This window comes from Elusimicrobiota bacterium (assembly GCA_016722575.1).
Taxonomy (GTDB): Bacteria; Elusimicrobiota; Elusimicrobia; order FEN-1173; family FEN-1173; genus JADKIY01.
The window spans coordinates 229588-287258 of the sequence record JADKIY010000001.1; the positions used below are offsets into that span (position 1 = coordinate 229588).

At 63.5% G+C, this 57671-nt stretch carries 51 protein-coding genes and 1 tRNA gene (2 of these 52 only partly in view); 42 read left to right on the forward strand and 10 right to left on the reverse strand.

What is annotated here, in order from left to right; translation table 11 throughout:
- Together IPP68_01000 and IPP68_01005 are read right to left on the reverse strand one after the other, a co-directional pair.
- Positions 1-4970 carry the beginning of a hypothetical protein gene (locus IPP68_01000; protein ID MBL0348941.1) on the reverse strand. 10756 nt of this gene lie to the left of the window's left edge, so 4970 of the gene's 15726 nt are visible here — the first part of the coding sequence; its start codon is at positions 4968-4970; the stop codon falls past the left edge of the window.
- Between the two features lie 184 nt (positions 4971-5154).
- Complete coding sequence (locus IPP68_01005) at positions 5155-7050, reverse strand: AAA family ATPase (protein MBL0348942.1); 1896 nt, start codon at positions 7048-7050, stop codon at positions 5155-5157.
- An 89-nt stretch (positions 7051-7139) separates the two neighbouring features.
- Here IPP68_01005 and IPP68_01010 point away from each other — a divergent pair, with 89 nt between their 5' ends.
- Positions 7140-7337 carry a prepilin-type N-terminal cleavage/methylation domain-containing protein gene (locus IPP68_01010; protein MBL0348943.1) on the forward strand — a complete coding sequence of 66 codons (198 nt, stop codon included), beginning with the start codon at positions 7140-7142 and terminating at the stop codon, positions 7335-7337.
- 600 nt (positions 7338-7937) lie between these two features.
- On the opposite strand, the gene IPP68_01015 is transcribed toward IPP68_01010, so the two are convergent.
- The 5 genes from IPP68_01015 to IPP68_01035 form a co-directional block, all read right to left on the reverse strand.
- Positions 7938-8825: an NmrA family NAD(P)-binding protein gene (locus tag IPP68_01015; protein ID MBL0348944.1), complete on the reverse strand. Its 888-nt coding sequence runs from the start codon at positions 8823-8825 to the stop codon at positions 7938-7940.
- Positions 8826-8936: 111 nt separating this feature from the next.
- A complete protein-coding gene (rnr, locus tag IPP68_01020) occupies positions 8937-10862 on the reverse strand; it encodes a ribonuclease R (protein MBL0348945.1) in 1926 nt (641 codons plus the stop codon).
- 88 nt (positions 10863-10950) lie between these two features.
- Positions 10951-11547, reverse strand: coding sequence for a DUF4202 domain-containing protein (locus tag IPP68_01025; GenBank protein ID MBL0348946.1), 597 nt, complete (start codon positions 11545-11547; stop codon positions 10951-10953).
- Positions 11548-11572: 25 nt separating this feature from the next.
- Positions 11573-12466 (reverse strand): hypothetical protein, encoded by an 894-nt coding sequence (locus IPP68_01030; protein ID MBL0348947.1) that lies wholly within the window; start codon positions 12464-12466, stop codon positions 11573-11575.
- The gene (locus tag IPP68_01035) at positions 12463-13719 is read right to left on the reverse strand and encodes a tetratricopeptide repeat protein (protein ID MBL0348948.1); all 1257 of its coding nucleotides are present in this window, start codon (positions 13717-13719) and stop codon (positions 12463-12465) included. The genes IPP68_01030 and IPP68_01035 overlap by 4 nt, the downstream gene beginning before the upstream one ends.
- 181 nt (positions 13720-13900) lie before the next feature.
- Here IPP68_01035 and IPP68_01040 point away from each other — a divergent pair, with 181 nt between their 5' ends.
- From IPP68_01040 to IPP68_01060, 5 genes are all read left to right on the forward strand, one after another.
- Positions 13901-14476, forward strand: a complete 576-nt coding sequence (locus IPP68_01040; protein ID MBL0348949.1) for a TMEM165/GDT1 family protein — start codon at positions 13901-13903, stop codon at positions 14474-14476.
- Positions 14477-14557: 81 nt separating this feature from the next.
- Positions 14558-16387 carry a tRNA uridine-5-carboxymethylaminomethyl(34) synthesis enzyme MnmG gene (gene mnmG, locus IPP68_01045; protein MBL0348950.1) on the forward strand — a complete coding sequence of 610 codons (1830 nt, stop codon included), beginning with the start codon at positions 14558-14560 and terminating at the stop codon, positions 16385-16387.
- Between the two features lie 19 nt (positions 16388-16406).
- A complete protein-coding gene (rsmG, locus tag IPP68_01050; GenBank protein MBL0348951.1) occupies positions 16407-17120 on the forward strand; it encodes a 16S rRNA (guanine(527)-N(7))-methyltransferase RsmG in 714 nt (237 codons plus the stop codon).
- A gap of 214 nt (positions 17121-17334) precedes the next feature.
- Positions 17335-18966: a tetratricopeptide repeat protein gene (locus IPP68_01055; GenBank protein ID MBL0348952.1), complete on the forward strand. Its 1632-nt coding sequence runs from the start codon at positions 17335-17337 to the stop codon at positions 18964-18966.
- Positions 18963-19628 carry a rhomboid family intramembrane serine protease gene (locus IPP68_01060; protein ID MBL0348953.1) on the forward strand — a complete coding sequence of 222 codons (666 nt, stop codon included), beginning with the start codon at positions 18963-18965 and terminating at the stop codon, positions 19626-19628. The genes IPP68_01055 and IPP68_01060 overlap by 4 nt, the downstream gene beginning before the upstream one ends.
- A gap of 10 nt (positions 19629-19638) precedes the next feature.
- Here IPP68_01060 and IPP68_01065 read toward each other — a convergent pair whose 3' ends face one another.
- Entirely contained in the window at positions 19639-19989 is a 351-nt protein-coding gene (locus IPP68_01065; GenBank protein ID MBL0348954.1) for a hypothetical protein, read from the reverse strand.
- Between the two features lie 126 nt (positions 19990-20115).
- Between IPP68_01065 and IPP68_01070 the strand changes: the two genes are divergently transcribed.
- The 21 genes from IPP68_01070 to IPP68_01170 all read left to right on the forward strand — a co-directional run bounded on the left by IPP68_01070 (position 20116) and on the right by IPP68_01170 (position 40467).
- A complete protein-coding gene (locus IPP68_01070) occupies positions 20116-21696 on the forward strand; it encodes an N-acetylmuramoyl-L-alanine amidase (protein MBL0348955.1) in 1581 nt (526 codons plus the stop codon).
- Positions 21696-22514 carry a glutamate racemase gene (locus IPP68_01075; GenBank protein ID MBL0348956.1) on the forward strand — a complete coding sequence of 273 codons (819 nt, stop codon included), beginning with the start codon at positions 21696-21698 and terminating at the stop codon, positions 22512-22514. Before IPP68_01070 ends, IPP68_01075 begins: the two co-directional genes overlap by 1 nt.
- Before the next feature lie 37 nt (positions 22515-22551).
- Positions 22552-23328 carry a 7-cyano-7-deazaguanine synthase QueC gene (queC, locus tag IPP68_01080; GenBank protein ID MBL0348957.1) on the forward strand — a complete coding sequence of 259 codons (777 nt, stop codon included), beginning with the start codon at positions 22552-22554 and terminating at the stop codon, positions 23326-23328.
- Positions 23325-24110 carry a 7-carboxy-7-deazaguanine synthase QueE gene (locus IPP68_01085; GenBank protein MBL0348958.1) on the forward strand — a complete coding sequence of 262 codons (786 nt, stop codon included), beginning with the start codon at positions 23325-23327 and terminating at the stop codon, positions 24108-24110. The genes queC and IPP68_01085 overlap by 4 nt, the downstream gene beginning before the upstream one ends.
- Positions 24107-25291: a class I SAM-dependent rRNA methyltransferase gene (locus tag IPP68_01090; GenBank protein MBL0348959.1), complete on the forward strand. Its 1185-nt coding sequence runs from the start codon at positions 24107-24109 to the stop codon at positions 25289-25291. The genes IPP68_01085 and IPP68_01090 overlap by 4 nt, the downstream gene beginning before the upstream one ends.
- Positions 25291-26664 carry a UDP-N-acetylmuramate--L-alanine ligase gene (locus IPP68_01095; protein ID MBL0348960.1) on the forward strand — a complete coding sequence of 458 codons (1374 nt, stop codon included), beginning with the start codon at positions 25291-25293 and terminating at the stop codon, positions 26662-26664. The genes IPP68_01090 and IPP68_01095 overlap by 1 nt, the downstream gene beginning before the upstream one ends.
- The gene (murB, locus tag IPP68_01100) at positions 26661-27569 is read left to right on the forward strand and encodes a UDP-N-acetylmuramate dehydrogenase (protein MBL0348961.1); all 909 of its coding nucleotides are present in this window, start codon (positions 26661-26663) and stop codon (positions 27567-27569) included. The genes IPP68_01095 and murB overlap by 4 nt, the downstream gene beginning before the upstream one ends.
- 54 nt (positions 27570-27623) lie before the next feature.
- The gene (locus IPP68_01105) at positions 27624-28505 is read left to right on the forward strand and encodes a D-alanine--D-alanine ligase (GenBank protein ID MBL0348962.1); all 882 of its coding nucleotides are present in this window, start codon (positions 27624-27626) and stop codon (positions 28503-28505) included.
- Positions 28502-29299 carry an FtsQ-type POTRA domain-containing protein gene (locus tag IPP68_01110; protein ID MBL0348963.1) on the forward strand — a complete coding sequence of 266 codons (798 nt, stop codon included), beginning with the start codon at positions 28502-28504 and terminating at the stop codon, positions 29297-29299. The genes IPP68_01105 and IPP68_01110 overlap by 4 nt, the downstream gene beginning before the upstream one ends.
- Before the next feature lie 9 nt (positions 29300-29308).
- Positions 29309-30550: a cell division protein FtsA gene (ftsA, locus tag IPP68_01115; GenBank protein MBL0348964.1), complete on the forward strand. Its 1242-nt coding sequence runs from the start codon at positions 29309-29311 to the stop codon at positions 30548-30550.
- Positions 30551-30555: 5 nt separating this feature from the next.
- Positions 30556-31683, forward strand: coding sequence for a cell division protein FtsZ (ftsZ, locus tag IPP68_01120; protein MBL0348965.1), 1128 nt, complete (start codon positions 30556-30558; stop codon positions 31681-31683).
- Positions 31684-31685: 2 nt separating this feature from the next.
- Complete coding sequence (locus tag IPP68_01125; protein ID MBL0348966.1) at positions 31686-32804, forward strand: PilT/PilU family type 4a pilus ATPase; 1119 nt, start codon at positions 31686-31688, stop codon at positions 32802-32804.
- A 127-nt stretch (positions 32805-32931) separates the two neighbouring features.
- Complete coding sequence (locus IPP68_01130; protein ID MBL0348967.1) at positions 32932-33552, forward strand: polyphenol oxidase family protein; 621 nt, start codon at positions 32932-32934, stop codon at positions 33550-33552.
- Entirely contained in the window at positions 33533-34606 is a 1074-nt protein-coding gene (pheA, locus tag IPP68_01135) for a prephenate dehydratase (GenBank protein ID MBL0348968.1), read from the forward strand. The genes IPP68_01130 and pheA overlap by 20 nt, the downstream gene beginning before the upstream one ends.
- A gap of 2 nt (positions 34607-34608) precedes the next feature.
- On the forward strand, positions 34609-35739 hold the full coding sequence (locus tag IPP68_01140; GenBank protein ID MBL0348969.1) for a histidinol-phosphate transaminase: 1131 nt from the start codon (positions 34609-34611) through the stop codon (positions 35737-35739).
- Positions 35736-36755 carry a 3-deoxy-7-phosphoheptulonate synthase gene (gene aroF, locus IPP68_01145; GenBank protein ID MBL0348970.1) on the forward strand — a complete coding sequence of 340 codons (1020 nt, stop codon included), beginning with the start codon at positions 35736-35738 and terminating at the stop codon, positions 36753-36755. The genes IPP68_01140 and aroF overlap by 4 nt, the downstream gene beginning before the upstream one ends.
- A 15-nt stretch (positions 36756-36770) precedes the next feature.
- The gene (locus IPP68_01150; protein MBL0348971.1) at positions 36771-37631 is read left to right on the forward strand and encodes a prephenate dehydrogenase; all 861 of its coding nucleotides are present in this window, start codon (positions 36771-36773) and stop codon (positions 37629-37631) included.
- 3 nt (positions 37632-37634) lie between these two features.
- Positions 37635-38945: a 3-phosphoshikimate 1-carboxyvinyltransferase gene (gene aroA, locus IPP68_01155; protein MBL0348972.1), complete on the forward strand. Its 1311-nt coding sequence runs from the start codon at positions 37635-37637 to the stop codon at positions 38943-38945.
- Positions 38932-39633, forward strand: coding sequence for a (d)CMP kinase (locus IPP68_01160; protein ID MBL0348973.1), 702 nt, complete (start codon positions 38932-38934; stop codon positions 39631-39633). The genes aroA and IPP68_01160 overlap by 14 nt, the downstream gene beginning before the upstream one ends.
- Positions 39630-40292: a 1-acyl-sn-glycerol-3-phosphate acyltransferase gene (locus IPP68_01165; protein MBL0348974.1), complete on the forward strand. Its 663-nt coding sequence runs from the start codon at positions 39630-39632 to the stop codon at positions 40290-40292. The genes IPP68_01160 and IPP68_01165 overlap by 4 nt, the downstream gene beginning before the upstream one ends.
- On the forward strand, positions 40270-40467 hold the full coding sequence (locus IPP68_01170) for a hypothetical protein (GenBank protein ID MBL0348975.1): 198 nt from the start codon (positions 40270-40272) through the stop codon (positions 40465-40467). The genes IPP68_01165 and IPP68_01170 overlap by 23 nt, the downstream gene beginning before the upstream one ends.
- Before the next feature lie 289 nt (positions 40468-40756).
- On the opposite strand, the gene IPP68_01175 is transcribed toward IPP68_01170, so the two are convergent.
- Positions 40757-41158, reverse strand: coding sequence for a hypothetical protein (locus IPP68_01175; protein ID MBL0348976.1), 402 nt, complete (start codon positions 41156-41158; stop codon positions 40757-40759).
- A gap of 273 nt (positions 41159-41431) precedes the next feature.
- On the opposite strand from IPP68_01175, the gene IPP68_01180 reads away from it, so the two are divergent.
- Positions 41432-42157, forward strand: a complete 726-nt coding sequence (locus tag IPP68_01180; GenBank protein ID MBL0348977.1) for an aspartyl/asparaginyl beta-hydroxylase domain-containing protein — start codon at positions 41432-41434, stop codon at positions 42155-42157.
- Here the strand turns inward: IPP68_01180 and IPP68_01185 are convergent.
- Positions 42111-43427, reverse strand: coding sequence for a cytochrome P450 (locus tag IPP68_01185; GenBank protein MBL0348978.1), 1317 nt, complete (start codon positions 43425-43427; stop codon positions 42111-42113). The two genes, IPP68_01180 and IPP68_01185, sit on opposite strands and share 47 nt — an antisense overlap.
- Positions 43428-43541: 114 nt before the next feature.
- Between IPP68_01185 and IPP68_01190 the strand changes: the two genes are divergently transcribed.
- The 14 genes from IPP68_01190 to IPP68_01255 form a co-directional block, all read left to right on the forward strand.
- Positions 43542-45215, forward strand: a complete 1674-nt coding sequence (locus tag IPP68_01190; protein ID MBL0348979.1) for a DUF4070 domain-containing protein — start codon at positions 43542-43544, stop codon at positions 45213-45215.
- Positions 45216-45406: 191 nt separating this feature from the next.
- Positions 45407-45480 (forward strand) — tRNA-Glu (locus IPP68_01195).
- Positions 45481-45720: 240 nt separating this feature from the next.
- The gene (ugpC, locus tag IPP68_01200; GenBank protein MBL0348980.1) at positions 45721-46884 is read left to right on the forward strand and encodes a sn-glycerol-3-phosphate ABC transporter ATP-binding protein UgpC; all 1164 of its coding nucleotides are present in this window, start codon (positions 45721-45723) and stop codon (positions 46882-46884) included.
- Between the two features lie 109 nt (positions 46885-46993).
- A complete protein-coding gene (locus IPP68_01205) occupies positions 46994-47377 on the forward strand; it encodes a DUF2784 family protein (protein ID MBL0348981.1) in 384 nt (127 codons plus the stop codon).
- Positions 47374-47958 carry a M15 family metallopeptidase gene (locus IPP68_01210; GenBank protein ID MBL0348982.1) on the forward strand — a complete coding sequence of 195 codons (585 nt, stop codon included), beginning with the start codon at positions 47374-47376 and terminating at the stop codon, positions 47956-47958. Before IPP68_01205 ends, IPP68_01210 begins: the two co-directional genes overlap by 4 nt.
- 60 nt (positions 47959-48018) lie before the next feature.
- On the forward strand, positions 48019-49398 hold the full coding sequence (locus IPP68_01215; protein MBL0348983.1) for a cytochrome P450: 1380 nt from the start codon (positions 48019-48021) through the stop codon (positions 49396-49398).
- 35 nt (positions 49399-49433) lie between these two features.
- A complete protein-coding gene (gene ettA / locus IPP68_01220; protein MBL0348984.1) occupies positions 49434-51107 on the forward strand; it encodes an energy-dependent translational throttle protein EttA in 1674 nt (557 codons plus the stop codon).
- A gap of 34 nt (positions 51108-51141) precedes the next feature.
- Entirely contained in the window at positions 51142-51834 is a 693-nt protein-coding gene (locus tag IPP68_01225) for an ABC transporter ATP-binding protein (protein ID MBL0348985.1), read from the forward strand.
- Positions 51831-54326, forward strand: coding sequence for an ABC transporter permease (locus IPP68_01230; protein ID MBL0348986.1), 2496 nt, complete (start codon positions 51831-51833; stop codon positions 54324-54326). The genes IPP68_01225 and IPP68_01230 overlap by 4 nt, the downstream gene beginning before the upstream one ends.
- Positions 54319-54969 (forward strand): arylesterase, encoded by a 651-nt coding sequence (locus IPP68_01235; GenBank protein ID MBL0348987.1) that lies wholly within the window; start codon positions 54319-54321, stop codon positions 54967-54969. The genes IPP68_01230 and IPP68_01235 overlap by 8 nt, the downstream gene beginning before the upstream one ends.
- A gap of 58 nt (positions 54970-55027) precedes the next feature.
- Positions 55028-55423, forward strand: coding sequence for a CoA-binding protein (locus tag IPP68_01240; protein MBL0348988.1), 396 nt, complete (start codon positions 55028-55030; stop codon positions 55421-55423).
- A 1-nt stretch (position 55424) separates the two neighbouring features.
- Positions 55425-56342, forward strand: coding sequence for a hypothetical protein (locus IPP68_01245; protein MBL0348989.1), 918 nt, complete (start codon positions 55425-55427; stop codon positions 56340-56342).
- A gap of 9 nt (positions 56343-56351) precedes the next feature.
- Positions 56352-56696 (forward strand): dihydroneopterin aldolase, encoded by a 345-nt coding sequence (gene folB / locus IPP68_01250; protein ID MBL0348990.1) that lies wholly within the window; start codon positions 56352-56354, stop codon positions 56694-56696.
- Between the two features lie 81 nt (positions 56697-56777).
- Positions 56778-57671, forward strand: the 5' portion of a protein-coding gene (locus tag IPP68_01255; protein ID MBL0348991.1) for a hypothetical protein. It continues 60 nt past the right edge of the window; 894 of the gene's 954 nt are visible here — the first part of the coding sequence; it begins with the start codon at positions 56778-56780; its stop codon lies beyond the right edge, outside the window.

Here is a 57671-nt window from a genome sequence, read left to right on the forward strand (position 1 = left end):
TAGCGGTAGACCACCCGGCGGACCACTTGCTCCCCGACTTGATCGAACCGGACGGAGATGTTGGGTTCCCGATCCGCCGCGAGGGAAAGGGGAAGCCCGTATTCCTTTTCGATCATTTTCCCCAGGCCCGCCCAGGTTTTTTCCTCGGCCGCGGTGGGGCCGCCGATTTCGGGGAACCCGACGCCGAGGGGATTGACATAATTTTCCGTGACATCCACTTCGACCCATTCGTTGTCGACCACGCGGACCCCGTCGACCGACAAGCGTTGGGGTTCGCCGCGCGCGGCGGCCAAAATCTCGTTGACCCGGGTTTCAAACCGTTGCCCGGCGGTTCCCGCCGCGGGACGGAGACGGGCCACGGTCACCCCGGGAGTCACCGATCCATCCTTGGCCCGGACGTCCTCGAACGTCACGGCGACGTCCAGCCGGAAACCTTCCCACATTTTTTCTTGAATGAATCGGGTGAATTCGGCTTGTCCCGCGGCGTCCAGAGTACGGGGAAATTGAAGGGCCGCGCTGGGGGCCGTCGGGGAGAGATCGAAACTCGCCGTGAGGCCGTTGGCCGATTTGAAATAAGCGGCGCCGATGTCCGTCTTTAAGTAGCCATCGAGCGGGTTGCCCGACCATTTGGGGACTTCCACGGAGAAGGCGTAGGGACGGCCGGTCTTTTGGGCGTGCTCGCGCACGACCTCCAGGAAGTCCCGCCGAGCGTGCCCCTGAGGCGGCGGTCCGAACATCATAAAAACCATGACGAGCAGGGGATCCACAAAGGAACGGGAAATGTTGTAGAGGAGGGGCCCCAGGACCACCCACGAAACGGCGGTCAATGCGAAGGAGGGGAAGAAAAAAACCTGGGAGAGGAAAATACCCGTAAAGGCCAATCGCCCGATGGCGGCCAAGGTCAGGAAAAAGCGCGCCCCCATTTGCAGCTGAAAACCGTCGGGCACGAGGCGTGTTTCGTAATAGGCGTACGTCCCTTCGAACGTCCGCCACATCACGTCGCGCTGTTCCCGCAACGAATCGCCGGTTTCTCCGAGCACGCCGTCTTTGCGTTGGGCCAGGGCCTGCCGAAGAGCGTCAACGAACGGGCGTTGGAGGACGGTGCGGCGGGCGACGGCGTCAACGTCGATTTGGTCCCGGGCCCGATTGAGCTCGGCCAACTCCCGCCGCTTTTCGTCGCTGGCGAGGGTGCTTCGATCGCCCACGAGCCGTTTGATCTTTTTGTCGAGTTCTTTGGCTCGACGTCGCAAAGCGGCCAAGGTTTCGTCGGATTTTTCGACCCGGGCGGTCATCCGTTTGATTTCCGAAAGGCCGATAAAGGAAATGTAGCGACCGTGGGCGCCGTAGGTGTTGTAGCGGGGGAATTGCCCCTGCCTAAACGCCAGGTAGTTTCGCAGCATCGTTCGGCGAATTCCCGCCGGCGTCGCGGCCACCCGCGCCTCGTCTTCCGCGGTCAATTGGTTGCGGCGCCACCGACGCAGGGGGGCGTTCCAGGATTTGGGCGCCGTTCGGGGCCCTTTTTCCAACTCCCCGGTCATTCGGGCGGCCACGCGGTCGGACCAACGCTGGACGTCTTCACCGTTGGGCGTTCCGCGCCAAAGGCGGAGAGTTCCGACCATTCCGGCCATGGCAAAGGTGGGAGTGACCCAATCCGCGAAGGAGGCGTCGGCCAGCCAGCCTTGGACCGCGGCGGCCCAGGGGCCGATGTAAAGCGAAAAACCGATCCGCAGGGATTCCAGGAGCCCGGACAAGCTAAAAGCCGGACCGGCCATTTCAGTGGCCAGTTTAAGTTGCATCCCGGTGTCGGGGGCGCCGGCGGCCGACATTTGTTGTGCGGCGTCAAAAGCCGATCCGGTGTCGGGCAGCATAAAGAACATGAGAATCGCCGCGCCCACTTTGGAAAGGACGCCGACGTTCAACGCCGACGGCCAAGAGAAGCGTCCGGTGGCGGCCGACCGATCGGGAGTCGCGCCGGTCCCCTCCGGTCCGGGGGTGGGCCCTTGGGCCGTTGGGCCGGCGTCGCTCCGGTTTTGGGCGGAGGGGACGGAGGGGGGCGCCAGCCCGTCCGCGGGGATTGCCGGCGGGACCGGGAGCGCCGCCTCCGGGGAGAAGGGGCCGTCGACGGTGTTAAGATTTGCCGTGGTGGCCGGGGCGTCGACCGCGCCCGCGGACGTTGCTTCTCCGGGCACAACCGGCCGTTCAATCGATTGGCCAAGCGAAATGTGGTGGAGATCAACGCCGGGATTTGCCTTGGCGTAGTCGGCGACGCGTTGGGCAATGTCCGTGTTGGTCAGCGAGGCCGCGCCGGCTTTCACCAAATCCTGGCGCGCCATGCTCCACACGGTGTCTTTCATTTCCACCGTGTAATGGGCCCCGTCCGCCGAAAGCTGGGCGGCTTCCACCGAATTGAAAGCGGAAGTGGCCAGGAGCGCGGGAACACCCAAGGCGACGGCCAAAAGCAAGGTTCGAAGACGGGGGCCCATGGATCGGGACCGGGCGAAGCGGAACCCGGCCCAACCCAAGGCGGTGGCGCCGGCCAGAAGGCTCAACAACCCCGCGGGGGAAACCCCAACGGAGAGGCCCGCCGCTTCGCCCGCCATGGCCACGGGCGCGGCCAAAAAGAGCAACGCGCCGACGGCCCATTTTCGGGTCGAGGGCCAGGAACGGACCAGGGAGCCCCAGACCCGCGAGGAGGAAAACGCCGTGGCCCGGCGGGCGGCGGCCAAGGCCGTTTCGCCTTTTTGAACCTGGGCGGTGGGAAGAACATCGACATTGACCGCCGTTTGGGCCAGTTGCCGAAGTTGTCCGGCGGTGGAAAAGGCCGCCCAGCGTTCGTCGAGGGTTCGGCGCAGTTGGGCGGTGTTCCCCCGACCCTGGGCCGCGCTCAGAGATCGGAAGGCGGTCAGAACGTCGGCCCACAGTTTTTGCAAACCGGGCCGGGATTGAAGAAGCGACGAAAATCGCCTGTTCAGGTTCGCCGTTTCGCCGTTGCGGACGGTGTCTTCGGTGATCCAGGTGATTTGGTCCGACGTCAAGTCGCTGGCGATGATAAAAACGTGTCCGTTGAATTCGCCGAACAAAAGGGTTTGGGCCTTGTTGCCGGCGTTGTCGACCAGCTGGGCCACTTCCCGAAGCTCCAGGGCCACGCCTTGGGTTTTCAACCAATCCCGGTAGGTCGTCAGGAGTTGTTCGTTGGTGGCGGCTTCGCCTTTGGGCACGGACAGCACGCGCTCCGACCCTTTGGCGAACATCTCGATGAGGCTTTGTCCCGGCAGATTTTGGGAGAGAGACGTCCCCTCCCGAAACACCAACTGGTTCGCTTCGCGAACCGTGTGGCTAAAAGCGCGGGGCTCCTGGCTGATGGTCAAATCGGAAGGCGACGCGTCTGTCGCAAATTGGGGTTGAACCACGGCGTAGTTGGCGGTCGATTGACGAAGAAGTCGGGTGAGTCCCGGCGTGTGGAAACCACCGGCGATCAACACCGCCCGCCGGGCCCCGGTTTTTTCCATATCGGCCAAGGTGTTTTTAACCAGGGCGACGTCGCGCTCCAAGGCCAGCTCATAATAGTCGCGAACCTGGGGAAGAGACTTGGCCCAGGACAAGTCCGGGGCGGGCGCGGGCGCGCCCTGGGCGGCCAGAGAGCGTTCCACCTCGTTCCAGTCCAGTGAGCCTTCTTGACGGAACGCCGCGTATTGATCGGGCGTCATTTCCTGACGCCACAACAGTTTTTCGAGGGCGACGCGGCGGTCCAAAACGACCAGGCGCCAGACCTTATCGTCTTTGGCGAAGGATTCCAGAAGGCGGTTCTTGAGCTGGTCCACTTCCGCCACCAGGCTTTCGTGGCGAAGGCTTTCCGAAAGTTTCAGGTATCCGACATAGTCCCGGAGGCGTCGGGTCGGGAGGTCGACTTTCTGACGTTTGAGACCGTCGGCCACGGCCAAAAGACCCTCATAAAATTCGGCGGCCGTCAGCCGTCCTTGTCGGTAAGACAAGGCCCGGGCGGCCAAGCTTTCGATGTCCGCGATGGACGATCGTTGGCCGATTTTTTCCACCAACTCCGCCCGATCCTGGGAGAGAGCCCGGAGGTCGAGGCTTGATTCCAGGCGGGACAAGCGGCCCAGGGCGTCCAGATTGGGGTATGTTTCCGCCGACGCTCCGGCGGGGGAAACCGACAGCAGCGCTTGGGCGTATTGAACAAAGGAAATTTTTTGCGCGGCGAAGCTTTGAAGCGGGGCGTCGAGTTTTTTAAGCGATTCGGGGTAGACCTTGGCTTTGACGAGCTCCAGGCGGGCTTGCACGGCCGCCATGTAACGATCCGCGGCGGCGCGGGCCGCGGCGGTTTGGTGCCGGGCGGCCAGGTTTTTTCGATAGAGATTCTCGGTTTCAACCCCGATCAGTCGAACCGTGCCGGACGATTCAACGATGGAGCGGTATTCTTCCCCGGTCAGTTCCCCCTTTTGCAAATGGGCCTTGGCGACTTTTTCCCGAATGTCCGCAAACGGGAAGGCCGACAACCACTCCACATCGGCCGGACCCGCTCCGCCTTCCTGATACACGTTCAGCCGGGCGGTATCGCCGCTCCACCAACCGGCGCGAAGGAGACCCGCCAAGGTTTGCGCGGCGTTGAATTGCGCCGGGTAGAGACCGTGGGCGTCTTGCAAATGAATGAGGGTGGGGCCGGCTTTGCCGCCCTCGGCGAGGTGGGTTTCGACGACGGAACCCAGGGACGCCGGCAGGCGGTAAGCGCCCAAGACCGGGTTCAACGATTCGTTGGGCCAGGACAGGCCGTTGAGAAGATTTTGCGAGCGCCGATCCTCCGAGGAAGAGGCCTGGCCCCGAGACGTTTGACGATCCGCCCAAAAACTGGTCTGGGCAAAGGGCTCGCCCACGGACGTTAAAACGAAAGCGAACGCGATGACGGCCGCGGCCGCTTTTTTCATCCCGGAGGTTTTCCCGCGCTCTTCGGTCATAAGCTCTTTTGCCTCTCCTCGGCCATATATATAGTAGGCCGCTGGGCTGGCCGTACTTTCGTCATTACTAGTTAACAAGAACCGTCGGAATTTGGCCTTAAATTATTGTAACGGGAATGTAAATTGATGCCGGTGGGATTATATCGTCGGAAAATGGCGGAAATGTTCCACCCAACACATTAATTCATTGCTTCAGCCACTCCCAAGCGCTGCGGTGTTGTCCGTGGGCCTGGACGTGGTCCAGAAAGGCGGCGTAAAAAGGGTGCTGGCCGATGGTCGCGGAGTCGCCGATGACGATGAGAAGTCGGCGGGCGCGGGTCATGGCCACGTTCATCCGGCGGGTGTCCGATAGGAAGCCCACCTCGGCTTTTTCGTTGGATCGAACCAGGGACACGATCACCACTTCTTTTTCACGCCCCTGGAAACCGTCCACCGTGCCCACTTCAATCCCCTTGGGAAGGAAACCCCGAAGCATCCGCACTTGGGCGCCGTAGGGAGAAATGACCGCGGTCCATTCCCGTCGGATACCGGCCCCTTCCAATTCCTCCCAAAGGAGGGCCGCCAACCGGGCCTCGCCTTCGTTTTCCCGGCTGTCCAGGAGCTCGTTCCATGTTTCGGCGTAACCCGTCCCGGCGGTGTCGACAAAAACCAAGGTTCCCTGGGTCAAGTCCGTGGGTTGAACATGGGGCAGTCCCAGGGCGTCGTGATCCCGCACGGATTCGTCGGCAATCAGTTTCCCCTCGTAAAAACGCTCCGAAGAGAAACGCATGATCGTTTCGTTCATTCGATATTGGACACGAAGCAAGGCCTGTAAATTTTCCGGCAATTCCGGTTGAAGACGTTCCATCAGCGTCGTTTTAAGGCCCGCCGCCGCGGCTTCTTTCGAATAGATGGTGGGGGGCAATTGGAGGGGATCCCCGGCCAGGACGATCTTTTGAGCCAATAGAATTGGCACCCAGGAGAGGGGTTCGGTCGATTGGCTGGCTTCGTCCAAGCAAACCAGGTCAAAGCGTTCGCCGGAAAGGTTTTTTCCGATACCGCCATGGGTGGCCAAAACCACGTGGGCCCGTTGAATGATGCGCTTGGCCAGGGCCTTTTCGAGGTTGCGGGCCTCTTTCCACAGCGCCTTGATTTCCTTCTTCATTTCCTTGTCTTCGATGGGATCGTAGGTGCCGCGGTTTTGCCGACGATACCGCTGAACGACCAACTGTTCCCGGTCCCGGTCCATGAGCGCGATGGGTTTTTGGTCCGGATGTTCGTCCATTTGGGCCATGAGGGTGGCGTGGCGCAGGCTTTCCAAGGTCCGGGCCGGGTGGCCCAGGCGAACCACGCGGAGATCGCTGTCCAGGAGTTTTTCCAGCATGTTGTCGACGGCGATATTGGAGGGCGCCGTGGCCAATACCGACAAACCGCGAAGAGCGGCCTGCCGGATGATTTCAACCAGGACCGTCGTTTTGCCGGTGCCCGGGGGGCCGTGCACCAGCGCCACGTCTTTGGCCGCCAGGGCGGAACGGACGGCGTCTTTTTGAAAGGTGTTCAGACCTTCGTTGTAAAATTCAATTTCCTTGGGCGGATCGGTTTGGGCCGAGCGCAGGCCCATCAACACGTCGCGCAAATCGCCCAAACGCCCCGTGGCCCGCTGGACAATGTCCAGGGCCCGGCGCATCCGTTTGTAAGTGGCATCCGACCCCAGAAGGTCGATCTGGCATTTCCCCGTCGGCGGGTCAATCAGTTCCTCGTTCAGCGCGACCGTGACGCGGTATTCCTCCACGTCGTAAAGGGTGCCTTCTTTGGCGAAGTTCCCCTGCAAAAAAGTGACACGCACGATGTCGCCGGAATCCATGGCGTGAAAGGGCGACAAGGCTTCGCCGGCCGGGGGCCGTGAGAGGACCAGGAGCGGCATCCCGCCGACGCCCACGTCCTGACGTTCGATCACGAGACGCGAAACGGTTTTCCCCAACTGCTCCCGGGTTTCCACGGGCCAGCGGTCGAGCTCCCGCTTGTTCTCTTCCTTCTCGGCCTCGCGCTCGATATCGATGAGGTCGATCAGTTTTTGAAAGTGTTCTTCGATTTCCGGCATGGGCGGAATTTTAGCAATTGGGCGGGAAAAACGCTTTTAAAGTTATTGGCGGGGCCAAAGAGGGGGGTATAAGTCAGTCGGGGGGTCACATGCGCCGGGCGCGTGGTTTTACTCTCATCGAATTGATGCCGGTGGTCGCCATCATCGGCCTCTTGGCGGCTATTTCCATCCCCAAATTCTCCGCTCTCGTCATCCGGGCCAAAGAAGCCGCCATTCATGGGAAGCTGGGCACGGTCCGAACCGCCATTTCCATTTATTGTGCCGATAACGATGGGGCGTACCCGTAAGATTTAAATCACGCGGCAATCACGGTTCTTCGCCCGCTGGTTCCAAAATATCTGGACGAATTTCCGGCCATTCAAATACCGACCGTCCCCTCCCACCAACTGAGTCCCTTCACGAGTGCGACCGCGTTCATCGGGGACGCCAATATGGGCGCGCCTCCGCTGCGCGGCTGGGCCTACAATCGATTGAACGGCGAAGTCCGCGTAAATTGCAACCACACGGATTCCTAAGACGCCGCCTGGAGTCCGTGGTGAATTGAATCGATATTTTTTTGTGAATTTGTGGCTGGGAAATCAGCCGCCCGCGCGGATCCACAGGGTGGTGGCCAGCACAAAGGCGCACCAGGTCAGGACCAGCATGGTGGGAAACCAAAGGGGTTTGAGCGTTTTCATTGAAGCACCTCGCAAAGTTTCATTTCCGTTGCCCCCTTTTGACACTGGACGAAACCGAAGGTTCCCGTCCTCAGCCAACTTACTTGCAACACTTCAACCAATTAGGCATTAAAATATTCAATATTAATAATTGAATTGATTTATTGATATAAAAACGCATGGCCGTCCATAGCGGGACGGCCATGCGTTCAGCGGCGAATCGTGATGAAGTCAGCTCTGACTGTAGGCGACCGCAAATCCTTTGGCGAATTCCTCGATGGTGGTGGGAGTCGTAGTTTGAGGGCCTCGGGCCTGGGTGGGACGAACCACGCCTTCATTGAAGGCTTTGTACATCTCGTTAAATTGATCCGCCACGTCCGGCGACATGCCCATGCCGATCATGGCCGCCCGCGCGTCGGCGTAGGGGAATTGAACGTATGGCAGGGCGGGTTTCCCAATGGCCGCTCCGATGACACGGGTGGCTTCCGCCATGGACACTTCCCGCGGCCCCAGAAGTTCCTGAACCGATTTTCCCATGAAATCCCGGGCCAGGAGGCGACGGGCGGCCACCGCCGCGATGTCGCGGGTGGCGATCATGGGAAAAGCCGCGTCGGGAAGCAGGGGGCTTCCGTTGATCCCCTGGCTCTTGATGAGGCCAAGACTGAAAAAGAAGTTTTCCATGAAATAGGTCGGCCGCAAATGAAGGACGTGAACGCCGTCCAACTTGTTGAGCCGTTGTTCGTGGTCGTGGAGACCTTTGATGGGTCCGGTCTTGTCGGGCCGGTTCGCGCCCAGGCTCGAGAGGTTGACCACGTGCCGGACCCCGGCGTTCTTGAGGGCGTCCGCCAGAACGACGCTGACTTTGTTTTGGTAGCCGCGAAAATCCTCTTCTCCGTAGGAAGGCGGAATCAGGGCAAACACCGCCGTCGCGTCCCGGAACGCTTCGGCCACGGCGGCCGGATCCGCCAAATCGGCCGACACGGTTTCGGCTCCCCGATCGGCCAGAAACTTCAACTTTTTCGCGTCACGGGCGACGGCCCGGACCTTCTGTTTCTTGACCAGCAATTCCTGGACCAACGATTGGCCGATGTGGCCCGTGGCCGCGGTGACGACGATCATGAACGCCTCCAAAAGAAAAGCAAGGTCGGACGGGGGGATCGGGATGAACCATCGACGTACGCCCGGCGAGTGCCGGGACGGACCCCGAAACCGTTCAACGGTTCAACGAATTTAACGCGGACGGCGGGAAAAAGTTCCCGATTTGGGGGGAGCGTCCTCCAGGGCGAAATCCAACTCGCGTTTTTCCACGTTCACGCCGGCCAATCGCACGCGAACGGCCTGGCCGAGCTGAAAGGTTTTGTTCGTTCGCTGCCCCCGAAGCTGGAGGCGCAGAGGGTCGAATTGGTAGCGGTCCCGGGGGAGGCGTTCCACGTTGACGAGACCTTCCACGAACACCGCCGTGGGTTGAACAAAAACGCCGAAGGCCGTGACGCCCGTGACCACGGCGTCGAAGGTTTCGCCGATGCGGCGGGTCATGAGCTGGGCGCGCTTGAGCGCCAGGAATTCCCGTTCCGCCTCGACGGCGCGGCGTTCCAGGCGGCTGGACTCCTCGGTTTGGCCCGGAAGGCGGCTGCGCCAGGCGCTTTGCCGGGCGGCGTCGAAGCGCCCGTGAATCCGCTCTTTCACCATGCGGTGGACGAGCAAATCCGGGTAGCGCCGGATGGGCGAGGTGAAGTGGGTGTAGGCCTCGGAAGCCAGGCCGAAATGCCCTTTGTTGATCGGCGAGTAAACCGCCTGCTTCAAGCTTCGGAGCGTCAGGGTGTGCACCATGGGTTCCACGGGTTTTCCTTTGACGCTCTCCAGCACTTGACGGAGGGCGGCCGGCTTTCCGGAGCCGATGGTCGCCGGAACCGCCACGCCCACGGCCCGCAGGGTTTTGGCCAGGGTGTCCATCTTGGCCGGGTCCGGTCGTTCGTGAACGCGGTAGAGGAAGGGGCCCGCGGCCATGTGCCGGGCGACGGTCTCGTTGGCCAGCAACATGAATTCTTCGATCAGGCGGTGGGATTCCCCCCGCTCCTTTCGGCAGGCGTCGATGGGCCAGCCTTTGTCGTCGACGATGATCACGGGCTCGGGGAAATCGAAATCCAGGGAACCGCGGCCGAAGCGCAAGGCCCGCAGGGTGCGGGCCAGTTCGCCCATTTCCCGAACCGCGTCCCGGACGGCGTCCGACACCTCCAACCGCTGGCCTTGAAGGATCAGCTCCACCTCGTCGTAGGTGAAACGGCGGGCGCTCCGAATGACGCTTTCAAAAACTTCGTGGTGCACCACACGGCCCGAAGGGTCCAAGTCCATGAGGCAGGTCAAGGTCAGCCGGGCCACGTGGGGGCGAAGGCTGCAGAGATTGTCCGAGAGCGGAAAGGGCAGCATGGGGATGACCGCGCCCGACAGATAGACGCTCGTGCCCCGGTGGATGGCTTCCTGATCCAGGGCGCTTCCTTCGGTCACGTAGTGAGCCACGTCCGCGATGTGAACCCCCAGGCGCCAGCCCCCGCCCGGACGCCGCTCCAGGGACACCGCGTCGTCGAAATCCTTGGCGTCGGCGCCGTCGATGGTGAACACCGGGAGGTCGAAGAAGGTCTTGCGTCCCTGATACGCCGAAGGCGGCACGTCGTCGCCGAAAGCGGCGGCCCCGCGTTCCACGTCGGGTGGAAATTCCCCGGGCAATTCGTGTTTGCGCAACAGAAAGGCCAGATCCGCCGCGGGATCGTTTCGGCGGCCGATGACTTCAATCAAGGTGCCGGCCGCTTCGTGTTCGCCGTCCGGCCACTGGCTCACCCGGAGCACGCACAAATCGCCGTCCTTGGGCTTCAACCCGCCCACGTCGGACACGCGCACCGGTTCGCCGCCTTCTTCGGGCACAAGGCAGGGTTTGGGCGCCGATCGAAACACGCCCGCCAAGGTCGACCGCTTGCGGGAGAGAACTTCCAAAATTTCGCCCTCGGAACGAACGCCGGGCCGGGTCACCCGCGCGCGGACGCGATCCCCGTCCATGGCCAAACGCAAACTGGGCCCGGCGACGAACAAATCGGGACGGTCGGGGTTTTCGGAAAGAACGAAGCCGAAACGCGGTTTTTTTTGGAGGACTCCTTCCACCATTTCGCCCGGGGCTCCGTGGGACGGGGCGGGGCCGCCGGCGGGCTTGAGGGAGCGGGCCGCGGGGGCGGCGGGTTTGGATTGGGGTCGGTTAGACCGACGGGAATGGCGATGGCGCAAGGGTTTTCTCCAGGAAAGTTTTGGCTTGGGGGTCGAGGGGCAATGTGAGCGCGGCCGTGTGGCCTGCGGGGGACATTTTGCGCCAGGTTTTAAGGACGATGTCCCGCATCTTATCGTCCGGGGTTTTGCTTTTTAATTCCAGAAACTGCGTTTCCAAAAACACGAGGCACAGGGCGTCTTCCAGGGCCTGGCCGTCGGGGTCTCCCTCCCGCAGGGCGCGCTTGGTGATGAGCGCCGTGGTCCGGTCCGTGTCGGCGGTCGAATAACCGACGGCCGTGAGGATGTCCGCCACGCGTCGGGCGTGAAACCGTTTTAGGTCTTCCCGCCATTGAAGATATCCGGCGCGGCCTTCGGGATACCGCTCTCGGGGAATCGTCCATCGTTCGATGTGCTGGCCGCGTCCGGCCAGGCGGAGCAGATCGGAAGGGGAGGAGCGGAGCCGCTCCAGCCACGCCGTGAGCCGTTCGGCGTGGTCGATTTCAAAGGGTTTGCCGTTGGCCGCGCGCCGGGGATCCGCGGCGTTGGCTTGGTCGATGGCGACCAGCGCCCGGGAGAAGCGGTCCGTCACGGGCGGCCGAATTTCCGGCGGGAAATCAAGAAAACGTCACCCCGCGGATGACCACGCGTCCTTTGCCGCCCTCGTCGCCGTTTTTGCGGGAGACGGCAAAATAAATTTGCCGGACGCGGGACCAATCCATTCGGTTGTCCCCACCCCAGAGATACGCGAGTTCCGTTAGCGGAACGTCCACCACGGTCCAGGCCGATCGGCCCGTGCGGTGGGTCCAGGTCGCGCCGAAATTCGATCCGTCCGCGTCCACGATTTTAAATTCCAGGGTGTTATTGCCCCCCTCGCCGTTGAAGGCGAACTGAACGCGGGTGTATTTGCCGAGATCCTGCTTGATGTTGAGAAAAGCCTGAACCCATTCGCCCCGCTGGAAATCGTAATCCAACCGAAGGGCGGGTTCCCCCACCGCGGTGAGCGCGGTGGCGGTGATCCGGGCGTTTTTGTCGAACAACACCTGAGCCGTGGCTTTGTCGTCCAAAAGGGCGTAGGCGCGCGTCCGCGGCGCCGGGGCCTCCGTCCGAGCCGCTTCCCGACGCTCGGCCCGGCTTCTTTTGGCGGGGGGCGGAGCGGGGACCTCCGCTTCCACGGGGGTTTCGGGTTCGGCCTCCACCGCGGGGGCCGGGGCCACCGGCGTCACGGAGACTTCCGCCACCGGCGGCGCGGCCGGAGCGGCCGGGGCCACGGGATGGGGCACGACGTCCGGGGCCAGGGGCGCGGCGGCGGGGTCCGAGGGCCGGGCGATGACGAGGGGCCGACGCAACTGCAATAGGGTGTACGCCAACGAGGTGAAGCCCGCGATGAACAGGCCGATGCTGGCGACAAACCACACCACGTCGCCTTTCCGCCGAAAAGAAAGAATCGCGCGTCGGCGACGGGCCGTGAATATTTTCTGCGGTTGCAGATCGCTGGGGGCGGAGCTCATGATCGTTTCGTCCTCTCGGGGCCGGCGGGGCGGCCGCGGCCCCGCGTCGGGGTCAGCTTGGCGCGCACGGCTTCGGCTTCGTCCCACCGGTCCTGCGCCTCGAAGGCGACGAGGAGGTTCTGGAGCGCCCGGATCGACGCCGGGCTCTCCGGCCCGTGGGTTTTCTCGGCCAGGGTGACCGCCTGACGGAGGAGCCGTTCGGCTTCCTCGTCGGCGGATCGGCGGAAATACAGCTCCGCCAAATTGTTGATCGTCCTCAGGAGAGCCGGGCTCTCCGGTCCGAAACATTTTTCGAAGGTCCCCCACGCCCGCAGATACGCTTCCTCCGCGGTTTCAAACCGCCCCAACCCCGCGACGGCCTCGGCCCAGGGGCCGAGCGCGTCGGCCACGCCCGGCGAATCGGGGCCCAAAATATTTTCCCGGATGGCCCGGGCGCGGCTCAATTGTTCTTCCGCGCGCCGGAAACGCCCCCGGGCGTTGTCCAAGACGCCCAGGCTCAGCAACACGGATCCGACCGAAAGGCCCCACCCGCCTTCGCGGTGTTCGTGGACCGCCAGCGCCCGACGGTAAAAATTTTCCGCTTCCGCCCAGCGGCCCATGGCGCGGGCCCATTGGCCGCGTTGCACCCAAACGTTGGCCGTGTCGGGGTGGGCGGCGCCCAGCGCGTGCGTGTAAATTCGGTCGGCTTCTTCCAGCTTGGCGTGGGCGGCCATGGTTTGGCCTCCCTCCAGGGCCGCTTCGCCCCACCTCGACAAAAGTCGGGCCATTTCCGTGTGATCGGGTCCATGAACGATCCGCGTGATTTTAAGCGCGCGGACCAAATGGGTTTCGGCGTCGGACCATCGTCCGCGAATGGCTTCCAGGCGGCCCAAGCCGGCCAGGTTGCCCGAAATGGCGGCCGTGTTTTGCATGGCGTCCCGCTCGTTGATTTTGAGCGCGAGATTCAACACCGCCTCGGCCGGATCGAAGCGTCCCATGGCTTCGTAACCCAAGGCGAGTTCCGCCATGGTCGGGGCCAGGGATTGATGTTCCGGGCCGTAAAGCTTTTCTTTGGCCGATAAAATTTGGAGTTTGAGGGGTTCCGCCTCGAGCCACCGCTCCCGCCGTACGAAAAACTCCGCGAGCGATTCCAGGGCTTCCAGCCGCCGGTGATTAAAGCGGCCGTATTTCTCCGACGCCACCAGCGCGGCCTTGAGCGCGGATTCGGTTTCCGCCGCCGAAACCGGCGGGGGAGGGGAGTCGGGGTGGACCATCGGCCTCGTTGATTTTAGCATAGGCGGCCCGTCGGCGGGGAACTTTCGGAAGTCGAAAGGTCGGGAGAAGGCATGGACGACAAGGTCTTTCCACCGCAACGGAGGCCCCGGGCGCGACGAGGCGGGGCGGCGGTCAGGACGCCATTGACGCGGCGGTTCGAATTCTTTACCCTCTTGCCCCATGTCGGCCCTTGAAACCATCGGCGCTTCTTTCGGTCTTGTGGCCGCGAGCGAAATGGGCGACAAGACCCAGCTTCTCGCCCTCTCCCTGGCCGCCCGTTTCAAGAAACCCGCGCCCATCCTCGCCGGCATCCTGACCGCCACGATCCTTAACCACGGGTTGGCTTCTTCCGCGGGAAATTGGATCGCCGCCCGGGTTTCCCCGGCGCTGTTGGCGGGCCTCCTGGGGGCGACCTTTGTATTGTTCGGTCTTTGGACATTGAAACCCGACGATCTCGATGAGCCGAAAGAATCGCGCTGGGGCCCCTTCGCCACGACCACCGTGCTCTTCTTTTTGGCCGAAATGGGCGATAAGACTCAATTGGCGACGGTGGCCTTGGCCGCTAAATTTGGAAATATTTGGCTCGTTACCCTGGGAACCACCCTGGGCATGATGGCCGCCGACGGCGCGGCGGTTTTTTTCGGCGAAGCCGTTTCCCGACGACTCGGAATGAAGTGGATCCGATGGCCCGCGGCGATTCTCTTTTTTATTTTCGGCGGTTTGTCCATCTACACCGCCTTTGCCCACCGTTCCTAACCCCCCCGTCCGCCCCCCACCCCTCCTGCGGGTTTTCGCCTCCGGTTAAAACGGCCAGTTAAAATGATATGATTTGTAGATATGAAATTAGACTTTGACGTCGTGGTTGTCGGTGCCGGGCACGCGGCGGTGGAAGCCGCCCTGGCGGCCGCACGTCTTGGACGATCCACGGCGCTCCTCACGTTGGACAAAAACAGGATCGGCCAGATGTCTTGCAACCCCGCCATCGGGGGAGTGGGCAAGGGCCAGGTGGTCCGGGAAATCGACGCCCTGGGCGGCGAAATGGCGCGGGCCACGGACAGGGCCGGACTGCAGTTCAAGATGCTTAACCGGGGGAAGGGCCCGGCGGTCTTAAGCCCCCGGGCGCAATGCGATCGGAATCTCTACCGCGCCGTTGTCACCGAAACCGTATTGCACCAACCCGGATTGACCGTTTTGGAAGGGGAAGCCATCGGCGTTCTCACCGACGGCGGAGCGGCGGCCGGCGTTCGAATGGCGGACGGTTCGTCCCTGCGGTCCCGGGCGGTGGTGATCGCGACCGGCACGTTCATGCGAGGTCTCATGCACGTCGGCCCCCGACAGACGCCCGGCGGGCGAATCGGCGAACGCGCTTCGAGCGGGCTCTCCGACGCCCTTCGGGCGCTGGGGTTTGAAGTGGGTCGCCTTAAAACCGGAACGCCGCCCCGCCTGGACGGCGCCACTCTCGATTATGCCCGCATGGAACCGGCCCCGGGAGACGCCCCCCCCACGCCCTTTTCCCATTTCACCGGGCGGCTCGATCAAAAAATGCTGCCCTGCTGGCTCACCCGGACCACCGAGAAAACCCAGGACATCATTCGGCGGAACCTCAACCGCTCCCCTCTTTATTCCGGCGTCATTACCTCCACGGGGCCGCGGTACTGTCCTTCGATCGAGGACAAAGTGGTCAAGTTCGCCCACCACGCGTCGCACCACGTGTTCGTCGAGCCCGAGGGTTACGAGACCAGCGAGATTTACCCCAACGGCATTTCGACCAGCCTGCCCGAAGACGTTCAGGACGACATCGTTCACTCCATCGTGGGCTTCGAACGGGCCAAAATCCTCCGCTACGGCTACGCCGTGGAGTACGATTTTTGCCCTCCCACCCAGTTGCGCCCGACGTTGGAAACCAAAGCCATCGAGCGGCTCTTTTTTGCCGGCCAAATCAACGGGACCACCGGTTACGAAGAAGCCGCCGGACAGGGGATCGTCGCGGGGATCAACGCCGCTTTGGCCCTTCGGGGCGAAACCCCCTGGTCCCCCCGCCGGGACGAAGCCTACATCGGGGTGATGATCGATGATTTGGTCACCAAGGGAACCGACGAACCCTACCGGCTCATGACTTCCCGGGCGGAGTGGCGCCTCCATCTTCGATGGGACAACGCCGATCTGCGGCTGATGGACCACGGGCGACGGGTCGGCCTGATTTCCGAACCCGTCTATGACGCTTTCGTGAATTACCGATCCACGCTGTGGTCCGCGGTTCGAGAAGCCCTGCCGAACGACGCGGAGTCCGTTTTTTTGGGCGACGTCCCTCCCTCGATTCCGTCCGCGGGCGCCTTGCCCCGCCGGGCCACCGACGCGGGCTTGAGCGGTCAATGGACCGCGGAACAGGTGCGGCGCGAGGTGGAACTGGAAAAACAGTATTGGGGATACCTCAAACGCCAATCCCGGGAAATCGCGAAATTCCGGCAACTGGAATCCCGGCGAATTCCCGACGATCTGGACTACGACCGGCTGAACGGATTGTTGACCGAGGCGCGACAAAAACTTAAGAAGGTGCGGCCCGCGTCCCTCGGGCAGGCGGCCCGCATCCCGGGGGTGACTCCCTCGGACGTCGGCGTGCTGTTGGTTCACGTTGAACGTCGACGGCGCGAGTTCGCCGCGCGATGAAATCCCCCGCCCTCCCCGCATGACGGTTCCTCCCGAAGCCCGCCCTTTGCTGGACGTCCTCGGCACCGAGTCCGACACCCTGAATCGCCTGGACCTGCTGGCCCGGGAATTCGCCCGAACCAACCGGGACATCAACCTCGTCTCCTACTCCACCGAGAGTGAACTTTGGCTGAACCATATTCTCGATTCCCTGTCCGTCTTGATGGACCCCGAAGCGCGGCGGATGGTTTCGGCGCGGGTGATTGACGTCGGCTCCGGCGGTGGTTTCCCCGGCGTGCCATTGGCCGTTGCGAAACCGGGATGGTCCCTTACTCTTTTGGATTCGATCCAGAAGAAATTGCGCGCCGTGGAAGGGTTTCTTTCTGTTTTGGGGGCTTCCGTGGTGACGCGGGTGGGTCGGGCCGAAGAGGTGGCCCGGGAGCCGGAATTCCGGGAAAAATTTGATGTGGCCCTCTGCCGCGCCGTCGGGCCTCTGGGGGAAGTGATGGAACTCACAATGCCCTTTGTGCGGCCGGGCGGGTATTGCTTCCTGCACCGGGGAGTCGAGGCGCCGGCGGAGGCCGAGGGGGCCGGGCGGGCCCTTAAAGAATTGGGAGGCGTTTTGGGCGGACTGACGGCTTATCGATTTCCGGGGATCGACAGGAATAGACACATAATACGTATCTATAAATCGACACAAACATCTCTCAACTACCCGAGAAGGGTTGGAATTCCGGCCAAGCGGCCTTTATAGAAACGAACCGCCCGTAAGCGAGAGCTCCCAATTTCAAGCCGTCAATAGTTCCCCCCTTGTTCAAAATTTCGGATTCATTATAGTATCCATCGCTTCCATCGCGAGCCTGAAATCCTGGCCAACGATTTTGTCGGTCTTGCCCTGAAAGGACGCCGGCGGCCTAGGCAGTCAAGTACATCTGGTGGAGGCGGATCACTTCATATAAAATAGGAGAATGCCCCGTCGCCGCCTGACTGTCATCGTTTTTGGATTTTGCGTTCTTGGCGGATCTATTTGGTTTTGGTTCCAGTCCACGCCCTGGGCGCGGGCTCAACGGGCCTTGGATCGGGGCGCGGCCGACGAAGCGTCTGAAATAGCCACCGAGGCTTTGGCCGGGCGCTCCTGGCCGCCGTCCCGCGAAGAGTCTCTGCGCGAGATTCTGGTCGAGGCTCACCTGAAACTGGGAGGGCTTGAAAACGCCGAGAGGGAATGCCGTATTCTCCATCAAAAATTTCCCCAAAATCCCGCCGGCGCCCTGGGCTTGGGGATCCTTAATTTGGCCTTTGACCGACTTTCCTTTTCGGCCGAATATCTCGAGGAAGCGCGGCGTCTTTCGCCCCGGGATTTTCGGCCCACCTTTATTCTCGCCAACGTTCGCTTAGCCCAGAGCGATTTCCCGAAGACCGCTTCACTGCTGGAAGACGGGTTAAAACTTTTCCCCAATCGTCCGGAACTTCTGGAATTATCCGGCGACCTGGCTTTTGATCAGGGCTTGTTTCAGAAAGCTTTGGCGCGCTACGGGTCCGTCCTTCGCGCCGCCCCGGAGGACCGGGACACTTTGTTTAAAATTACCCGGGCGCATCTGGCGGCGGGAAATATTGATGCCGCGGAAACCTCCATCCGGCGACTTCGGCGAAGCCCGGAGGATCCGGAGGCGGACCTTTTGTTGGTTGGGGTGCGGGCCCAGCAAGGGCGGCGGGATCAGGCGGAGGGCCTGTGCGCACGGGTTTATCAGGGGGACCACAACCGGTTTCAAGCCGGTTTTTCTCTGGCTTATTGGCTGGGGCTGCGGGGCGAAGAAGAGCGCGCGGAAGCCATTTTATCCGAAATCAATCGCCGCCTCCCCCCTCTTCGGTCCAACGCGGATTGGAGCGTGCCCCAGGATTGGGACAGCGTTTCGCGTAATTTTCAGGGGCGGCAATACGCCCGAAGCGTTCAACGGGATTATGAAGTGGCGAGAGCCCAGCTCGACCTCCATTGCCATCGCGCCGCCGATGCGGGGATTCACGCGCGACGGGCCCTGGACTTGGATTCCACCGATGCCGGGGTTTTGTTACTTCTGGCGGATATCGCTCGACGTCGGGGCGACGCCAAGGACCGGTTGCGTTGGATCGACCGAACCGTCGAACTTTACCGCGAACACCCGGGCGCTCTGCTCGCCCGGGGATGGGCCTACCTGGACATCGGACGCGTTTCGGACGCGGTGGTGGACGCGAAGCTGGTTTCGGACGCCTACCCCCGGCTTGCTTCGGCCCAGGCCCTCCTTTCCCGGGCCTACCTATTAATCGGGCGTTCCGATGAAGCGGTCGTCGTGGCCGGTCAGGCGGTGGGACTTAACGGAGGCGATGTGGATGCCCAATTGGCTCTCGGTCTTTCCCAGGCGGCTCAAAAGAACGCGACCGCTGCCGAGACTTGCTTTCTTAAGGCTCTTGAAATTGACCCTTTTTCCGCGGAGGCTCGGGCGGATTATGCCCGTTTCTTGAGTAGCCAGAACCGGCCCGAAGAGTCTCGAAAACAATGGTCGGAGGCCTCTCGCCTGGAACCGAGCGTTTTCCCATCGCCGGGCCTCCCGAAAATCAAACGGTGATTCCCCTCAAAGACAACATCAAAGGGCGTACTTTCCCTTTTGTTAATATCCTGTTGATTTTGGTTAATGCCGGGGTTTTCTATCTCGAACTTCGCCAGTCTTCTCCCCAGGCCCTTAAGTCATTTTTAACCGAATGGGCTCTAATTCCACACTTATTAATCAATCATCCAAGAACAGAGTGGTTTAAAATCCCCACTTCTATGTTTCTTCACGCCGGATGGATGCATCTTTTGGGCAATATGCTTTACCTGTGGATTTTTGGGGACAATGTGGAAGACCGGATGGGACACCGCCGTTACCTATTATTCTACCTGCTTGTCGGATCCTGTGCCGCCCTTTCCCAGGTCTACCTTAACCCCCGCTCATCGCTGCCTTTGGTAGGAGCTTCCGGGGCCATTGCCGGTGTCATGGGGGCTTACTTCATCCTGTTCCCTAAAGCCAAAATCATGGCCTTGGTCCCGATTTGGATCTTTATTCGTTTCATCGAGATCCCGGCAATTCTTTTTTTGGGTTTTTGGTTCCTGCTCCAGGCCCTCCAGAGCTGGGGGTCAATATTAAGCGCCTCCGCCGGAGGCGCCGATGCCGGCGGTGTGGCTTGGTGGGCCCACGCCGGCGGCTTCTTGGCTGGATTCCTCTTCGTTTTCCCCTTTAAGAAAAGATAGCCCCCCCGCCTTATCCGCCGGGCGTCATATACCGATCAATCATCTCCCGGAGGCGCTGGTGCGAATGAGGGTCAATTTCCCACCAACGCGAATCGGAAATCAGCCCCAAAACAAAATCAAGCAGCGGCTTCCCCCTCACCATCAACTGCGCGTAGTTTCTTCCCCCGTGATTGTATGGACCATAGAGCCTGGCGCCTGGAATTCGGGCGGACAACCACTCCAAGAGCGGCTGATGCCGGACATGCATTTTGATGAGAATATGAGGCTGGCGCCCGTCCCCGCCAAAGTGCCCCCCTCCCACCAGCAAACCGATGATTACGCCGCGCTCAAAATCAGTTAAACTTCTTTTCGCCTTCTCCATAACGCCTCCGAGGAATGTTTCATGTTAAACATCCCGGTGTAACAATACAACAATCCCCGCTTTTTCTCAATCACACGGGATAAGGACGACGGGGAAAAGGGCGTCGATGTTTAATATAATGAGGGCATGCCCTTAAAAAAGTCCGCCGCCTGGCTCCTGGCGGGTGTCGCCCTCCTGGGCGCCGCTCGGCGACCGCCCTGGCCCGCCGAATCCATGAACGTCGTGGTGGACGGCGAAAACCGCGGTCCCGTCACTTTCTTTCGCGTGGACGGCGTCGCCTGCCTGCCGCTGGAAAACCTGCAGAAAATTTACGGCGGCCGCGTCGCCTGGAAGCGCGTTTCGAGAAAATTCGACTACCGCCTCGAAAACCGCACCGCCGAATTCGTTTTAGACAGTTCCTCCGCCATCGTGGGGGGGCAACCGATCGCCTTGGAAACGGCCGTGCGTTGGTGGGGGGACTCCGCCTTTCTGCCCGTTTCCCTTCTGACGACCCCCGCGCACCAGGCCTTCACAAAAACCAAAACCCAATGGATCGACGCCCCGCCGTCTTTGACCGTCGACCCCATCCCGTCCATCTCCTCCGCCCGGGTCTTCAATTACCCCCGGGAGACCCGCGTTTCCGTCGAGATCGGACCCGACGTGGATTATCGTTTGCTCGGCCAACGAGACAACACGCTCTACCTACGCCTTTTTGACGGCCGGGCCGCCCAATCCGAAAAGCTCACGTTCGACGAGGGCACCGTCGCCTCCGTCCAAATGGATCCCCACGCCCGAACCACGGACCTGACCGTTCAACTGGCCACGGGCGCCGGGACGCCCGACATCTACACCACCGCCTCGCCCCGCACTCTCACCATCGATGTGCCGAAAGGCGCGGTATGGTCCCCGGCGCGCCGCCCACCGCCGATGGAGGACAACGGCCCCGTTCTGGTCGCCCCGCCTTCGGCCGCCCCCCCCCGGTCCTCCTTGGACGCGCCCTACCTGGCCCTGTCGCCCCTCCGCACCATCGTGATCGACGCGGGCCACGGAGGCAAAGACGTGGGCGCGGTGGGGCCCGGCGGAACTTACGAAAAAGACGTCAATCTTCGCACCGCCCGGGCCCTGGCCCAATTGCTTCGCTCGGAGGACCGCTTCAATGTCCTTCTCACGCGAGCCGACGACCGATTCCTCACGCTGGAAGAACGCTCGGCCGTGGCCAACAAAAACAAAGCCGACCTCTTCATCTCCCTGCACTGCAACGCCGGACTGACGCGGGCCTCCAATGGATTTGAAATTTATTACCTTTCGGAAAAAGCCACCGACGACGAAGCCGCGGCGGTCGCCCGCCGCGAAAACGCCGTCGTCGATTTGGAAGGCGTGGCCGGGCCGGCCAAGGAAAAAGTCGAGGAGCTGCTGTGGTCTCTGGCCCGAAACGAACACATGAACGATTCCTCCGAAATCGCCGCCCTGATCGCCCGCCAGGCCGGGCAGCGATTGCCCCTGATCAACCGGGGGGTCAAACAGGCCGGTTTCTATGTTCTGCGCGGGACGGCCATGCCCGCCATTCTCATTGAAACGGGGTTCATCACCCATCCCAAAGAAGAAGGGCTTTTGCGCTCCACCCGTTATCACCAGAAACTGATCGAAACGGTTTACGCCGGATTGCTGGACTACGAAAAACGAAAAATCCAGGCGCGCCTGGCGCAGTCGTCGGCGGGGGGAAATTGATGGCCGCTCGCCCCCGCCCCATCGCCGTCTTTGATTCGGGCGTGGGTGGTCTCACCGTCCTCCGCGCCCTGGTTTCGCTTTTGCCCCGGGAACATTTCATCTACGTGGGAGACACGGCCCGCGTGCCCTACGGCTCGAAATCGGCGGAGTCCGTCAAGCGCTTTTCCATCGAAGTCGCGCGTTTTTTCCGACGAAAAAACGTCAAAATGATGGTCACGGCCTGCAACACCGTTTCGGCCCTGGCCCTGCCGGAACTGCGGGCCTTCATGCCCGTCCCCGTCTTGGGCGTGATCGAACCCGGGGCCCGCGCCGCTCTGGCGGCGACCCGCACCGGCCGCGTGGGCATCATCGGCACCGAAGCCACGGTTCAAAGCCGCGCTTACGAGCGCGCGGTCCAACGGCTGGACGGCACCATCCGCGTTTTCAGCCGGGCCTGTCCCCTTTTCGTGCCGCTCGTCGAAGAAGGGTGGTCGGACCACCCGATCACTCAACGCGTGGCCGCCCTTTATTTGGCCCCCCTTCTTCGAAGAAAAATCGACACCCTGGTCCTGGGTTGCACCCATTACCCGCTGATTAAAAATGTACTGCGCCGCGTGGCCAAAACCGTTGAACTCATCGATTCCGCCGAAGAAACCGCCAAGGCCGTGCGCAGCCGCCTCGACCAGGACGGTCTCCTGGCGTCGCGGGGCCCCCGCGGACGCGTGGACTATTTTTCCTCCGACGACCCGGCCAAGTTTTCTCGCCTTGGCCACCGATTCCTCGGTTGGAACCTACCCAACGTTTCCCGCATCCGCCTGGAAGGCGTTGACGGCGTCTGACCGCGTTCGGCGCGCGGCAGCGACGAATCTGACCGGCATGAAAAGAATTCGACCCCTCGGCCGCTCCGGCCGTTTTCAAAAAACACATCGACCGGCTCGGCCCGGGCGCGCCGTCGTCTTGCTTTCGGGAGGGCTCGATTCGGCCACCGCCCTTTATTGGGCTCTCAAAATGAAAAAATGGGACTGCCGGGCCATCGCCTTCGATTACGGCCAACGCCACCGCCGGGAACTTCGATCCGCTCGCGCCGTGGCCCGCCGGGCCCGAGTGCCGCTCCAAGTCGTTTCCTTTCGATTGCCCTGGGGGGGAAGTCGCCTGTTGGACAAAGGCGCCCTGCCCGACCACCCCCTTCACGCCATCGGCCGGGGACCCATTCCCTCGACGTACGTCCCCGCTCGGAACACCGTGTTTCTCTCCTTCGCCTTTTCCTGCGCCGACGCCCTCGACGTTCCCAACGTGGTCATCGGCGCCAACGCCCTGGATTATTCCGGCTACCCCGACTGCCGGCCCGCCTACCTGCGGGCCATGGAAACCGTGGGACGCCGCGGCACCCGCCTCGGCGCCGAGCGAAAAAAACCGCCGCGTTTGTGGGCCCCGCTCCTTCGCCTGAACAAAGCCGACATCGTTCGACTGGCCTTTCGCCTTCGGGTGCCGTTGAAACACACGTGGTCGTGCTACGCCGGAGGGGCGCGCCCCTGCGGCCGATGCGATTCCTGCCGCTTGCGCGCCGACGGTTTTCGACGGGCGGGCCGCGCCGACCCCGCCGATCCGCGGCCGAAAGTGGTATCCTCCACGGGCTCCCGCCAACGACCATGACCGACCCCGCCCCGCTTTCCGAAGCCCCCGCCCCCCGCGACGACGCGCCCCGCGCGCCGGTATCGGAAATCTTCTCCTCCCTTCAGGGCGAAGGCCTGCACCTCGGCGAACGCCACGTGTTTGTCCGTTTCGCCGGGTGTCCTTGGCGTTGCCGCTACTGCGACACCCCGGACAGCTTGACCGATGAAGGCCATCCCCGGTTGACCGTTCAAGACGTCTTGGAACGGGTGGGGGAAATGGCCCGGGAACGCCCCCACGCGGGCATCAGTCTGACCGGAGGGGAGCCCCTGCTTCAAACCGATTTTTTGGAAGCCCTCCTCCCCGGACTCAAAACCCTCGGCCTCCGGATCCATCTGGAAACCAGCGCCACCCACCCCCATTTGTTTCAACGGGTCGCCGCCGACATCGACGTCGTGGCGGCCGACATCAAATTGCCCTCGGCCATCGGCCGGCCCTTTTGGGCCGAACACGAGGAAGTCCTCCGTCGAGCGGGGGACAAAGCGTTCGCCAAGCTTGTCCTCACTTCCCAAACGACCGACGAGGAAATGGAGGAAGCGGTCAATCTCCTCCTTCGCCTGTCGCCCACGCCGCCGCTCGTGCTTCAACCGGTGACCCCCGTCGCGGACTTGAATTTCCGCCTGCAGGACGCCCAATCGGCGGCGCCCGCGTCGGTCGTCCCACCGCCCCCGGCCCGCATCGTTTCCTGGTGGGACTGGGCCCGCCAAAAGCTTCCGTCGGTCAAACTGATTTCCCAAATGCATCCCGTCTGGGGGCTTCCTTGAAATCCACCGATCCCGCCGCGCCGCCGGTCGTCCGGCTCAAACCCCACGAAGACCGACGCCTGCGCCGGGGCCATCTCTGGGTGTTTTCCAACGAAGTCCAATCCGCCCCCGACGGGTTGGAACCGGGGGCCTTGGTCCGCTTCGAATCCTCCCGGGAGGAACCTCTGGGCGTCGGCTTCTACAACCCCCAATCCTTGATTGCGGGCCGGGTGTTGGACCGCCGGCCCGTCCCGATCGACGTGGATTTTTTCACCGGCCGCCTTCGCCGCGCCCGGGAGCTTCGCGAACGCCTTTTCTCCGACGGCGCCTACCGCTGGGTCTTCGGGGAATCCGACGACCTGCCGGGGCTCGTGGTGGACCGGTTCGGCGACGCCGTGGTCGTCGAGTCCTTTTGCGCGGGCATGGACCGCTTGACGCCTCTGGTTCTCGAAGCGGTAAAAACCTTCGGCCCGTGGAAAGCCGTCGTTTTAAAAAACGACGCGGCCGCCCGGCGTTTGGAGAAGTTGCCGGAATCGGTGTCGGCGGTTGAAGGCGCCCCGGACCGGCCCCATTGGTTCCAAGCGGACGGGCTCCACTTGGCGGCGGATCTGTTGGAAGGCCAAAAAACGGGCTACTTCTTTGATCACCGGGCGAACCGCGCCTCCGCGGCGCGGCTGGCCAAGGGCCAATCGGTCCTCGACGTTTTTTGCCACACGGGCGGGTTCGGGTTGGCGTGCGCTCAGTCCGGCGCGGCCCGGGTCACGGGCGTCGACGAGTCGGACCCCGCGCTCAACCTGGCGCGACTCGCCGCGGAAAAAAACGCCTTGGGCGACCGGGTCGCGTTCACCCGGGCCGACGCCTTCGATTTTTTAGTGACCTCCAAGGACAACCACGGCCTGGTCATCGTCGACCCACCGCGCTTCGCCTCGAACAAAAAAAACCTGCCTCAGGCCATCAAGGCCTACGTGCGCCTCAACACGCTGGCCCTCCGGCGGGTTTCCGGCGGCGGGTTTCTGGCCACGGCCAGTTGCTCCCAACACGTGGACCGCGAGGAATTCCGCCAAATCCTTTCCCGGGCCGTCCACGAATCGGGCCGCCGCGCCGTGGTGATTCACACGGCCGGCGCCGGGCCCGACCACCCCGTCCGCCCTTCCATGCCCGAGACGGATTATTTAAAGTTCGCTATACTGCACGTGACCTGATGTTCGGAAAAGTTCAACGCATTCACTTCGTTGGAATCGGCGGCGCCGGCATGAGCGGCATCGCCGAAATTCTTTTGGTGCTTAAGTGCCAAGTCTCCGGCAGCGACTTAAAAGCCACCGACGTTGTCGAACGGCTTCGGGGATTGGGGGCCAACGTCTTCACCGGCCACCGCGCGCGCCACGTGGAAGGCGTCGATGTGGTCGTGACCTCCACCGCCGTCGGTCCCGACAACCCCGAAGTGCTGGAAGCCCGCCGACGCGGCATCCCCATCATTCCCCGGATTGAAATGCTGGCGGAAATCGCCCGCTTGAAACACACCATCGCCGTCGCGGGGTCCCATGGCAAAACCACGACGACCTCTTTGGCGGCCCTGGTTTTGCAAGCCGGGAACCTGGACCCCACCGTGGTCATCGGCGGACGGCTCCATTCCACCGGCACCGGGGCCCGGGTCGGCCAGGGGAAATACCTGGTGGCCGAAGCGGACGAATCCGACGGGTCTTTCTTGAAACTGTCCCCCACCTTGGCCGTCGTCACCAACATCGACGACGATCACTTGGACCACTGGAAAACCATGGACGCCCTGGACACCGGGTTCGTGGAATTCGCCAACAAAGTGCCTTTTTACGGCGCCGTGTTCATGTGCGCCGATGATCCCGGAGTCCAGCGGGTCCGCCCCCGCGTTCAACGGCCCGTCGTCGCCTACGGGTTTTCCGAAACCGCCGACCTCCGGGCGGAGGACGTTCGGTTCACCCCGGCCCAGGTGAGCTTTCGCGTCCGCCGGGGGAAGGACGCTTTGGGGTTGGTCCGTTGGGCGTGCCCCGGCCGCCACAACATATTAAACGCCCTGGCCGCCATCGGCGTCGGCCTCGAAACCGGCCTGGCCTTCGACTCCATCGCCGAATCCCTTTCCACCTTCACGGGCGTCGGCCGCCGGTTGGAGCTCAAGGGGGAAGCCGGGGGCGTGACCGTCGTCGACGATTACGGCCACCACCCCACCGAAATCAAAGCCACCGTCGAGGCCCTGCGTCAACGCTGGCCCGAACGCCGGGTCGTCGTGCTCTTTCAGCCCCACCGTTACTCCCGGACCAAACAATTGATGGACGCCTTCGCCCGGGCCTTCACCGGCGTGGATCAACTTTTTCTTCTGGACATCTACCCCGCCGGCGAAAAACCGATTCCGGGCGTGACCAGCGACGCCTTGGCCGACCGGCTCCGGGCCCAGTCGATCCTCGTGGACCGCGTCGCCTCCACGGACGACGAACATCGCCTCGTCCCGTTGCTCCGCGCCAACGATGTGTTTTTGACCCTCGGGGCCGGGGACGTCTGGAAATGGGGGGAAAAATTGCTGCCCCACCTCCACCGCCTCGCGTGACCGGCGGCGCTTCCGCCCTGCTTTCCGATCTGCGGCGCCTTTTCCCGAGCGCCAAAGGCGCCGAACCCCTGTCCCGCCACACCACCTGGGGCATCGGGGGGCCGGCCGACTTTTACGTCGAAGTTGAGAACCGCGCGGCGCTGGACCGCCTGGTGACCTGGGCCGCCGACCACGGCGTTCCTCTTTGGCCCATCGGGCAAGGGTCCAATTTACTGGTGGGCGACCGGGGCGTGCGCGGGGTGGTCACGCGCCTCCGGGGGGAATTCGAAACGTTCCATTTTGAAGAGGACGGGCGCATCAACGCGGGCGCGGGGGTCCTTTTGCCCCAACTGTCCCGGGCCTGCGCCGAACGGGGACTGACCGGGGCCGAACCCTTCGCCGGAATTCCCGGGACGCTCGGGGGGGGACTCATGACCAACGCGGGCACCCCGGAAGGCGATTTGGGCTCGCTGGTGGAAGAGGTTCTGACCCTGGACGCGGACGGCCGCGAACGCCTCTTGACCAAGAAGGATCTGCGCTTCGGCTACCGCCGGTCCAATCTGACGGACCACTGGGTCCTCTCCGCCCGCCTCAAATTGCGACCCGGGGACAGAAATGATATCCTCGCTTCCGTCGAGAAACAGCTGAAACGCCGGGCCGAACGACAACCGCTGGGCACCAAAAATTGCGGCTCCGTTTTCAAAAATCCTCCCGGGGACCACGCCGCCCGCCTCATCGAGGCCGCGGGCCTTAAGGGAACGCGGGTGGGCGATGCGCGGATCTCTCCGAAACACGCCAATTTTATCGAAAACCTCGGCCGCGCCTCGGCCGGCGATGTGCACGCCCTCTTGGCCCTCGTTCAAAAAACCGTCCGGGAAAAATGCGGCGTCGACCTCGAACTGGAAGTTTGGCCCGTCGGGGATTGACGCGTGACCCCGTCGATCCCGGCCGCTCTCCGGCGCCGGCGAATCGCGCTCCTGATGGGGGGGCGCTCCGCCGAACGCGCGATTTCCCTTAAAAGCGGCCGCGCGGTTGCCGCGGCGTTAAAGCGTCTGGGACTTGGGCACCACCCCCTGGACATTGTCCCCGACCTTCCCAACGCCCTTCGCCGCCATAAAATTAATCTCGCCTTTCTGGTGACCCACGGCCCTTTCGGGGAAGACGGCCGCCTTCAAGGACTTCTCGATCTTCTGAAAATTCCTTACACCGGCAGCGGCGTCCTGGCCAGCGCCCTGGCCATGCACAAACCCTCGGCCAAGGCCCTTTTTAAGAACGCGGGTCTGCCCACGGCGCCCTGGTTCCTTCGTCGTCGCGGAGACCCCGTCGACCGCCCCCCCTTTGCCGGCCCCTGGGTCGTTAAACCCGCCAGCCAAGGCTCGGCGGTGGGCGTGCAGATCGTTCGGCGGGCCGGCGAATGGGGCCCCGCCCTTCGGAAATCCTGGGCGGTGGAGCCGGAAGCCCTGGTGGAACGCTATCTGCGGGGCCCGGAATACACCGTGGGGATCTTGGACGACGCGGCCTTGCCCGTCGTCCAAATCATCCCCAAGCACGCCTTTTACGATTTCTATTCCAAATACGCCGCCGGCGGTTCCCGCCACGCGGTGCCGGCGCCGCTGCCGCCCCGCCGAACGGAGCGCCTTCAACGCCTCGCCCTCGCGGCCCACCGGGCCTTGGGGTGCCGCCACGTGAGCCGCGTGGATTTGATTTGGGGCGACCGACCGTACCTCCTGGAAGTCAACACCCTGCCGGGCATGACCGACACGTCCCTGTTGCCCGACGCGGCCCGAGCGGCGGGCCTTTCCTTTGACGATCTGGTCCTTCGCCTATTGACCCTGGCTCTTCGGGACGCCGCGTCGGCATGAAGCGACGCCGACACAAAGTCACGGTGCGCCGCAGCCACGCGGCCTACCGCTGGCGATCGCTCGCGGAGTCCCTCGCCGCCTTGTCCCGGGCCCTTCTCTTTGTCGGCTCGGCCGCCGCCCTCGCCTGGGGCGCCCACCGTTTTTGGACCCGCTCCCGGTCCCTGTCCATTGAGGCGGTCCGCGTGGACGGCGACGCCCCGCCCGGATTCGCCGAAGCCCTCGAGATCAAAGCCGGCCAACCGCTTTTCGGATTTCACCGTCGCGCCCTGGAACAACGGCTCCGGGCGGCCTTTCCCGCCTTGTCCACGATCCACCTTCAGCGGGGGTGGGACCGCACCGTTCGGGTGACCGTCGTCCAACGAACGCCGGAAGCCCGGGCCCTTTCCGACGGAAGCTGGTGGGGAATCGACCGCACCGGGACCCTTTTCCCGCTCCCGGGCGAGGGGGCGGGCCTCCCCGTGCTGGCGCTCCCGGACGATCCGGCCGTCCGCGCTCACGCCCTGGCCTTCCTCGCCGGCCTGCGAAACACCAAAGAACGCTGGACGGAAGGCCTCTACAAAATTAAAATGTCTTCCGACGGGGACGCCGTCCTGTACCTGGCCGGGGACACCCCGGTCCAATGGGGCGCGCCCGACGCCGACGCCGCGGTTCTCGGTCCGAAAGCCCGCCGGCTCGCGCGCGTGCTGGCGGCGCCGGAAGGCGCCGGGGGGTTTGAATACATTCGCTTTGTGGACGACCGACGCGTGGCCGCGAAACCGCGCGCGGCCGCCGCCCCGCCCCGCCGTCGCTCCTGAGGGAGAACAATGCCAAAGCCCGATCTCATCACCGGTCTCGATGTGGGGAGCGGTCAAGTGGTGGCCGTGGTCGCTCAACACGCCCCCGACGCCGACGCTCCGGAGATTCTGGGCGCCGCCCGGCAGCCGTGCGCCGGACTCAAGGGCGGCGTGGTGATCAACATCGATGAAACGGCGCGCGCCGTCACCCGGGCCGTCGAGGCCGCGGAAGAAATGGCGGGGCTCACCGGGGCCTCCCGCCGCGTTCTGATCGGCGTTCGGGGCGCCCACATCCAAACCTTCAACCACCACGGCGCTATGAACATCGCCCGCACCGACAAGGAAATCACCGTTTCCGATCGGGACCAAGTGGTGGAAAACACCAAAGCCGTTCCCATTTCCCCGGACCGCGAAATCGTGCACGTGATCCCCCAGGACTTCATCCTCGACCGTCAAAGCGGCGTGCCCAACCCCGTCGGAATGGAAGCCAGTCTCCTGGAAGTGGACGTCCACATCGTCACGGCGAGCCAAAGCCATTTGAACAACGTGTGGAAGGCCATCGCCCGGGCGGGCTTCGAGGTGGAGGAGCCGATCTACGGCTTGCTGGCGGTGGGCGACACGGTCGTCAGCGCCGAAGAAAAAGGCCTCGGGTGCCTGCTCGTGGACCTGGGCGGCCAAACCACGGGCTTGGCGGTGTACGCCGAAGGCAGCGTGCGATTCACCAAAGAACTCGCCCTGGGCTCCGACAACATCAGCCACGATCTTTCCCACGCCCTTCGCACGACGCTGTCCCAGGCGCACAAAGTGAAGGAGCGGTTCGGCGCCGCCTCCCGCCAATGGGCCGAGGGCAACGTGGACGAGGAGATCGAATACACGAGCGTCGACGGTCGAACGCCCCGACGCGTCAAGCGCCAAGCCCTTTTCGACTACATCGCCCCCCGGGTCGAGGAAATTTTCAGCCTGATCGGCGAGGAACTCCAACGATCCAACTACGCCGACCACGTCGCCGGCGGCGGCGTCATTTTGACCGGCGGAGGCGCCCAACTGCAAGGGCTGGCCGCGGCCGCGGAGCAAATTTTGGACCTGCCGGTCCGCATCGGTCTGCCCCAGGGCCTTCAAGGTCCGCCGGACGTTCTCGGCCATCCGGGCTACGCCACGGCCTTGGGCCTGGTCACCTACCGGCACGGGGGCGATTGGTCCCGCAGCCGCCGGGCGGTTCGGAGCGTCGGCCTCGGCCAACGGCTCAAATCCTTCGTGGAAGATTTCTTCTAACCTCCATGGTCCAGATTAAATTCACCCAGGAGTTCAACGAACAGCCGGCCAACATCAAGGTGATGGGGCTGGGCGGCGCCGGCGGCAACGCCATCAATCGGATGATCGAGGCGGGGTTGTCCCACGTCGAATTCATCGCGGCCAACACGGACTCCCAAGCGCTTCGCCGAAATCTCGCGCCCGTCCGCCTGCAATTGGGCGAAACGGCCACCAAGGGCCTGGGCGTCGGTGGAAATCCCTCGCTCGGGCGCCAAGCCACCGAGGAAAGCCGCGACCGCATCCAGGAAATCCTAACCGGCGCGGACATGGTGTTCATCACGGCCGGCATGGGCGGCGGCACGGGCACCGGGTCGGCCCCCCTGGTGGCCCAAATCGCCAAGAGCCTCGACCCGAAGCCCCTCGTGGTCGGCGTCATCACCCGCCCCTTTGAATTCGAAGGCCTCGTCCGAAAGAACCAAGCGGACCAGGGCATCGATGAATTGCGCCCCCACGTCGACACGCTTTTGGCGATTCCCAACGACCGCCTCTTTGAAATCATCGACGAAAACACAACCTCCATCGAAGCTTTCCGCGTGGCCGATAACGTCTTACGCCAGGCCGTGCAGGCCATCACCGACGTGATCACCCGCCACGGGCTCATCAACGTGGATTTTGCCGACGTGCGCAGCATCATGTCCGGCGCGGGCGAAGCCCTCATGGGCATGGGCGAATCCCGGGGGCAGGGGCGGGCGGTGGAAGCCGCGAAGAAAGCCATCCATTCGCCGTTGCTCGAAAATTTGTCCATCGACGGCGCCAAGGGGCTCCTGGTCAACATCGCCGGCAACAAATCCATCACCCTGCACGAAGTCAAAGGCGCCATGGACTACATCAAGAACGCGGCCTCCCCCGAGGCCCACGTGTTCTACGGCCAGGTGTTCGACGACGGCCTGGAAGACCGTTTTTGCGTCACCGTGATCGCCACGGGGTTCCCGCCCGCGCGCAAAGGCGCGGTTCTCCGCCGCGTCGGACGCGACGCCGCCGAGACCCGGCGGCCCGCGGTCCGGACGGCCGCCGCGCCCCTCGATTTGCCCGTCCTGGCCGACGACCTCCGCCGCCCCGCCTACCTTCGTCGCCAACTTCGAAAGCTTCACTGACCATGGCCGAATCCCCGCTTAAGCTGCCCGCTTTGTTGCAGGCCTTGCTCCGCGAAGTCGCGGAAAAAAAAGGCTCCGACATTCACCTCGGCCCCCACTTTGTCCCCATGATCCGCGTCAACGGGGATTTGGAACCCTCCGTCACCGGCGAGGTTCTCACCGCCGCCCAAACCCAGGAATTGGGCTTCCTTCTCATGGGGGAATCCCTGCGGCCCCGCTTCGAAGAAAAAAACGAGATCGACTTGGCCTTCGCCCTTTCCTCCGGGGGACGCTTTCGCGTCAACATTTACAACCAACGGGGCGCCGTGAACCTCGCCTTGCGGTACATCCCGGCCCAATTGCCCACCATCCAAAGCCTGGGCCTCCCCTTCGCCGTTTCGAAATTGGCCGAATGCCGCCGCGGACTGATCCTCATCAGCGGAACGACGGGTTCCGGAAAATCCACGACTTTGGCCGCCATCGTCGACCACATCAATTCGACGCGGAAAGCCCACATCTTGACAATTGAAGACCCCATCGAATTCGTACACACCAATAAAAAATCCATCGTCAACCAGCGGGAGCTCGGGCTCGACACCCGAAGCTTCGCCGACGCCCTTCGGGCCGCCATGCGGGAAGACCCGAACGTCATCCTGGTCGGCGAAATGCGGGATTTGGAAACGGTCTCCGCCGCCATCACCGCCGCGCAAACGGGCCACCTGGTGCTTTCCACCATCCACACGACGGACACGATTCAAATCATCAGCCGGATTCTGGACCTCTATCCCCCGCACCAGCAGGCCCAGGTGCGCCTCCAGTTGGCCGAAACCCTTCAGGGCGCCATTTCCCAGCGGCTGCTGCCCACCGTCGACGGACGCTCCCGGGAGGCCGCGCTGGAAATTCTGGTGACGACGCCCCACGTTCAAAAAGCGATTCAGGACAACAATTTCGGCGACCTGCACAACGCCGTCCGCAACGGCGGTTTTTACGGCATGCAAACCTTCAACCAAGCCCTGGTGCATCTTTACAACCGGGGACGGGTGCGCCTGGAGGACGCCGTGGTCGCGTCGTCCAACCCCGAGGAATTCATGCTCGCGATTCGGGGCATTGAAGCGAGCGCCCCCCATCCGCACGCCGATTAACCCCGGCTGGCGATGGCGTCGCGGCGACGCCGTCGCGGTGCGTTGGGAAAAAGTTTTTTCCGTCGTGGCGCGCGTGACGGGTCGGGGGCGGGGGGATATGAAAAACCCCGCGGCTTGGGCCCGCACGATGAGACGCGCGAAACTCCAACCGACGGCCTGGGCCGGCGGACGACAGGTCCACGGCGTGCGCGTTTGGCGGGCGATCGCCCCGACGGCGCCCGCGGAACGACCGGCCACCGATGGGCTGTGGACGGATCGCCCGAACTTGGCGCTTCGCGTTTTCTCGGCCGACTGCGTACCCGTTTTCTTGGTCGATCCCGCCGGCCCGGTGGCGCTGCTGCACGCGGGATGGCGCGGCGTCCGGGACGGGATCTTGACCCGGGCCGTGGCCGCGCTGAAGGGACGCACCTCCGGACGCCGGAACCGCTTTCACGCGTCGCTCGGCCCCCACGTCCGGGCCTGTTGCTACGAAGTCGGGCCGGAAGTGGCGGACGCCTTCAAGAACATTCCCGGGGCGGTCCGCCGGCGGCGCGGCGCCCCCGGGAAACACACGTTGGATTTGGAAACCGCGCTTCGCGTCGAAGCCCGGCGGCTGGGAATCCGGCGGTTCAGCGCGGCGCCCTGGTGCACGGTCTGCGACCGGCGGTTTTTTTCGTTCCGCCGGGAAAAAACGGAACACCGCCAGGCGGCGCTGTTGGCCCGGCGCCCCGAACCCAAGGACGGACGGCATGGACAAACGACTGGATAAACTTCGCAAAAGCGTCGACAAAATCGACGACGACCTCCTGCGCGCCCTGAACGACCGGGCGAAAATCGTTCAGCGCATCGGCCGCGTCAAAGCGGAGCGCGGCGAGGAAATCGTCGCGGCCAACCGCGAACGTCAGATTTTGGACCGCCTCGCGGCCATCAACCCGGGACCGCTTCCCACCGACGCCATGGAGGAAATTTTCGGGACGGTGATAAACAACTGCCGTCTCCTTCAAAAACCGCTCTCCATCGCCTACTTCGGCCCCGAGGCCACTTTCACCCACCAGGCGGCCATGAAGCACTTCGGTCGCGGCGCCCGCTACGCGGCGGCCAAATCCATCACGGACGTGTTCGACGACGTGGAAAAAGGCCGCGCCGATTACGGCGTGGTCCCCATTGAAAATTCGACGGAAGGCATGGTCAACCACACCCTGGACATGTTCATGGAGTCCGACCTGGTGATCGCGGCGGAACGCCAGGACCCGATCAACCATTGCCTCCTGGCGGCGCCCGGCACGAAGAAAGTCAAAAGTCTTTCGTCCTTTCCCCAGGCCTTGGCCCAATGCCGGCGCTGGCTGGAAAGCCATTACCCCGGCGTCCCCGTTCACGAAGCCGCTTCCACGGCCGACGCCGCGGCGCAAGCGGCCCTTCACGAAGGCGTGGCGGCGGTCGCGAGCCCCCTGGCCGCGGAAATCTACCGCTTGAAGATTTTGGGATCGTCCATTCAAGACGCCCGCCACAACCGCACGCGGTTCCTGGTTCTCGGCAAAAAGATCGCCAGCCCCTCGGGATCCACCCGGGACAAAACCTCCATCCTGGTTTCGCTGAAAGACCGGGTCGGCGCCTTGCACGATCTTTTGGGCACCTTCCGCCAGGCCGGACTCAACTTGACGAAAATCGAATCGCGACCGTCCAAACGAAAGGCCTGGGAATACGTTTTTTTCATCGACTTCCTGGGCCACGTGGCCGAACCCCGGGTGCAAAAAGTGATGCGCGACCTCAAAGACCACAGCGTGTTCCTAAAGCTGTTGGGCAGCTACCCCCGCGGGGACTGACCGTGAACCTTTCGAATTCCCCGGAAGCCGCCGCCCCGTTCCCGCCCCGGACCGAAGTCCAGGGCTTTGAAGCCTACACCCCCGGGCGCGACATGGAAACCGTGAAGCGTTTGTACAAGCTCAAGCGCGTGATCAAATTGGCGTCCAACGAAAACCCCCTGGGGCCGTCGCCCAAAGCCCGGGCCGCCGCCGCGGCCGCCGGGCCCCAGTACCACCGCTATCCCGACGGTTTCAGCGTGACCCTGCGGCAGACTCTGGCCCGTTCGCTCGGCGTCAAATTCAACCAAGTCACCGTCGGGGCCGGGTCCGACGAGCTGATCGAATTGCTGGCCCGGGCCTATCTGAACCGGGGGGACGAAATCGTGGTGTCCGATCACGCCTTCATTCGTTACCGCATGGCCGGCGAAATGATGGGCGCCCGGGTGGTTTCGGTCCCGATGACCCGCCTGACCCACGACTTGGAGGCCATGGCCGCGGCCGTGACGCCGCGCACCAAATTCCTTTTTATCGCCAACCCCAACAATCCCACGGGCACCTACAACGCCCACGACGACCTCGAAGAACTCCTGATCACCCTCCCGGCCCGGGTGGTTCCCGTGATCGACGAAGCGTATTTTGAATTCGCCCGCTCCCGCCGGGATTATCCCAACGCCATCGACTTTTTCAAGGCGGGGCGCAATTTGGTGGTGCTCCGCACCTTCTCGAAAGCCTACGGACTCGCCGGACTTCGGATCGGTTACGCCGTGGCGCCCGAGCCGATCATTGAAACCGTCGAACGGGTCCGCCCGCCCTTCAACGTTTCCATCGCGGCCCAAGCCGCCGGCGTCGCCGCCCTGGGCGACCGGGCCCATTTGAAACGCACCACCGCCCTGGTGGCCCGGGAGAAAAGGTTTCTTGAAAAATCCCTCGCGAAGCTGGGCGTCGCGACGGTGCCGTCGGCCGCCAACTTTTTGTTGATCCACGTCGCCCCCCACCGGGGCGACGAATTGTTTGAAGCGCTTCTCCGCCTGGGCGTCATCGTCCGCGCCATGGACGAATACGGCCTGCCCGAACACATCCGGGTGACCGTGGGCCGCCCGGAGGAAAACCGCCAATTTCTCAACGCCTTTCGCCAAGCGAGGACCCTGCTATGATCGTCACCCTGAAAAGCGGCGCCAAGAAAAAAGAAGTTCAAGAGATCGTCGCCAAAATCAAAAAACTCGGCTTCACGGCCCAATTGTCCCAGGGGGCCGAACGCGTCGTCATCGGCGTCATCGGCGAAGGAAACAAAGCCATCGCCCACAAGGACGTCTTTGAATCCATGCCCCAGGTGGAGCTGGTCACCCCCATCTCCCGCCCGTACAAATTGGTCAGCCGGCAATTCAAAAAATCCGACACCGTCATTGAGTTGGACGGGGTCAAAATCGGGGGGAAGGAAGTCGTGATCATGGCCGGCCCCTGCTCGGTGGACACCCGCGAAAATCTGGAAAGCACCGGGCGGGAACTTAAGCGCGCCGGCGTCCAGATCCTCCGCGGCGGCGCCTTCAAGCCCCGCTCGTCGCCCTACGCCTTCCAGGGATTGGGCGAAGCCGCGCTGAAACTGCTGGCCGACGTGCGCAAAGCCACGGGCATGCCCGTCATTACCGAAGTCATGGACACCCGCCAGGTGGACCTGGTGGAACAATACGCCGACATCCTCCAAATCGGCGCTCGAAACGCCCAAAACTTCGATCTTCTCCGGGAGGTCGGACGCACGCGGAAACCGGTGATGCTCAAACGCGGCATGGCCACCACCATCGAGGAATGGCTCATGGCCGCGGAATACATTCTGGCCAAAGGGAACACCAACGTGATGTTGTGCGAACGCGGCATCCGCACCTTCGAGACGGCGACCCGCTTCACGCTGGACCTGAACGCGGTGCCCGTCTTAAAACACCTCACGCATTTGCCGGTCGTGGTCGACCCGTCCCACGGGGTCGGCGTGCGGGACTACATCGTCCCCATGGCCCGGGCGGCCATCGCGGCCGGCGCCGACGGCGTCATCATCGAATGCCACCCGAATCCGTCCACCGCCCTTTCCGACGGCCATCAAGCCCTCCTGCCGGCCCAAATGCACGGCATCGTCAAAGAACTTCGGCAAGTGGCCGAAGCGGTCGGCCGAACGCTTTAACCGGACCCTCTCGCCGTGCCGGAACCGCAGCGGGTCGTGATCGTCGGCGTGGGTCTCCTCGGGGGGTCCCTGGGGCTCGCGCTGCGCCGCCGAACCCGGGCCCGGGTGATCGGCTTGAGCCACCGCCCGGCCACGGTCCGCCGAGCGCGACGTCGCGGCGTCTTTCACGAAGGCTTCACCGATTCCGCCCGGGCCCTCCCGGGCGCCGACGTCGTCGTCTTTTGCACGCCGGTCGAAACCATCGTGCCCTTGGCCCGCCGATTCGCCGCGCGCCTCAAACCCGGCGCCCTGGTCATGGACGTGGGCAGCGTTAAGGGGCCCATCGTGGAAGGGATGAAATCCGTTTTTCACGGCGGCGGGACGGCGCTCTTCATCGGCGCGCACCCCATGGCGGGCTCCGAAAAATCCGGGGTCGAGAACGCCGCGGCCGATCTATTCGTCGGCGCCACCTGCGCTCTCACGCCGGCGGCCGACACGCCGCCCGCCGCCCTTCGGCGCGCGGCCGACTTTTGGCGGTCCGTGGGCGCCCATCCGGTCGTCGTGTCGCCCAGCGTCCACGACCGCGCCGTCGCGCTGGTCAGCCACCTGCCGCATTTGATCGCCGACGCCCTCGCGTTGACCGCCGGCCGCTGGGGCCAAAATCCGTCGGAGCGAAAGGCCCTTCGCTCCCTGGCCGCGGGAAGTTTTCGGGACGCCACCCGGGTGGCCGGGGCGGACCCCGATCTCTGGCGGGGGATTTTCGATTCGAACGCGGCGCCTTTGGGTCGGGCCGCCCGGGATTTTCAACGAACCCTCGGCGGTTTGGTGGCCCGGCGCTGGCCCCGACCCGAGCTGCGGGCCGCCCAACGATTTCACGACGAATTCCTTCGAGGTTAATTCATGTCGATTTCCACTTCCAGCCGCGTCGTCGTTCCCGGGGGCGCTCTCCGGGGCGAAACCCGTCCGCCGCCGGACAAATCCATCACGCACCGCGCGGTCATCCTCTCCGCCTTGGCCCAGGGCACCTCGCGGATCGTTCATCCGCTGGAAGCCGACGACTGCGAACGCACGGCGGAGTCTTTTCGTAACCTCGGGGTGAGCATCGAGCTGGACAAACGCGGCGAGTGGATCGTGGTGGGCCGCGGTTTGTACGGCCTGGCCGAACCCTCGGCCGATCACATCTATTGCGGCAATTCCGGCACGACCATCCGCCTTCTCTCCGGCGTCATGGCCGGACAACCCTTCGCCACGCGCCTCATGGGCGACAAATCCCTTTCGGCCCGCCCCATGCAACGCGTGGTGGATCCCTTGGTGCAAATGGGCGCGGACATCACGGCCCGGGACGGCCGTTTCGCCCCGCTCCGCATTCACGGCCGCCGGCCCCTGCGCGCCATCGACTGGAAAAGTCCCGTCGCCAGCGCGCAGGTGAAATCCTGCCTTTTGTTGGCCGGCCTCTACGCCGAAGGCGTGACCACTTTCGAAGAACCGCACCGCTCCCGGGACCACATGGAGCGCATGATGGCCGCCGCCGGCGTCAAGTTGACGGTGGAGGAAAAACGGGTGGGCGTTCAGGGCGGGCAATCGCTCAAACCCCAGGAGTGGGTGGTTCCGTCGGACATTTCGAGCGCCGCGTTTTTCATCGTGGCCGCCCTGCTCACCCCGGGCTCCGAAGTCATGCTTCGAAACGTCAACATCAATCCGACCCGGGACGGCGTCCTGGAAATCCTGGGTAAAATGGGCGCGTCCATCAAGCAGGAAGACGTCCGGGTGGTCGCCGGGGAGCCCCTGGCCGATCTTCTGGTTCGTCCCGCGCCCCTTCGCGCCACGCAATTCGGCGAGGAAATCCTTCCCCGCCTGATCGACGAAGTGCCGATTTTGGCCCTGGCGGCCACCCAGGCCGAGGGGACCACCGAGATTCGCGGCGCGGGAGAGTTGCGGGTCAAAGAATCCGACCGGCTGGCCCACGTCGCCCGCGGGCTCAACGCCCTGGGGGCCCGGGTGGAGGAATTGCCCGACGGTCTTCGCATCTCGGGCCCGACCCCCCTGACGGGGGCGACCGTCGATTCCGTCGGCGACCATCGATTGGCCATGACCTTCGGCGTCGCCGGACTCATCGCCCGGGGGGAAACCCACATCCTGGACGCCGACTGCGTCGACATCTCCTTCCCCACCTTCTGGCAGGAATTTGAAAAGCTCCGTGTCCAAGCCTAAACGAAAAGCGGCGCGCCCCGCCGTTCTCCCGCATTGGGTCGTCGCGGTGGACGGTCCGGCCGGCGCCGGGAAATCCTCGGCCGCCCGGGGCCTCGCGCGGGCCCTGGGGTTTCGCCACATCGACACCGGCGCCATGTACCGCGCCGCGGCCTGGGCGGCCCTTCGGGCCGGGGTGTCCTTGGACGCGGAGAGGGCCCTGGTCCGGGTGGTGGGAAAGACCCGATTTGATTTCACCGACGGCGCCACCCGGGTCGACGGGGTGGACGTGGCCGGCGCCATTCGAACCCCGGAAGTCGCCGGGGCGGCCAGCGCCATCGCCGTGCGCCCGCGCCTGCGAAAAATCCTCGTGGACCGGCAACGGCGCATGGGCCGGGGCGGCGGGGTGGTCATGGAAGGCCGCGACGTGGGCACCGTGGTGTTCCCCCGGGCGCACGTCAAATTCTTTTTGGACGCCACGCCCGAAGAACGGGCCCGGCGTCGGTGGAAGGAGCTCCGGGCCAAAGGCCCGGCGCCGGCCTTGGCCGAAATTCTTCGCTCCATCCGCGAGCGGGACGACCGGGACCGAAATCGGGCGGCGTCACCGCTTCGCGCCGCGGCCGACGCGGTGGTGGTGGACACGACGGGGTACACCCTTCCGGAAGTCGGACGTTTGCTCCTCGCGGAAATCCGACGAAAGGCGCGGGCGTGACGCACGTCGACGATTGGAACGACCATTTTGTTTTGGCGCCCCCGGGATGGCGCGGGTGGGTCAAACGCGCCATGTACGCCCTCGGCCACGGTTTGAGCGGTCTGGCCTTCCGGACACTCTGGCGTCTTCGGGTGGAGGGCCGGGAAAATGTTCCCCTGGCGGGCCCCTTGCTGATCGCGGCCAATCACGCCTCCTTCATCGACCCTCCGCTCGTCGGTTCGAGCCTGCCGCGACCGCTCTATTACATGGGCAAAGAGGAATTGTTTCGATGGCCCGTCTTTGGTTGGATTATTTCGCAGGTAAACGCGTTTCCCATTCGACGGAAAGAAGGCGACGTGGGGGCCATTCGAACCGCGCACCGCATTTTGGCGGCCGGGGGGGCGTTGATCGTTTTTCCCGAAGGCCGACGGCAGCGGGGCGGGGAATTCGGGCGCCCGAAAGGCGGCGTCGGCTTGTTGGCGGTCAAAACGGGCGCCCCCGTTGTCCCCGCCTACTTGCACGGAAACCATCGGGCCTGGCGGTTTCCCCGCCTCCGGGTTGTTTTTGGGAAACCCTTGGCCGCCGCGCCGGGGGAAACCGGGGAGGCCTTTGCCCATCGCGTCATGAACGCCATTCGAGATCTGAAGGAGTCGCTGCGTGGATCCCTTGTCAACCCTTAAGCCGGTGATTCAGACGCTGGTGTTCGCCGTTTTGTTCCTGATCCTCTTCGTCCTGATCTTGCCCCCCCTGCTCCCCCTGCTGGGGCAAACCGCCGGTAAATCGGTTTACGGCTTCTTTGTCGTGAGCGCCGTCGTCATCGCCCTCCGACTGCGCCATCTCGCCCGTCGCCTTTAATTCCCGCCGGACCGCTCCCGAAACGCCAGCGGACGCCGTCGATCACCCCGGCGTCGGCATACACGGTCATATTCCGCCGTTCGTTTTTACCGCCGTCGCCCCAACGACGACGGAACTCCCCCACAACCAAACATCGCAACGCGACTCCCACAAAACGAGCGCTTCGACGTCCAGGAAAGCGCCGTCCAAACCCGTGGCGTAGCGCTCCCCTCCTCGGCCTCAACAAAAATCGCCCTTCCCCGGGATCCCGCCGCTGAAAAGGCCTGAAAACCAACCCGACTGGATTTTCTTACGATCGAAAATAGCCGCTCCCCGCGGGAAAAGCTTTCGCCGGGCCCTTCCCGTTCAACACCTGGCCCTGGGTCAACACCAAAGAGGGGGTCGGCGGATCCGAAAAAGCGGGCCACCGGGTGACCGCCGCTCGACGCCGGTGGTAATCCGCGTCCGCGGCCGGCGCCGGGGGAGCGGCCTCGTACGCCCAACACGAACGACCGTCGCTGTGGGGCGTCAACGACGACGTGTCCCAGGGCGCGACGGCCCCCCGGGCGTATTTTCGCGAACAGGAAACGTTTTTGGTTTGAGGCCACCCCGTCATTGACGGCCGAGTGGAAACGGGCAAATCCCCATCGCCCGCCAGGGGCGCCCAGTGAACGTGGAAATCGTTGGAAAGCGAAAAGGATCCCCGGGGCACCAAAGCAACCGCGGGACGCGCGAACGGACCGTCGACCGTCCCACCGGGGGAACGAATCGTCCGAAGGCCCCCACCACCGCGAAGGAGAGCGCGGCAACGACCACCGCCAGGTGGACGCCCCAAAGCCCCCGGTGACTTTTTGCCGAAAACGCTCCCCGGCCGCGCGGGCGCACGGGGCCCTCCGCCCCTCAGCGCGCACCCGCCGGGGCGGCGGCCCCCGGTTTCGCGAGAATCCAATTTTGAGTTACAATGCGCGAAACAATCCCCGGTGCCATGAAACCTCTCTCCTGGACCCTGCGGTGCCAACGAAAAATCGCCGACCTCGGGTTGGCGGTCGTCAACGCCTACCTGGCCCGTTACACCGGCGGGTCCAAGGGGCCCGCCCTTTTCGATGTCGCGTCCACGGTTCCCGAGCTCACGGGCGTCACCGCCGCCTATCCCACCGTTCGGGCCGAATTTGAAAAAGTGTTCGCCCGACGGGGTCAACTTCCCTCTTACCACGAGCTGGACCCCCACGTCTCCCGCATTTCCCAGGGGGACGATTCGACCAAAAAATGGCGCGTTTATTTGCTGAACGCCATGGGCGAAATTCCGGCGGCGGCCCGGCGGGACTGCCCGGACACTCTGGCCGCTTTGGAGAAAGTGCCGGGGGTCTACCAAGCCTTTTTTTCCATCCTCGACCCGGGAAAAGCCGTCCCCGCCCATCACGGACCCTTCCGGGGGTATTTGCGGTACCACCTCGGACTTCGGGTTCCCAGGGAACGGCCGCCCGTCTTCCGGATTATCAACCATTTTTACACGTGGCAAGAGGGGAAGGACCTGCTGTTCGACGATTGCGCGGATCACGAGGTCTTCAACGAGGCCGCCGAGCCGCGGGGAATTCTGATCGTCGATGTCCTTCGTCCCCTGCCGTCAACGCCGGACCGCTTCAACCGGTGGATCGTCCGGCGCGTTATCCGCCCCCTGTACGGCCGCCGCCTGATGGAACGGGCGCGCTGACCGGGCGGCGGGACACCCGGGACCGCATGCCTTCCCCGGGCCACAAGGTCACCAACCACTCCGGCCGGGCCGCCGCCGCAAACGCCTCGAACGAAAACCGTTTGAATAGATAGGCCAGTAGCGCGGTCATTTCCGTCATCGCGAAGGCTTCCCCCAAGCAGGATCGCGCGCCGACCCCGAAGGGAAAATAGACACCGGGAGGGATCGCGGCCGCGCTCTTCTCCGTGAATCGGTCCGGGTCGAATCGTTCGGGGTCCGGAAAGTACGCCGGGGACCGGCTCAACAAATGGGGAAAAATTAGAACGTGGGCCCCGGCGGGCAACGAAACGCCGGAGGGCAGCCGGTCCGCCTCCGCCACCCGCCGCCCCAAGCACCAGACCGGCGGCCAAAGCCGCATGGCCTCCCGCAGGGCCCGCTGGGTCAGGGAGAAAGGCCCGGCCTCTCCCCGGTCCGCTTCCTCCTGCAACCCCCGGTGGAGATCCGGACGTTCGGCGATCAGCCGCAGGGTCCAAGTGAGCGCCGTGGCGACCGTTTCGTGAGCGGCGGCCAAAAACGTAAGGATTTCGTCCCGAACCCTCTTGCGCGCGATGGGTCGATTCGCCTCATCGGTCGCGGCCCGCAGGGTCTCCAGAAACGGGGTCGGGGTGATCGCCCCCGCGGTGGCGTCGATCAGGTCCTCCCCCAGCGCGGCCAGGGCGGCCGTCGCCCGTTCAAAAGATCCCCGGCGGCGGCGCCGCGACCAGGCGCTCCAGGGGGTGAAAGCCCCGGCGGCCATGTAACGTTGCCCCGCGAGGTACGCCTCGCCGATGGTCTCGGCCCGGTCCAGCAGATCCACGTTGAACAGCGCGCCGCCGGCGACCGTCAGGGCGATGCGGGACATGGCGGCGGACACGTCGACTTCCGCGCCGTTCCCCCAGAGGGCGGTCACCCGGTCCGCGGTGTCCCGGGTCAGGGCCGGCAGGTCCGGCAACCGACCTTTTTGAAAGAGCGGCCGAAGGCGGCGCCGTTGGAGATCGTGCCAGGGACCGTTGCTGGTGACCAACCCCTCCCCCAAGGTCTCCCGGGTGAGTTCAAAGTTGCCGCCCTTGGGGTAATTGGCCGGATTGGCGACGAGCACATGACGGACATCGGCGGGGTCCGCAAGGACCACCACCGGCCGCGACGTCGGCAACCGGAACAACGGGCCGAACCGCCCGCGCCAGGAGGTCAGCGCCCCGAGGGGGTTCCGGTGAAGCCCGGAAAATTCGAGGGCCCAGCGCCAGCGGGACACGCCCGGCACCCCCTCCAACGCCCTCTTCGACGCAGTGGCTTCCATGGCCGGATTTTAGCTGATTGGCGGGCCCGCGCGCTTGTCACGTGGGGTTTCGTCGGATATACTTAACTTATGGCCACTTTTCCGACGACGCGCCGCTTCCTGCTCGTGTACCCCGAGTTCAAGCCGACCATGTGGGGACTCCAGTACACCTTGCCCTTGATCGCCAAAAAATCCCTCGTGCCCCCTCTGGGACTCCTCACCATCGCGGCGTTGACCCCTCCCGAATACGACCTCCGGGTGGTGGACCTCAATTGCGAGCCGTTGACCGACGCCCAATTGGATTGGGCGGACGCGGTTCTCCTTTCCGCCATGCTCCCCCAAAAAGACGCCCTCTTCCGTGCGGCCGACCGGGCCCGGGCGCGGGGGAAATTCGTGGTCATGGGCGGGCCTTACCCCACCGCCTGCCCCGAGGAATGCCGACCCCATTGCGACGCCCTGGTCCTGAACGAGGGGGAAATCACCTGGCCGCAATTCCTGCGGGATCTGGAAGCCGGGCGGCCGAAGGACCTTTATCAAACGGACGAAAAGGCCGATATGACGAAATCCCCGGCTCCCCGCTTCGATCTCCTGAATTTATCGCATTACACCAACGTGCCGCTGCAGTTCGCCCGGGGATGCCCCTTCCAGTGCGAGTTTTGCGACATCATCGTCATGTTGGGCCGGGTGCCCCGCCTGAAAACGGTCCCCCAATTCATCCACGAACTGGATCTGCTTTACGCGACGGGCTACCGGGGCCAGGTGGGGGTGGTCGATGATAATTTCATAGGGAATGGGCGCGAGGTGCGGCTCCTTTTAAAAGCGATGAACGCCTGGAACGCAGAGCACGGGCACCCCTTCCATTACTTTTGCCAAGCCACGGTGAATTTGGCTGACGACGACGCCCTTTTGGAAGCGGTCGCCGCCGCCGATTTCACTCTGGCGTTTCTAGGGATTGAATCGCCGTCCATGGACAGCCTGAAGGAAACACGCAAGTTTCAAAACACGAACCATCCCCTTTTGGACCGGGTGCGGAAAATTCAGGCCGCCGGCATCCAGGTGATGGCCGGTTTCATCGTCGGTTTTGATAACGATCCGGAAAACATTTTTGAGGCCCAGAGGGATTTCATCGCCCGGGCCGCGATTCCCAACGTTTACATCAGCCCCCTGGTAGCCCTCCCGGGGACGCCCCTGTTCGATCGCATGCGCAAAGAGGGGCGACTGATCCCGGGGGAAGAGACCAAACACACCTTCATTTCCGGCTACACCAACATCCGGTACCGCCGGCCCATGAACGATTTTTTGGACGGTCACCGCCGGTTGCTCGAAAGCGTTTACCACCCGCGAGCCTATTTTGAGAGGGCGGTCGACACCCTCCACCGATTCCCCGCGCCCGTTTCTCTTCGGGATCGGGGACGCATTTTCCAACAGGAATTCCATCAGGTCTTTCGACTGATGCCCTCGGTGCGGGAGGCCCACCTGAAGCGGAAAAGCGTGGCGGGAGGGATATTCGGCCTGGCCCGGTCCGCTTGGCGGTTTTTTCGGGGCGTCCCCGGGCCGGTCCGGCGTGAAATCCCCCGATTTTTTTGGAACGTTTTGCGCTCGTCTCCCCAACGTTTCCCCTGGGTGATCCACCATGTTTGCATGGAAATTCATTTCTATCGGCTCGTTTTTGAAATGCTCATCCCGGAGTTGGATCAACGCCGGGCCGCCCTCGCGCCGGAAACCACCTCCGCCCCGCCCTCTCCCCCCGAAACGACGGTTTGACAGGTCCCGACCGACCCGGTATAATGAACTTCGACGGTCGAATTAAATCCCTTCGGATTTATCAAGCTCTTTTCTGACACCGCCCCGCGCCCGCCGGGGTCCATCCCCCGCCTCCCGAACCCGACCCGGATTCCCCTCCGCCCCGCGCCTTCGCGGGCAAGACGAAAATCCGTCGGAACCGTGGGCAAAATGGCCCGTTCGTCTAGCGGCCCAGGACGCCGCCCTCTCAAGGCGGAGATCACGGGTTCGAATCCCGTACGGGCCATTTTGCCGATGTTCCGGTCAGCGGGTTCAGCGTCGGAGCGGAGAACCCGGTCCGACGCTTGAATCGGGCGGAGTCCCCTCGATCAAGGCCGGGGGCCGTTGTCCCGTACGGGTCCTTTTGCCGATGTTTTTGTCGGCGGGTTCGGGATCGGGCCCTTCGTCCTTGTTTCCGACGATCGGAAAGTTGATACAATAGTTCCTCCACCGCGTGGTTCGCGGAGACCAGGAGACGAAACGCCCCATGGCGCGCGTGATCCTCAAGAACCTCACGAAAAGTTTCGGCGATCACCCGATCGTCAACAACGTTTCCTTGGACATTCCCGACAAGGAATTTTTCATCCTCGTCGGCCCCTCCGGCTGCGGCAAATCCACCACCCTCCGCATGATCGCCGGTCTGGAAGAATTGACCTCCGGCGAGATTCACATCAATGGTCGAATGGTCAATCACGTCCGTCCCAAGGACCGGGACATCGCCATGGTGTTCCAGAACTACGCCCTCTACCCCCACATGTCGGTCTACGAGAACATGGCCTTCGGGCTGAAACTTCGTGGGTATTCCCGAGCGGAAATCGATCGCCGGGTCCGTGAAGCCGCCGACATATTGACCCTCGGCCCCTACCTGGACCGGAAACCCCGCGCCCTTTCGGGCGGCCAGCGCCAGCGGGTCGCCGTTGGGCGCGCCATCGTCCGGAAACCCCAGGTTTTTCTTTTTGACGAACCCCTGTCCAACCTGGACGCCAAGCTCCGGGTCCAAATGCGGCTGGAACTCTCCAAACTCCACGAACGCCTCCAAACCACCATCGTCTACGTCACCCACGACCAGGTGGAAGCCATGACCATGGGCGATCGCATTTGCGTCATGAAGGACGGTGAGGTCCAGCAAGTGGCCCCCCCGCTGGAACTGTATCAACACCCGGCGAACCAATTCGTCGCCGGCTTCATCGGAAATCCCCCCATGAATTTTTTCCCGGTGATCGTGGAAACCGGCCGGGGGGGACCGGTCCTGCGCCACGCCTCTTTCAACCTGACCGTTCCCAAGACCCTGGCGGACCAGGCGCGCCCCTTGGTCGGGCGCGAAGTCAATTTCGGCATCCGCCCCGAGGACCTCTACGACCGTCTTTTTTACAACTACCCCGTGAGCGACGGGTCCAGCGTCAAGGCGGTGGTCGACGTCGTCGAGCCGATGGGTTCCGAAATCTATCTCTATCTCCGAGCCGGCACCGTGGATTTGGTCGTTCGGGTCCCCGCCTACGTCAAAGCCGAGGCCGGGCGGACCATGGATCTCGTGTTCAATTTGGAGCAAATGCATTTGTTCGACCGCGGCACGGGCCAGTCGCTTCTCAAGCCCATCGCGGCCCCGGCTCTTCCGCCGCGCCCCACCGCGGCGGCTTCCGCCCTCCCTTAACTCCCATGGGCCGTCCCCCCCCCGCTCGCCTCCGGGTCGGTCGCCGGAAAGAGCGCCGTTCCACAGCGGCCCGGGGCTTTTGCCCTTTTCCCGGATTTTCAATTCACCCATGATCTGGCGCGTCCTCTCCCACGCCGTGGCCGTTTATCACGGACTGAACGTTTTGTGGATCAATTTCGGCGTTTTTTTCGTCTGGCGCCGGCCCGTGTGGCGGGCCGTCCATCTGGCCAGCGTTTGGATCGCGTTCATCACCTTGTCCCAAGGCCTCTATTGCCCCATGACCAAAATTGAAAACGCCTTTACGGCCTACTACGATCCTTCCAAGACTTACTCCACGGGCTTCATTCTTCGCTACTTTCGGCCCATGGTGTGGTGGGACATGACCCAGCCCCAGATCGTGAAAGCCATGTCCGTCCTCACCCTCCTCGTCACCGTCTTTTACGCCTGGCTCTGGGCCCGGGAAAACGTCCGCCGCAAGCGGCCCCCGGTTTGAAAAAAATCCTTCTTCTGGGCCTGGCCGCCGGCTTGGCGACGCCTCTCCGGGCGGCACCGGCCGTTAAGTTCGGGCACCACCGCTACCGTGAGGCCCGGACGGTCGATTTGGCCGAGGCCGGCCCTTACCGGGCCTCCGGTCGGCGGGTGAAAATGCGGGCCCCCGCCGCCTCCGCGTTCCAAAAAATGGCGGAGGCCGCCCGGCGGGACGGCGTGTCTTTGATCCCCATTTCGGGTTTTCGAAGCCGGGAATACCAACGGGGCCTTTTCGAGCGGGCCCGCCGGAAATACGGCGACTCCGAGCGGGAAGCGGCCAAGTGGGTGGCGCCCCCGGGCTATTCCGAACATCACACCGGATGGACTCTGGATCTCGGGGACGGTGACGCGCCGGATACCGATGTGGATCAATCGTTTGAGAAGACGAAAGCCTTTCTTTGGCTCCGCGCCCACGCGGCCGATCACCAATTTGAATTGTCCTTCCCCTTGGACAACCCCCAAGGGGTGAGTTACGAACCTTGGCATTGGCGCTTCCTGGGCGAGCCGGAATCCCGCCGGCTCTTTCACCCGGCGTCGGGGAATTGATTTTTCGACGGTCCACCGAGCCGCCGCCCCGATGCTCCCCTTCCCTGGGACAAACCCCCTTTGACTCCGGCCGCCGCCCCTCGCTTTGAACGCGTCGCTCCCGGTCCTTCCTGGGGAACGCTCCTCGCGGAATACCCCGCCCTTTTGCGGGATCCCCTGGCCGTTGTGGCCCGGTGGCGGGATCGGTTCGGGCCCGCGATCCAGCTCCCCCACGGCGGCGCCCCCCTTCTTCTCCTCTCCTCGGCGGACGACATGGCCCACATCCTCGTGGCCCGCCACGGAGCCTACCTCAAGCGGGGGAACCTCGCGGTGGGCTACGACGTCCTCGGCCAGGGCCTGGTCACGAGCAACGGGCCATTGCACGACCGCCAGCGGCGGCTCTTGTCTCCCGCTTTTCACCCTCGCCGCTTTGAAAATCTTCCCGCCACGGCCCTGGAAGTGGCCCAGCGGATGACCGCGTCTTGGAACGAGGGGGCGACCGTCGATTTGGCCCGGGCGCTCACGCGCATCGCCTTCACCGTCCTTTGCAAAACGTTTTTCTCCTCGGAATTGGAACCCGTCCTCGACGACCTCATCGCGGCCTTCCTGAAGGGCCAGCGGTACCTTCAACGGGGCTTGCTCACCCCGTGGCCCCATCTGGCCCGTCTTCCCTGGCGGAGAGGCTACCGACAAACTTTTCCCTTGTTTTTTGAAACGGCCGACGCCCTGGTCCGGGGCCGCCGGGCGTCGGGCCCCCGGGGGGACATGCTGGACGCCCTTCTTAACGGAAAGACCGAGGAGGGCAGGCCCCTCCCCGACGCGTTGATTCGGGACGAGATCCTCACCTTTATGGCGGCGGGCCACGAAACCACCGCCAACGCCATCGCCTGGTCCTTGTGGCTCCTGGCGCGCCACCCGGCGGTTCTCGCCCGCCTTCAAAAAGAAGTCGACGCGGTCCCCGTGGACGGCCGCGGTCCGGACCCGCGAGCGCTGGTTTACACGGAACAAGTTTTTTGCGAAGCCCTGCGCCTCTTCCCGCCCATTTACAGCATCGGCCGCGACGCGGCGGAACCGGACCTCCTCCCTTCCGGAACGCGGATTCCGGCCCGATCCCACGTCGTTATGATGACCTATCTCGTGCACCGGGATCCCCGCGCCTTCCCCGAACCGGACCGCTTCGACCCGGAACGCTTCGCCCCGTCCCGCCGCGACAGCGTCCCCGCCCGCTATTTCCTTCCCTTCGGCGAAGGGCCCCGGAGTTGCATCGGGGAGGGGTTCGCGACCCTCCTGGGGAAAACCCTCCTCTTTTTCTTCGCGCGGTCCTTCGCCTGGGAACTTCGGCCCCGCCCGGCCGTCCGCCCGGAACTATTGATCGCCCTGCGCCCCCGGGAGGGCGTCTGGGCCCGGATCTCCCGGCGTCCGGGCGTTGGTCTCCCCCGAAGGCCTCCCGACGGGTTATAATAGTCCCCGCGTCTCTCATTTAAGAAAGGCACCCCATGGCCGGCGAATATATATTTACGATTGAAGATCTCTCCAAATCCTTCGGGTCCAAGAAACTGTTCGAAGGGATCTACCTCTCCTTTTATCACAAAGCCAAAATCGGCATCGTGGGGGAGAACGGCTCCGGCAAATCGACCCTCCTCCGCATTATGGCCGGCGTGGAAAAGGATTTTCGGGGAAAAGCCGAGGCCAAAAAGGGCGCCAAAATCGGCTACTTGCCCCAGGAGCCCCGCCTGGACCCGACGAAAACGGTTCGCGAGGAAGTGGAGGAAGCCTTCGCCGACATCAAAAAGATGTTGGCCGACTACGACAAGATTTCCGAAAGCATGTCGGGCGAACTTTCCCCGGACGACATGGAAAAGGCCCTGGAAAAAATGGGGCGGTTGCAGGAACAAATCGAGGCCATTGATGGATGGAACTTGAAACGCCAGGTGGACGTCGCCATGGACGCCCTGCTTCTGCCCGAGGACACGACGCTCTGCAACGTGCTCTCCGGCGGTGAAGCCCGCCGGGTGGCCCTTTGCAAACTGCTTTTGCTGAAGCCCGACATGCTCCTTCTCGACGAACCCACCAACCACCTGGACGCCGAAACCGTGGCCTGGCTGGAAAACGCGCTCAAGGAATACCCGGGCAACGTCATCGTCGTCACCCACGACCGCTACTTCCTGGACAACATCACCCAATGGATTTTGGAACTGGACCACGGCAAAGGCATTCCCTTCGAGGGCAGCTACCACGAATGGCTCGCCGCCAAAGCCAAACGGCTCGCCGACGAGGACAAGCGGGCCTCGGCCCTGCAGAAACATTTGGAAAAGGAATTGGAATGGATGCGCCAGACCCCCTCGGGCCGTCGGACCAAAAGCAAGGCCCGCGTCCGGGACTACGAAAGCCTGGCCTCCCAGCAAAAAACCATCGACGTCAACAGCTTGGACATCGAAGTCGTCCAAGGGCCCAAACTCGGCAACCGCGTGGTGGATTTTGAAAACGTCTCCAAGGCCTACGGCGACAACGGCCTCATGAAGGACGTGAGTTTCAGCGTGCCCCGCGGCGCCATTGTGGGCCTGGTGGGTCCCAACGGCGTCGGGAAAACCACGCTCTTCCGCATGCTGGTCGGCCAGGAAAAACCCGACGCCGGGCAGGTCAAAATCGGCGAAACGGTGGTGTTCTCCTACGTCGACCAGAAACGCGAAGACCTCTCCCCCGACAAGACCGTCTTCCAGGAAATCTCCGGCGGCAGCGATCTGCTGAAATTCGGCGACAAGGAAGTCCCCGCCCGGGTTTACTTGACGCGCTTCAACTTCCGGGGCGTCGACCAACAGAAGAAAGTCGGCTCCCTCTCCGGCGGCGAACGCAACCGCCTCCACTTGGCCAAGCAGATGCTCAAGGGCGGCAACGTCCTCCTCCTGGACGAACCCACCAACGACCTGGACGTGGACACCATCCGCGCCCTCGAAGACGCTCTTTTGGATTTCTCCGGGTGCGTGATGGTCATCAGCCACGACCGCTTTTTCCTGGACCGCGTCTGCTCCCACCTGATCGTCTACGAGGGCGAGGGAAAACTGCGCTGGTTCGAGGGGAACTTCCAGGAGTACGAAGCCAAGCGCCGGGAAGAACTGGGCGGCCGGGAAGAATCCCGCCGGTCGAAATACAAAAAACTTTCCCTTCGCTGACCCCCGTGCGCGGAGATCGAAAGGCGGCCGACCGATGAGCGCGCCGTCGACCGCCGAGCCGGTCCTTGACGCCCGGGAATTGAATAAATCCTATAGGGTCGATGGTCGCTCCCTCGACGTTCTGCGGGGCGTTTCGTTTCGCATGGCGACCGGCGAATCCGTGGCCATTCAGGGGGTTTCGGGAAGCGGAAAATCCACCCTCCTTTCCCTCTTGGCGGGATTGGATCGCCCCACCTCCGGTGAAATCACTCTGGGCGGGGAGCGTTTGGACCTTTTGCCGGAAAAGGAATTGGCGCGGATTCGCCGGGAAAAAATAGGTTTCGTCTTTCAAGCTTTCCACTTGGTGCCGAGCCTCACCGTATTGGAAAACGTCCTTCTTCCGGCCGCCTTCCGCTCCGGCGTCTTTTCCGAGGACCGCGGGCGGGCGCTCCTGGAGCGCGTCGGGCTGGCCGACCGCGCCGGACATTTTCCGGACCAGCTCTCCGGCGGGGAAAAACAGCGGGCCGCCCTGGCCCGGGCGCTGGTCAACGAACCCCCGCTGATATTCGCCGACGAACCCACCGGCAATCTGGATTCCAAAAACGGCCGAGCGGTTCTCGACCTTTTGGAGGAGCACACCCGCGCCGCGGGACGCGCCCTGTTGCTCGTCACCCACGACGACGCCGTGGCGGCCCGGGCGGATCGGCGCGTCCTCCTAAAGGACGGCGCCCTCTCCCCGGCCTCGTGACCCCCTTCCACCTCGCCCAACGGGAAATACGCCATCGACCGGTCCACGCCGCGCTTTTCGCCTTAAGTGTCGCGCTGGGGTCCGGGGTGCTCCTGGGGCTCTCGGGCTTCAACGCGGCCGTTGAAACCGGCGTGAAGCATCAGGCCCGGGAACTTTGGGCCGCCGATATCACCGTCGAAGGAACCCCCGGTCTGCTGGACGACGTCCACCGCTGGGCCGCCGACCGTTGGCCCGGGCTACGCGCGGCCCGCACCGTGGACACGGTTTCCATGTTGCGGGCGGCCGGGGGGGACGGCGTGACCCAGGCGACCCTGTCGGGCCTTTCCCCCGGCTATCCCCTTTACGGGCAAATCACCACGGGGTCCGGCCGGCCCTTGGCCGCGGCGCTCGAAGCCGGGGCCGTGGCGTCGCCAAAAATATTGGCCCAGCTGGGCCTTTCCGTCGGCGACGAAGTGATCCTCGGCCGCCGCCGCGTAACGATCGCGGACACCTTGGCGACCCGCACCGACGCCCCGGCCTCTTTCTTCGAGTTCGCCCCCAGCCTTCTTCTCCCGTTGAAAACGTTGGAAGCCACCGGCCTGTTGGGCCCCGGGAGCCGGAGCCTCAACAAGTTGTACCTGAACGTCCCGCCGGGGACGACCCTGGAGCCCGTTTTGGAGGAGGTCAAAAATCGCGCCGCCGCCGAGACCACCGACGTAAAATCCTGGGCCACGGACAACCCGGGGGTCCTTCGATTCGTTCAAAACACCCTCACCTATTTAAACTTCCTGGGGCTCTTCCTCCTGGCTCTGGCGGGCATCGGCGTGGCCAGCGCCCTGCAATCGGCGATCGCCGCCTCTCTTCGTTCCCTCGGTATGATGCGCGCCCTGGGCGCCCCCCGTGGATTTCTTTTCCGCCTGTGGGGGGCCTGGGTCGCGCTGCTCCTGGCGGCCGGGCTCGGGGGCGGGCTGGCCCTGGGGCGGTTGGTGTCGTTTCTCCTGGCCCGCTTGTTTGGCGACATGATCCCCGTGGGCGTGGCCCTGGGGTTCCCCGGGGCGGCCCTTCTCCAGACGGGCGGCCTCGCGGTCGGCGCCGCGGCGCTTTTCACGATCCTGCCCCTTTGGCGTTTGGCGGAGATATCCCCGAACTCTATTTTGTCTTGGGACCTGCCGCGATTCCTTCCCTCCCCGCGCCGCCTTTTCATCGTGGGGGGGTTTTCCGCTCCGCTCTTTTACGGGTTGGTGGTCCTGCAGGTCCGTCGGCCGGGGTTGGCGCTCGAGTACCTGCTCGCCATCGCGGGGTTGATTTTGGGCGCTTCGCTGGTCGTCTCTCTCCTGTCCCGGCTCCTCCGACGAGGGCTGATCTCGCGGGGGCTCACCCCGCGATTGACCCTGCGGGTCCTTTCCCGGCCCGGGGCCTTTCAGAACGCCGCCGCGGTCTCTCTGGCCCTCTCCTTCGCCGCCGTGCTGACCCTGGCCCTGGCCCAGAAAAATCTCACGGCCCAGTTGGTCGAATCTTTCCCGGAAAACATGCCCAATGTTTTTTTCATCAACGTTCAAGCCTCCCAAATCCCCCTTTTCCGGCGGATCGTGAAAACCGACTTCCGCCTTTTCCCGCTCGTGCGCGGCCGGGTCGTCTCCGTGAACGGGGTGCCCGTTCGGGATTTAAACGCCCGCGCCCAAAAACGCGGGGAGGAAGGCGATTCCTTTACCCGGGAATTCGGTCTCACGTACGGCCCGGACCTTCTTCCGACCGATGCCGTCGTCGCCGGGGGGACCCTCTGGAACGACCGGATCGACGGCCCCCAGGTGTCGGGCTTTACCGAACACCGCAAACGGTTCGGCCTGAACGTGGGGGACCGGCTGGAGTTCAGCGTCCTGGGTCGGCGCCTGTCGGCCACCGTCAGTTCCCTGCGATCCATCGATCAAAAAGTCCGGCAACCCTTTTTCTATTTTTACTTCAAACCCGGCCCCCTGGACCGGGTGCCTCACACCTTCATGGGCGGCGTGCACCTGGACGCCGGGCGCCTCCTGGACGTCGAAAAACAACTCGCCCGGGAACTGCCCAACGTGACCACCATCGACGTGACGGCCATCGCCCGATTGACGGGCAAAATCCTCGGTCGACTGGCCCGGGTGGTGAACGCCTTGGGATTGTTCACTTTCGCCGCGGGCCTTTTGCTTTTAACGTCCAGCCTCCTGGCGGGGTTGGCCGACCGCCAGAGGGAAGCGGTCCTTTACCGAACGCTGGGCGGCACTCTTTCCCAAATCCTCCGGGTGTTCCTGCTTGAACACCTCCTTCGCGGGGCCGCCGCGTCCTTGACCGCCCTGGCCGTGGGCACGGTGGCCGCCTGGGTTCTCATCCACCGCGTGATGGATTTGCCCTTCGTCATGCCCTGGGGGTTCGTACTCCTCGGGCTCTCGGCGGCGACGATTTTTATGGGCTTCTTTTCCCTGGCGCTCTCGGCCCGGGCTCTGCGCACGGCGCCCATGGAGGTCCTTCGCTATGAATAAAACTCTGGCCGCCGGGTTGCTGGTCCTGGCCGCCTGTGGGCAAAACACCCCGCCCCCGGTTCCGCCGCCGGCCCTTCATGTCCTCTGTTTCGGCGACAGCTTAACCGCCGGGAAAGACCTTCCCGATCCCGAACGTCAATCCTATCCGGCCATCCTTGAAAAACGGCTGAAAGAGAAAGGCCATTCCGTCCGGGTGACCAACGCCGGCCAATCCGGGGACACGACCTTTGAGGCCCTGGCCCGCCTGGATTTCAGCCTCGAGGACCGCCCGGACATCGTGATCGTCTGCCTGGGCTCCAACGATGTTTTCCAGGGAAAAAACATCGCCGACACGGAAAAGAATCTTCGGGAAATCCTTCGCCGGACCCGGGCCGCGGGGGCCCGAACGATTCTTTGCCAGATGCGGATTTACATAAATTTTGGTTTCGGCTGGGCCGCCCGTTATGAGAAGATATTTCCGCGGGTGGCCGCGGACGCGGGCGCGACGCTGGCGCCCTTTCCCTTGGAAGGCGTGGCGGGCCGTCCCGCCAAGAATCTGGCCGACGGGATCCACCCCAACGCCGAGGGATACGGGATTTTTGTCGATAACCTCTTCGACACGGTGGAAAAGGCGGTTAAACAACGCCTGAAGGAAAAAAGATGACAATTAATAGATCTCACGCCTCGCGGCAATCCTCCGTCACCCGCCCAGGTTCTCTCTCGTGACCGACAACAACGGGCCCCGCTCGGCCGAAAAAACCGTGGCCGTGATCGGCGCCACCAACGACCGCGCCAAATTCGGCAACAAGTCCGTCCGGGCGCATTTGAAGGCCGGCTACAGGGTTTATCCCGTTCATCCCCGGGAAACCACCGTCGAGGGTTTGCCCGTTTTCAAGTCCATCCGGGATGTCCCGCCGGTGGACCGAGTGACGGTGTACATACCGCCCGGCGCCCTGCTGCAAATTCTGCCGGACATCGCGGCCAAACAACCCAAGGAGTTTTTCCTGAACCCAGGAACCGAAAGCCCCGAGGTTTTGGAAAAAGCCCGGGCCTTGGGTTTGCAACCCATTCAAGCCTGCAGCATCGTGGACCTGGGCTACGCTTCCTCCCATTTCTGACATGACCATCCGACCCCTGCTGCTCACCCTGCTGTTCGCGGCTCCCGCCTTCGGCGCTGGACGAATGAGCCTCAAGGAAATGAACGATGGGCGGGAGGAAATTCGGCTTTTGACTCTGGAACGCATCCGCGCCGTGCCGGAGGATTCCCGGGCCATCGTGACGGGGGAGTCGCGGTTGCGGGAGCTTTTTGAGGAATACCAAGTTCAAGGCGGCACGCCCCCCGTTCGATTGTCGGCCGACACGTCTTACCTGCGCGGTGAAAGTCAAAAATTGATCCGCCTCCGGTCCGCCGGGCGGACGCCGCCCGCGGACCCCGGGGTGGCCGCCCGCATTGAAAAACGGTGGAACCTGTATCTCGCCCAGCGCGACGCCTTGAAAGACGCCGCCGCGTCCGATCAACAGGCCGGGAAATCGGAAAGCACCGTTTACTGGGCCACGCTCCGGGCCTTTGACCGCCTGCTGGAAAACACCGACAAAAAACTTTTGCACAACACGCCGCCGGGAGAGCGAAGCTTGACCGACGCCTTCGCTCGGGACCGGGCGGCAATATTGATGTCCCTGGAATCGGGACCCAAAAAAACCCGGGGTCCGGTCAAAGTGGTCGTGCCGGAAATTCACGCGCCGTCCATGACCATGGACGTCTCGGCTTTCTACCACGCCGTGGATTCCCTTCCCGAAGCCCGACCGCTGACGAAGGGCGCCTGGACCATCCCCGCCGGCGCGCGTACCGTTACGGAACGCCGGGCCGGGGTTCGCCTGGTGGTCCGCCCCGCCGCGGGTCAAGGCCTGGCCTACATCGGTTCCGAAACGGTGGATTTTCAATACGGTTATTTGGTCATCCCGGCCGAAACCGCTTATTATTTTGAGAACACGGGAACGATCCCCCTGGACATCGAATTCGTGGGGATCAAGCCCTAGAGGTCAAACATGGATAAATTGATCATCAACGGGTTGGAACTTTGGCTCAAAATCGGCTGCACGGAGGCCGAGCGGGCCTTCCCCCAGCGGATTGAAATGGACGTGACTTTGGAACTGTCTTTAAGCGCGGCGGGCAAAAGCGACGATCTGGCCCAATCGATGGACTACGCCGCCGTGGCCGATGCCCTTCGGCAAAAGTTAACGCCTCAATCCTTTCACTTGATCGAAACCGTCGCGGAGCAGGCGGCGGACCTCGTGCTGTGGAAATACAAACCCCGGGCCGTCACCGTCCTCATCAAAAAACGCGCCCTCCCAGGACTCGCCTGGGCCGGCGTGGAAATCCACCGCCCTTAGGCGCGGGGCCTTGAAATAGGCCCCTTTTGCCGCTATAAGTAAAGATCATCGTCTCTCCAACCCGCACGCCGGAGGTTCCGCATGGCCTTTTTGAAGCGCATCCAAAACAGTTGGCGTTTAATGAAAAGCTCCCTGTCCGTCATGGTCGATCACCCGAAGCTGATGGTCTTTCCGGCCGTGATCACCGCCTGCACCCTGGGCATCCTCCTTTTCTTTCTGGCCCCCGTGGCTCTTCAGCCCACGGGCCACGGCTACACCGAAGGGGCGCATTGGAAAGCCGTGAGCGAAAGCGTCTTTACCCGGGAATCCATGGACCGAATGGCCGCGGCCAAGCCGGAAGAGCGCCGAAACCAACAGTTGTCCCTGACACCCCAGGCCATGGTGTACCTCGCCGTGATTTATTTTGCTTCCATGTTTCTGGCGACCTTTTTCACCACCGCGTTCTACCATGAAATCATCAGCGCCCTCCAGGGCGGCGGCGTGTCCGTCACCGGCGGTTTGCGCTTCGCCCTAACCAAACTTCCGGCGATCCTGATGTGGTCCCTCTTCGCCGGAGTGATCGGCTATCTCATTAAATCCCTGGAGGAGCGGGTGGGATTGGTGGGAAAATGGATCCTTCGGTTCATCGGGGTGGCCTGGAGCGTGGCCTCGGTCTTCGCCATTCCGGTCCTCGTCATGGAGGAAGAAAAAAACCCGGTGGCCATTCTGAAACGCTCCGCGGAGACCCTGAAAAAAACCTGGGGGGAATCCCTGGCGGGGTTCGTGGGCCTTCAATTCGGCGGGTTCATCGTTATTTTTTCAACGATCGGACTTTACACGGCGGGGATAATCGCGGCGTCCTACTTTAAAATGCCCCTGCTGATTCTGGCGACCACCGGCCTTTGGGTCGCCGGCCTCTTCGCCTTTTTCTACACCATGGGGGTGGCCAACAGCATATACCGTTGCGCCCTCTACGTCTTTGCCGCCCAGGGCACC

Excerpts from the sequence above, each read along its gene's own strand:
- IPP68_01005 (MBL0348942.1), bottom strand. The coding sequence starts at position 7,050 with ATGCCGGAAATCGAAGAACACTTTCAAAAACTGATCGACCTCATCGAT.
- IPP68_01010 (MBL0348943.1), top strand. The coding sequence starts at position 7,140 with ATGCGCCGGGCGCGTGGTTTTACTCTCATCGAATTGATGCCGGTGGTC.
- IPP68_01015 (MBL0348944.1), bottom strand. The coding sequence starts at position 8,825 with ATGATCGTCGTCACCGCGGCCACGGGCCACATCGGCCAATCGTTGGTC.
- rnr (MBL0348945.1), bottom strand. The coding sequence starts at position 10,862 with ATGGTGGAAGGAGTCCTCCAAAAAAAACCGCGTTTCGGCTTCGTTCTT.
- IPP68_01030 (MBL0348947.1), bottom strand. The coding sequence starts at position 12,466 with ATGAGCTCCGCCCCCAGCGATCTGCAACCGCAGAAAATATTCACGGCC.
- IPP68_01035 (MBL0348948.1), bottom strand. The coding sequence starts at position 13,719 with ATGGTCCACCCCGACTCCCCTCCCCCGCCGGTTTCGGCGGCGGAAACC.
- IPP68_01040 (MBL0348949.1), top strand. The coding sequence starts at position 13,901 with ATGTCGGCCCTTGAAACCATCGGCGCTTCTTTCGGTCTTGTGGCCGCG.
- mnmG (MBL0348950.1), top strand. The coding sequence starts at position 14,558 with ATGAAATTAGACTTTGACGTCGTGGTTGTCGGTGCCGGGCACGCGGCG.
- rsmG (MBL0348951.1), top strand. The coding sequence starts at position 16,407 with ATGACGGTTCCTCCCGAAGCCCGCCCTTTGCTGGACGTCCTCGGCACC.
- IPP68_01055 (MBL0348952.1), top strand. The coding sequence starts at position 17,335 with ATGCCCCGTCGCCGCCTGACTGTCATCGTTTTTGGATTTTGCGTTCTT.
- IPP68_01065 (MBL0348954.1), bottom strand. The coding sequence starts at position 19,989 with ATGGAGAAGGCGAAAAGAAGTTTAACTGATTTTGAGCGCGGCGTAATC.
- IPP68_01070 (MBL0348955.1), top strand. The coding sequence starts at position 20,116 with ATGCCCTTAAAAAAGTCCGCCGCCTGGCTCCTGGCGGGTGTCGCCCTC.
- IPP68_01075 (MBL0348956.1), top strand. The coding sequence starts at position 21,696 with ATGGCCGCTCGCCCCCGCCCCATCGCCGTCTTTGATTCGGGCGTGGGT.
- queC (MBL0348957.1), top strand. The coding sequence starts at position 22,552 with ATGAAAAGAATTCGACCCCTCGGCCGCTCCGGCCGTTTTCAAAAAACA.
- IPP68_01085 (MBL0348958.1), top strand. The coding sequence starts at position 23,325 with ATGACCGACCCCGCCCCGCTTTCCGAAGCCCCCGCCCCCCGCGACGAC.
- IPP68_01095 (MBL0348960.1), top strand. The coding sequence starts at position 25,291 with ATGTTCGGAAAAGTTCAACGCATTCACTTCGTTGGAATCGGCGGCGCC.
- IPP68_01105 (MBL0348962.1), top strand. The coding sequence starts at position 27,624 with ATGGGGGGGCGCTCCGCCGAACGCGCGATTTCCCTTAAAAGCGGCCGC.
- IPP68_01110 (MBL0348963.1), top strand. The coding sequence starts at position 28,502 with ATGAAGCGACGCCGACACAAAGTCACGGTGCGCCGCAGCCACGCGGCC.
- ftsA (MBL0348964.1), top strand. The coding sequence starts at position 29,309 with ATGCCAAAGCCCGATCTCATCACCGGTCTCGATGTGGGGAGCGGTCAA.
- ftsZ (MBL0348965.1), top strand. The coding sequence starts at position 30,556 with ATGGTCCAGATTAAATTCACCCAGGAGTTCAACGAACAGCCGGCCAAC.
- IPP68_01125 (MBL0348966.1), top strand. The coding sequence starts at position 31,686 with ATGGCCGAATCCCCGCTTAAGCTGCCCGCTTTGTTGCAGGCCTTGCTC.
- IPP68_01130 (MBL0348967.1), top strand. The coding sequence starts at position 32,932 with ATGAGACGCGCGAAACTCCAACCGACGGCCTGGGCCGGCGGACGACAG.
- pheA (MBL0348968.1), top strand. The coding sequence starts at position 33,533 with ATGGACAAACGACTGGATAAACTTCGCAAAAGCGTCGACAAAATCGAC.
- aroF (MBL0348970.1), top strand. The coding sequence starts at position 35,736 with ATGATCGTCACCCTGAAAAGCGGCGCCAAGAAAAAAGAAGTTCAAGAG.
- aroA (MBL0348972.1), top strand. The coding sequence starts at position 37,635 with ATGTCGATTTCCACTTCCAGCCGCGTCGTCGTTCCCGGGGGCGCTCTC.
- IPP68_01180 (MBL0348977.1), top strand. The coding sequence starts at position 41,432 with ATGAAACCTCTCTCCTGGACCCTGCGGTGCCAACGAAAAATCGCCGAC.
- IPP68_01190 (MBL0348979.1), top strand. The coding sequence starts at position 43,542 with ATGGCCACTTTTCCGACGACGCGCCGCTTCCTGCTCGTGTACCCCGAG.
- ugpC (MBL0348980.1), top strand. The coding sequence starts at position 45,721 with ATGGCGCGCGTGATCCTCAAGAACCTCACGAAAAGTTTCGGCGATCAC.
- IPP68_01205 (MBL0348981.1), top strand. The coding sequence starts at position 46,994 with ATGATCTGGCGCGTCCTCTCCCACGCCGTGGCCGTTTATCACGGACTG.
- ettA (MBL0348984.1), top strand. The coding sequence starts at position 49,434 with ATGGCCGGCGAATATATATTTACGATTGAAGATCTCTCCAAATCCTTC.
- IPP68_01225 (MBL0348985.1), top strand. The coding sequence starts at position 51,142 with ATGAGCGCGCCGTCGACCGCCGAGCCGGTCCTTGACGCCCGGGAATTG.
- IPP68_01235 (MBL0348987.1), top strand. The coding sequence starts at position 54,319 with ATGAATAAAACTCTGGCCGCCGGGTTGCTGGTCCTGGCCGCCTGTGGG.
- IPP68_01245 (MBL0348989.1), top strand. The coding sequence starts at position 55,425 with ATGACCATCCGACCCCTGCTGCTCACCCTGCTGTTCGCGGCTCCCGCC.
- folB (MBL0348990.1), top strand. The coding sequence starts at position 56,352 with ATGGATAAATTGATCATCAACGGGTTGGAACTTTGGCTCAAAATCGGC.